At 44.2% G+C, this 57,671-nt stretch carries 48 protein-coding genes and 1 riboswitch (1 of these 49 running past the window's edge); of the genes, 25 read left to right on the top strand and 23 right to left on the bottom strand.

The annotated features are described in order from the left end of the window. A protein-coding gene (locus L3V36_RS17605) for a carboxypeptidase M32 (RefSeq protein WP_208775610.1) crosses the window boundary here: on the bottom strand, positions 1 to 189 show its start. It extends 1,284 nt beyond the left edge of the window; the window shows 189 of its 1,473 coding nt (coding positions 1-189); its start codon is at positions 187 to 189; its stop codon lies beyond the left edge, outside the window. A gap of 298 nt (positions 190 to 487) precedes the next feature. On the opposite strand from L3V36_RS17605, the gene L3V36_RS17600 reads away from it, so the two are divergent. Continuing rightward, positions 488 to 1,123, top strand: a complete 636-nt coding sequence (locus tag L3V36_RS17600) for a LysE family translocator (RefSeq protein ID WP_017077131.1) — start codon at positions 488 to 490, stop codon at positions 1,121 to 1,123. Positions 1,124 to 1,277: 154 nt separating this feature from the next. On the opposite strand, the gene L3V36_RS17595 is transcribed toward L3V36_RS17600, so the two are convergent. The 4 genes from L3V36_RS17595 to L3V36_RS17580 all read right to left on the bottom strand — a co-directional run bounded on the left by L3V36_RS17595 (position 1,278) and on the right by L3V36_RS17580 (position 6,357). Further along, positions 1,278 to 2,753 carry an aerolysin family beta-barrel pore-forming toxin gene (locus L3V36_RS17595; protein ID WP_102495783.1) on the bottom strand — a complete coding sequence of 492 codons (1,476 nt, stop codon included), beginning with the start codon at positions 2,751 to 2,753 and terminating at the stop codon, positions 1,278 to 1,280. A 556-nt stretch (positions 2,754 to 3,309) separates the two neighbouring features. After that, positions 3,310 to 3,771, bottom strand: coding sequence for a hypothetical protein (locus L3V36_RS17590; RefSeq protein ID WP_208775609.1), 462 nt, complete (start codon positions 3,769 to 3,771; stop codon positions 3,310 to 3,312). Next, positions 3,768 to 4,610: a winged helix-turn-helix domain-containing protein gene (locus tag L3V36_RS17585; protein ID WP_108190188.1), complete on the bottom strand. Its 843-nt coding sequence runs from the start codon at positions 4,608 to 4,610 to the stop codon at positions 3,768 to 3,770. Before L3V36_RS17585 ends, L3V36_RS17590 begins: the two co-directional genes overlap by 4 nt. A gap of 376 nt (positions 4,611 to 4,986) precedes the next feature. Then, the gene (locus L3V36_RS17580) at positions 4,987 to 6,357 is read right to left on the bottom strand and encodes a sodium:alanine symporter family protein (RefSeq protein ID WP_102456111.1); all 1,371 of its coding nucleotides are present in this window, start codon (positions 6,355 to 6,357) and stop codon (positions 4,987 to 4,989) included. 128 nt (positions 6,358 to 6,485) lie between these two features. Further along, positions 6,486 to 6,619, bottom strand: a riboswitch (glycine riboswitch). A 301-nt stretch (positions 6,620 to 6,920) separates the two neighbouring features. On the opposite strand from L3V36_RS17580, the gene L3V36_RS17575 reads away from it, so the two are divergent. The 3 genes from L3V36_RS17575 to L3V36_RS17565 all read left to right on the top strand — a co-directional run bounded on the left by L3V36_RS17575 (position 6,921) and on the right by L3V36_RS17565 (position 8,547). Beyond that, positions 6,921 to 7,079 carry a hypothetical protein gene (locus tag L3V36_RS17575; RefSeq protein WP_004733573.1) on the top strand — a complete coding sequence of 53 codons (159 nt, stop codon included), beginning with the start codon at positions 6,921 to 6,923 and terminating at the stop codon, positions 7,077 to 7,079. Between the two features lie 167 nt (positions 7,080 to 7,246). Further along, positions 7,247 to 7,981, top strand: coding sequence for a chromosome segregation ATPase (locus L3V36_RS17570; protein ID WP_004733574.1), 735 nt, complete (start codon positions 7,247 to 7,249; stop codon positions 7,979 to 7,981). Between the two features lie 323 nt (positions 7,982 to 8,304). Next, the gene (locus L3V36_RS17565) at positions 8,305 to 8,547 is read left to right on the top strand and encodes a hypothetical protein (protein ID WP_102488449.1); all 243 of its coding nucleotides are present in this window, start codon (positions 8,305 to 8,307) and stop codon (positions 8,545 to 8,547) included. 143 nt (positions 8,548 to 8,690) lie between these two features. Here the strand turns inward: L3V36_RS17565 and L3V36_RS17560 are convergent, their stop codons facing one another. From L3V36_RS17560 to L3V36_RS17535, 6 genes are all read right to left on the bottom strand, one after another. Continuing rightward, the gene (locus L3V36_RS17560) at positions 8,691 to 10,232 is read right to left on the bottom strand and encodes an alanine/glycine:cation symporter family protein (RefSeq protein WP_004733576.1); all 1,542 of its coding nucleotides are present in this window, start codon (positions 10,230 to 10,232) and stop codon (positions 8,691 to 8,693) included. 591 nt (positions 10,233 to 10,823) lie between these two features. Then, positions 10,824 to 11,978, bottom strand: coding sequence for an ABC transporter permease (locus L3V36_RS17555; RefSeq protein ID WP_208775608.1), 1,155 nt, complete (start codon positions 11,976 to 11,978; stop codon positions 10,824 to 10,826). After that, positions 11,975 to 13,360, bottom strand: a complete 1,386-nt coding sequence (locus tag L3V36_RS17550; protein WP_208775607.1) for an ABC transporter permease — start codon at positions 13,358 to 13,360, stop codon at positions 11,975 to 11,977. Before L3V36_RS17550 ends, L3V36_RS17555 begins: the two co-directional genes overlap by 4 nt. Positions 13,361 to 13,367: 7 nt before the next feature. Beyond that, positions 13,368 to 14,342, bottom strand: a complete 975-nt coding sequence (locus L3V36_RS17545) for an efflux RND transporter periplasmic adaptor subunit (protein ID WP_208775606.1) — start codon at positions 14,340 to 14,342, stop codon at positions 13,368 to 13,370. A 3-nt stretch (positions 14,343 to 14,345) separates the two neighbouring features. Further along, positions 14,346 to 15,782: a TolC family protein gene (locus tag L3V36_RS17540; protein WP_017087852.1), complete on the bottom strand. Its 1,437-nt coding sequence runs from the start codon at positions 15,780 to 15,782 to the stop codon at positions 14,346 to 14,348. A 215-nt stretch (positions 15,783 to 15,997) separates the two neighbouring features. After that, positions 15,998 to 16,225 (bottom strand): hypothetical protein, encoded by a 228-nt coding sequence (locus L3V36_RS17535; RefSeq protein WP_004733582.1) that lies wholly within the window; start codon positions 16,223 to 16,225, stop codon positions 15,998 to 16,000. 662 nt (positions 16,226 to 16,887) lie between these two features. On the opposite strand from L3V36_RS17535, the gene L3V36_RS17530 reads away from it, so the two are divergent. The 5 genes from L3V36_RS17530 to gnd all read left to right on the top strand — a co-directional run bounded on the left by L3V36_RS17530 (position 16,888) and on the right by gnd (position 23,408). Continuing rightward, positions 16,888 to 18,495 carry a sensor histidine kinase gene (locus L3V36_RS17530; protein ID WP_208775628.1) on the top strand — a complete coding sequence of 536 codons (1,608 nt, stop codon included), beginning with the start codon at positions 16,888 to 16,890 and terminating at the stop codon, positions 18,493 to 18,495. Between the two features lie 69 nt (positions 18,496 to 18,564). Beyond that, positions 18,565 to 19,260 carry a response regulator gene (locus L3V36_RS17525; RefSeq protein WP_004733584.1) on the top strand — a complete coding sequence of 232 codons (696 nt, stop codon included), beginning with the start codon at positions 18,565 to 18,567 and terminating at the stop codon, positions 19,258 to 19,260. Between the two features lie 437 nt (positions 19,261 to 19,697). Further along, entirely contained in the window at positions 19,698 to 21,200 is a 1,503-nt protein-coding gene (gene zwf / locus L3V36_RS17520) for a glucose-6-phosphate dehydrogenase (protein ID WP_004733585.1), read from the top strand. Next, positions 21,197 to 21,931 (top strand): 6-phosphogluconolactonase, encoded by a 735-nt coding sequence (gene pgl / locus L3V36_RS17515; RefSeq protein WP_099165509.1) that lies wholly within the window; start codon positions 21,197 to 21,199, stop codon positions 21,929 to 21,931. Before zwf ends, pgl begins: the two co-directional genes overlap by 4 nt. A 28-nt stretch (positions 21,932 to 21,959) precedes the next feature. Further along, complete coding sequence (gene gnd / locus L3V36_RS17510; protein WP_208775605.1) at positions 21,960 to 23,408, top strand: decarboxylating NADP(+)-dependent phosphogluconate dehydrogenase; 1,449 nt, start codon at positions 21,960 to 21,962, stop codon at positions 23,406 to 23,408. Positions 23,409 to 23,542: 134 nt separating this feature from the next. Here gnd and L3V36_RS17505 read toward each other — a convergent pair whose 3' ends face one another. Beyond that, complete coding sequence (locus L3V36_RS17505; RefSeq protein WP_102442481.1) at positions 23,543 to 24,703, bottom strand: HD domain-containing phosphohydrolase; 1,161 nt, start codon at positions 24,701 to 24,703, stop codon at positions 23,543 to 23,545. 425 nt (positions 24,704 to 25,128) lie between these two features. On the opposite strand from L3V36_RS17505, the gene L3V36_RS17500 reads away from it, so the two are divergent. Next, positions 25,129 to 25,542 (top strand): VF530 family DNA-binding protein, encoded by a 414-nt coding sequence (locus L3V36_RS17500; RefSeq protein WP_004733589.1) that lies wholly within the window; start codon positions 25,129 to 25,131, stop codon positions 25,540 to 25,542. A 168-nt stretch (positions 25,543 to 25,710) separates the two neighbouring features. Here L3V36_RS17500 and L3V36_RS17495 read toward each other — a convergent pair whose 3' ends face one another. The 5 genes from L3V36_RS17495 to L3V36_RS17475 form a co-directional block, all read right to left on the bottom strand. Beyond that, a complete protein-coding gene (locus L3V36_RS17495) occupies positions 25,711 to 25,902 on the bottom strand; it encodes a hypothetical protein (RefSeq protein ID WP_004733590.1) in 192 nt (63 codons plus the stop codon). Between the two features lie 294 nt (positions 25,903 to 26,196). Further along, positions 26,197 to 26,955, bottom strand: a complete 759-nt coding sequence (locus tag L3V36_RS17490; RefSeq protein ID WP_208775604.1) for a sulfite exporter TauE/SafE family protein — start codon at positions 26,953 to 26,955, stop codon at positions 26,197 to 26,199. Positions 26,956 to 27,146: 191 nt separating this feature from the next. After that, the gene (locus L3V36_RS17485) at positions 27,147 to 28,667 is read right to left on the bottom strand and encodes a tripartite tricarboxylate transporter permease (protein WP_208775603.1); all 1,521 of its coding nucleotides are present in this window, start codon (positions 28,665 to 28,667) and stop codon (positions 27,147 to 27,149) included. Positions 28,668 to 28,677: 10 nt separating this feature from the next. After that, a complete protein-coding gene (locus L3V36_RS17480) occupies positions 28,678 to 29,178 on the bottom strand; it encodes a tripartite tricarboxylate transporter TctB family protein (protein ID WP_208775602.1) in 501 nt (166 codons plus the stop codon). A gap of 245 nt (positions 29,179 to 29,423) precedes the next feature. After that, positions 29,424 to 30,395: a tripartite tricarboxylate transporter substrate binding protein gene (locus L3V36_RS17475; RefSeq protein WP_004733595.1), complete on the bottom strand. Its 972-nt coding sequence runs from the start codon at positions 30,393 to 30,395 to the stop codon at positions 29,424 to 29,426. 449 nt (positions 30,396 to 30,844) lie between these two features. On the opposite strand from L3V36_RS17475, the gene L3V36_RS17470 reads away from it, so the two are divergent. Beyond that, complete coding sequence (locus L3V36_RS17470; RefSeq protein ID WP_208775601.1) at positions 30,845 to 34,015, top strand: HD domain-containing phosphohydrolase; 3,171 nt, start codon at positions 30,845 to 30,847, stop codon at positions 34,013 to 34,015. Positions 34,016 to 34,046: 31 nt separating this feature from the next. Here L3V36_RS17470 and L3V36_RS17465 read toward each other — a convergent pair whose 3' ends face one another. Then, positions 34,047 to 34,811, bottom strand: coding sequence for a helix-turn-helix transcriptional regulator (locus L3V36_RS17465; protein ID WP_017080800.1), 765 nt, complete (start codon positions 34,809 to 34,811; stop codon positions 34,047 to 34,049). 98 nt (positions 34,812 to 34,909) lie between these two features. Here L3V36_RS17465 and L3V36_RS17460 point away from each other — a divergent pair, with 98 nt between their 5' ends. The 11 genes from L3V36_RS17460 to L3V36_RS17410 all read left to right on the top strand — a co-directional run bounded on the left by L3V36_RS17460 (position 34,910) and on the right by L3V36_RS17410 (position 48,837). Further along, positions 34,910 to 36,031 (top strand): multidrug effflux MFS transporter, encoded by a 1,122-nt coding sequence (locus L3V36_RS17460; protein WP_146163747.1) that lies wholly within the window; start codon positions 34,910 to 34,912, stop codon positions 36,029 to 36,031. Positions 36,032 to 36,410: 379 nt separating this feature from the next. Beyond that, complete coding sequence (locus tag L3V36_RS17455) at positions 36,411 to 37,130, top strand: GntR family transcriptional regulator (RefSeq protein WP_017071741.1); 720 nt, start codon at positions 36,411 to 36,413, stop codon at positions 37,128 to 37,130. A gap of 100 nt (positions 37,131 to 37,230) precedes the next feature. Further along, a complete protein-coding gene (gene prpB / locus L3V36_RS17450; protein ID WP_009846616.1) occupies positions 37,231 to 38,127 on the top strand; it encodes a methylisocitrate lyase in 897 nt (298 codons plus the stop codon). 146 nt (positions 38,128 to 38,273) lie between these two features. After that, positions 38,274 to 39,488, top strand: coding sequence for a 2-methylcitrate synthase (gene prpC / locus L3V36_RS17445; RefSeq protein ID WP_102575877.1), 1,215 nt, complete (start codon positions 38,274 to 38,276; stop codon positions 39,486 to 39,488). Between the two features lie 101 nt (positions 39,489 to 39,589). Then, positions 39,590 to 42,226 carry a Fe/S-dependent 2-methylisocitrate dehydratase AcnD gene (gene acnD / locus L3V36_RS17440; RefSeq protein ID WP_208775600.1) on the top strand — a complete coding sequence of 879 codons (2,637 nt, stop codon included), beginning with the start codon at positions 39,590 to 39,592 and terminating at the stop codon, positions 42,224 to 42,226. A 9-nt stretch (positions 42,227 to 42,235) separates the two neighbouring features. Then, on the top strand, positions 42,236 to 43,408 hold the full coding sequence (prpF, locus tag L3V36_RS17435) for a 2-methylaconitate cis-trans isomerase PrpF (RefSeq protein WP_065682183.1): 1,173 nt from the start codon (positions 42,236 to 42,238) through the stop codon (positions 43,406 to 43,408). Positions 43,409 to 43,526: 118 nt separating this feature from the next. After that, a complete protein-coding gene (locus tag L3V36_RS17430; protein WP_208775599.1) occupies positions 43,527 to 45,431 on the top strand; it encodes a propionyl-CoA synthetase in 1,905 nt (634 codons plus the stop codon). Positions 45,432 to 45,579: 148 nt separating this feature from the next. After that, positions 45,580 to 46,026, top strand: coding sequence for a hypothetical protein (locus L3V36_RS17425; RefSeq protein ID WP_017093209.1), 447 nt, complete (start codon positions 45,580 to 45,582; stop codon positions 46,024 to 46,026). Between the two features lie 204 nt (positions 46,027 to 46,230). Beyond that, the gene (locus tag L3V36_RS17420; protein ID WP_004733606.1) at positions 46,231 to 46,632 is read left to right on the top strand and encodes a glycine zipper domain-containing protein; all 402 of its coding nucleotides are present in this window, start codon (positions 46,231 to 46,233) and stop codon (positions 46,630 to 46,632) included. A 227-nt stretch (positions 46,633 to 46,859) separates the two neighbouring features. Next, positions 46,860 to 47,339, top strand: a complete 480-nt coding sequence (locus L3V36_RS17415) for a GNAT family N-acetyltransferase (protein ID WP_009846623.1) — start codon at positions 46,860 to 46,862, stop codon at positions 47,337 to 47,339. A gap of 85 nt (positions 47,340 to 47,424) precedes the next feature. Beyond that, positions 47,425 to 48,837: a phosphatase PAP2 family protein gene (locus tag L3V36_RS17410; protein WP_102557452.1), complete on the top strand. Its 1,413-nt coding sequence runs from the start codon at positions 47,425 to 47,427 to the stop codon at positions 48,835 to 48,837. Between the two features lie 100 nt (positions 48,838 to 48,937). On the opposite strand, the gene L3V36_RS17405 is transcribed toward L3V36_RS17410, so the two are convergent. Beyond that, positions 48,938 to 49,747, bottom strand: coding sequence for a Cof-type HAD-IIB family hydrolase (locus L3V36_RS17405; protein WP_017093206.1), 810 nt, complete (start codon positions 49,745 to 49,747; stop codon positions 48,938 to 48,940). Between the two features lie 185 nt (positions 49,748 to 49,932). Between L3V36_RS17405 and queE the strand changes: the two genes are divergently transcribed. Beyond that, positions 49,933 to 50,601, top strand: coding sequence for a 7-carboxy-7-deazaguanine synthase QueE (queE, locus tag L3V36_RS17400; protein ID WP_017077101.1), 669 nt, complete (start codon positions 49,933 to 49,935; stop codon positions 50,599 to 50,601). A 60-nt stretch (positions 50,602 to 50,661) separates the two neighbouring features. Continuing rightward, the gene (gene queC / locus L3V36_RS17395) at positions 50,662 to 51,357 is read left to right on the top strand and encodes a 7-cyano-7-deazaguanine synthase QueC (protein ID WP_017082670.1); all 696 of its coding nucleotides are present in this window, start codon (positions 50,662 to 50,664) and stop codon (positions 51,355 to 51,357) included. A gap of 7 nt (positions 51,358 to 51,364) precedes the next feature. Here queC and L3V36_RS17390 read toward each other — a convergent pair whose 3' ends face one another. From L3V36_RS17390 to L3V36_RS17375, 4 genes are all read right to left on the bottom strand, one after another. After that, positions 51,365 to 53,350: a GGDEF domain-containing protein gene (locus L3V36_RS17390; RefSeq protein WP_208775598.1), complete on the bottom strand. Its 1,986-nt coding sequence runs from the start codon at positions 53,348 to 53,350 to the stop codon at positions 51,365 to 51,367. 162 nt (positions 53,351 to 53,512) lie between these two features. Continuing rightward, entirely contained in the window at positions 53,513 to 53,863 is a 351-nt protein-coding gene (locus L3V36_RS17385; RefSeq protein ID WP_004733613.1) for a DUF2750 domain-containing protein, read from the bottom strand. A 136-nt stretch (positions 53,864 to 53,999) separates the two neighbouring features. After that, positions 54,000 to 54,617: an OmpA family protein gene (locus L3V36_RS17380; protein WP_102451598.1), complete on the bottom strand. Its 618-nt coding sequence runs from the start codon at positions 54,615 to 54,617 to the stop codon at positions 54,000 to 54,002. Beyond that, positions 54,617 to 55,924: a TolC family outer membrane protein gene (locus tag L3V36_RS17375; RefSeq protein ID WP_102567515.1), complete on the bottom strand. Its 1,308-nt coding sequence runs from the start codon at positions 55,922 to 55,924 to the stop codon at positions 54,617 to 54,619. Before L3V36_RS17375 ends, L3V36_RS17380 begins: the two co-directional genes overlap by 1 nt. A gap of 402 nt (positions 55,925 to 56,326) precedes the next feature. Here L3V36_RS17375 and L3V36_RS17370 point away from each other — a divergent pair. Continuing rightward, a partial coding sequence (locus L3V36_RS17370) for an Ig-like domain-containing protein (RefSeq protein ID WP_237296702.1) occupies positions 56,327 to 57,671 on the top strand: 1,345 nt, incomplete at its 3' end.

The raw sequence follows: 57,671 nt of genomic DNA, 5'->3' as shown, positions 1-57,671 counted from the left end.
CCAATCGCCAAGCTGTGGTTGTGTCATCAACCCGTGAATATGAACCGAAAGTTCGGCCATCGCTTCACTGCGAGCTTGGTTACCACCGGCAGGCATCATGGAAGCTTGGTCCCAACCACAAATAGAGGCGAGGTGTTGAAAGCGTGAACATTTTTGAGAGTGCTCGACTAGTTTTTTGAATTCGCTCATTTGACTACTCTTAATTTGGTTTCTTTAAATGATCCCTAGGACAGCGTCAGCTTTAAGGTTCATCTCTGGTGTACTTTGATTATGGCTCTGCTTTTTAATGACGCTGACCTTCGCAGTCGAAGATATAGCGATAAAAGCATGAGGCAGTACGATGCCTAGAATTTACTATTTCTTAACAAATCAAACTGTTCCATTGTGCACAAAATCAGTGACTTGTATAGCAGATGGCAATTGTTGCTTGCGAATTGTTCAGATAAGCGGTATTGATGATAGATCGCTGAACAACAATGACAATAATATGGATATTTTGAACTTTGAGGCATTTCTAATTGCCATCACTATTTTAACGCTAACGCCGGGCTTAGATACGGCTTTGGTGATTCGCAACACGAGCCGCTCGGGCTTATCTGACGGTGTAATGACCAGCTTTGGTATTTGTAGCGGCCTCTATGTACACGCCTTTTTCTCTGCTGTGGGTATTTCTGCAATTCTTGCCCAGTCTGCTGAACTCTTTCAAGCCGTTAAGATGGTAGGTGCAGTTTACCTCATCTGGCTTGGCTTAAGCAGTTTACGAGCGTTGATGAAAAACGGTGGTGGTTTGAAGGTCGGTGAACAAGCTCAGCAAGCATACAGTGCAAAGCGTTCTTTGCGTGAAGGCTTTCTGTCTAACGTTCTTAACCCAAAAACAGCAGTTTTCTATCTGGCCTTTTTACCTCAATTTGTAAACCCTGAAGGTTCGCCTTTATTGCAATCTATGTTGATGGCTTCGGTACACTTTATGATTGCGATGGTGTGGCAATGCGGCTTGGCTGGGGCACTTAACTCAGCTAAAAACTTGCTCAAGAACGCGAGTTTTATGAAGTGGATGGAAGGTGTGACGGGTATGGTGCTGGTGGGGCTGGGGGTTAAGCTTCTGATGGAAGAGCCAGTATAACCTGAACCGTTTTGGGTATAGGTTATTGGGAGTCGTCCTAAAGGCTCTACACAATTGAATTAAAAAGAAGAAAGCCCACGTTAGGTTTGTATATAAACACTGCCGTGGGCTTTTTTGTTACTGGTAAATCGAGTGTTAGATGTGAGCCACTGCGTTATTCAACAACGCTAATGTTCATCTCAGCGCCTTCGAAACCTAAGTCACTCAACTCATCTGCATTGAAGTTGGTGGTAACTTCGATATCGCCAATGCGCTCAGTGGTTTCGTTGACTGAATCAACACTTCTTTTGCTGCGTAAACTGTTAGTAATTGGTGTCGCTTGGCCAATCTCAATGGTGCCTGCAAATTGAGATTCAGCGTTGAAATCACCGGATACGTAGGAGTGGAATGGGCGTAAGCTTCCTCCAGTCGCGTACTGCATGCTTGATAAACCGGCTTCTTTGATAGCCCAGCCCCAGTCCCACCATTTCGTTTCTCCTGGAATGTATCTGTGATCCCATTGGTAGCGAATATCGGCTGATTCATTGCTGCTGCGGCCCATAGTGAAGGTGTGAGCTTTGTACGGGCGGTTGTCTGGATGGCTGTGCCATGCGTTACCACCCCAACGTAGGAAGCCGTTAAATTCAACATCGTAACTGATGTCGGCGTTGAATCGGTACGGATAAGAAATGGTTGAACGATATAGCTCAACTCGAATCGGCAGCTCTGAATTCGCTGGAACCATAGGACGAGCTTGAAGTGTGACTTGCTCGCTCGTGGAGTTACCATTGGTTTCAGCGAAGCTCTGATTCGCTTCTAATTTAATCGTTAGCTTAGTCTCGCCAACCAAAGGCCATTTAAATGTATTCTCTGTTTGAACACTTTCGGAGAACCCATAGCTATTCGTTTTCGACCAATTTGTAGACTCATCGACTTTTAGGTCGACAACGACTTGCTGCGCGATGTCGCTTCTGTTTCTCGCGGTTGCGTAAACCGTTTTAACCAGTTCACGATCGGACTCGACGACATCGCCGTGCCAAAAGTTATTGTCGTTAACGGTGTAGGTGAAGTTGTCGACGGTGATCTTAGTTTTTTCGTTACAGCGATAACCATCACAAGAGCCACTGTTGTTGCCTTGTATTACCCAAGAGTCACCTGAGCGTTTAATCGTCATGTCTTCGCCAACATACTGACTGTTGTTACCGCCAACCCATGCATAACCTAGGTTGTGAGCTAGATAGCTAAGAGGGCGTACAAAATCATTGCGGTTGTTCACTAAGTCATATTCAACGTCTATCTCGCTGCCTTCTGTGACGGCTTTAGCCGAGTAATTTGGTATTTCAGATTGGTCATTGTTCGGATAACAGAACGTAGACCCGCTGTTTGATTGTTTAATTTCGCCATGATAACCAGGCCCCATGATTACCCAGTTTCCTTTTAACCCGGTAATCTGCCAAGTGCCCATACGAGCGACCAAAGCACTCTTCTGCTCTTCAGCTTCATAACGGTCTAAAGGACGATAACCAGAGCGACATACATCTTCACCAAGTTGGTCAAACACTATTTGGTCCGGGTACACCTTTGCGTTTACACCGGTTGATAGAACAGACAACACTGCGGTTGCTAAGAGACTTCTGTTTATACTAATCATTAACAATTCCCTCGTTTGTAATTTTTCTATTTTGATAATGTTTTGTGTGCCGTGTAGTTAACAAGACAAGTTCACTTTTTCATGTTGATAAATAGATAGATACTGAAAAGGCTTGAATTAATTTACCCTTTGAATTCATCGGGTTGTATTGTTGAATGTGTTTGTATGGTGAAAGTGTGTGCAACTTAAAGGAAATTATTTGATGGGGCTCAAACCATTTTTAGAAAAATAGAGTGTTATTATTTTGGCTTAAACGTCAAAACGCTTTGATGTTATTTCGTTACGCTTGATGTGAATGGTTAAGTAGAAAGATAGATATAACCATTCACAATGTTCGTAACTTTAAGGCGGTTATTTAACCATAAGGAGTCTAAATCTAGATTGGATATCTTGATGTGCGACCTTTTTAACATTGAAACACTTTAAGTCAGGATCAAGTCGTCATTGTATTACTGATAGATGAATAAAAATAACCATCCGTTTTCTATGTGTAATATCGACAAGGATCGTCATTTGATAATAAAGTAGCGGTTGCTGGTGGCCAAACTGTTCCTAATTATCGCTTAGCCAGAAGTTGTGTTCGGCCTGTATTACACGTTTTTATTATGGCAAATAAATCATTTGAACTTAAGATATCAATCTTTACCGTTAATGGGTCATTGTTGATTAAAAGATAAGGCGACAATAGGCTGTCATTCATTGTTTTATTTATTTTCTGTACAGAGACTAAGTCGATGGTGCCAGATATAGAAAAGAAAAATGATTGAGAAGGGTTAGTTTTTCCTTTGAATCTCAGGACAATCGGGTTGGGCATGTTGTCGTCCTGGACTGACATAAGATGCAGGACTTCGTTGTTACTTATTTTTGTTAATCCATCGGTACGTAATACATTGTCATCCACTATGAAGTCCACCACGCTATGTTGATAGCGATGCTCTTCTTTTGGTTGGGGCGAAGGGATATTCCATATACCAACTAATAAAGCGAATGCGGAAATGAGTGCAACGAATGGCATCATAGTTGGCCTCTCTCTAAGAATAGCGCCAGCTCGGTGCTGGCTTGATCCAATTGTGTTGACGTGTAAAAGATATTGACAGACTGGCGTGTTGCTTTGTTGAGTACGGAGAGTTCTGAATAGCCGGGCTCTTCGCTAACGTACGCCACACAATCACATTGATACTGATAGAGGATGCTTTCTAGCTCAGGAGTCATCGCCATTTCAGGATCTTGGAAAACTTGTACTTGACCAATCCACTGCTCGTTGAGTCGATTAACAGGGTTGATATCACTGAGGTTTCTCTCATTAACTTTAGCAAAAGCCAATAACGCGGATGCCAGTAGCAAACATCCAGTAGTGAAGTAACACAGTCTATTTCGGTATGAGCCGACTTGATGATAAACAGGTGTTGTCTGTTTAGATTTAGATTCATGGCTACTTGCAAGAGAGAGCGCAATACTGCTTTGACCTTGTGAACAGCGATTACCTAGTGTACTGGTATGACTTAGTGATATGTGGTCGCTCACTGGAGTAAGAGGTGTAGTGGCTCCAATTTGTGGTTGAGATTCGATCAAGACACAACCATCGATAAGGCGGTAACCAACCTTTGGCACAGTCACGATTGGCGTCTCTTTGATACCGAGCTTAACGAATCCTTGGCGAAGCAAGCTGATACATTTCGCTAGTGACGTCTCACCAATGAATTCGCTTCCCCATGCGAAACTAATAATATCTTGTTTGCGCACAATTTCGGGAGATTTTTTAAGTAATAACTCTAAAACGCGAGTCTCACGATATCCTATTTTAATAGAACGTTCGTCGTTATAAATACGGTTTTTAATTGGGTCAAATCTGATCATATAGCCAACATTTTATTTTTATTATAATTCTCTCAAGAGTGTAGATGACTATAAACTGACTCATATGTGAATTAAAGTCACATATTTTATTATGGTGTCTTTTTGTGTGGTTGGAACAAAATGTTTCTTATTCGTTTATGATAAAAATGACGCTATTTAGACACAACCTGTTAAATATAAGTAACATCTAATTAAGCGTTGGTTTTATTAGTGGCCTTTTTATTAGCCTTTGCATTATTTTAATTAGAACAGTCACCGAATAAATATCTTATTATATTTGTGGGTATATAGGACAAGTAATAATGTAGTCACTTTAAGTGTTGAATCAATAAAAAAGCCCGCATTTATTGCGGGCTTTGTATTCAATCAATTCAAGTTATGCTTTAACGGCTTCACAATCATTTGAAGAGGTTAAAGGTTTGAAGAATAGCTTTGTTTCTTCGATGACAACGTGGCGTAACAAGATAAGACCGATCAGGTTAGGAATAGCCATTAGGCCGTTCACGATATCCGCCATCAGCCAGATCATGTCGAGCTTTAGGAATGCACCAGAGGCAACCAACGCAATGAAGATGATTTTGTAAGGCAGTACGGCTTTGGTACCTAGTAAGAAAACAACACAGCGCTCACCATAGTAGTTCCAGCCTAAAATCGTTGTAAACGCAAAGAAGATTAAGCCAATCGAAACTAACATTGGACCTAAAGTATCGGCGTTTAAACCCACAGCGAATGCATGAGTGGTCATCGCTGCACCAGAGAGGTCGGTTTGCCAAGCACCCGTTAAGATAAGCGCCAAGCCTGTCATCGTACAGATGATGATGGTGTCAAAGAAGGTACCTGTCATCGAGATAAGGCCTTGCTTCACGCACGAGTCCGTTTTAGCCGCTGCTGCTGCCATAGGCGCACTACCTAGGCCTGATTCGTTCGAGAATACACCACGAGCTATACCTGATTGGATAGCAAGCATGATGCTTGCACCAAAGAAACCACCGGTTGCAGCGGTGTTGGTAAACGCAGAGGTAACCACAAGGGTAATGGCATTCAGTAGTTGGTCTGCATTTGAAACCAACACGCTCAAACACGCGACGATGTACATAATTGCCATGGTTGGAACCACTTTTCCTGCCACCTTCGCGATAGATTGAATACCACCAAGGGTTACAACTGCCACCAATATCGTAAGAACGACAGCAGACATCTCACGAGAAGCGCCAAATGAAATTTGAGTTGCGTCTAAGATAGCGTTAACTTGTGGGAACGTACCAATACCGAAGCAGGCAACCCCCAAAGCGAAGATAGCGAACATTACCGCTAAGATTCGTGAGCCGACACCGTATTGCAGGTAGTACATTGGGCCGCCAACCATTTCGCCATTGCTATCGGTTCTACGGTATTTAACGGCAAGTAGACATTCTGCGTATTTGGTCGCCATACCAAATACAGCGGCAAGCCACATCCAGAATAGGGCACCAGGGCCACCAATCTTGATTGCGGTCGCTACACCTACGATATTACCTGTACCAATAGTTGCGGAAAGTGCAGTACACAAAGCGGCGAAACTCGATACGTCACCCGTACCGGATTTGTCTTTGGTGAACACCATTTTTAGCGCGGTTGGGAGGTGTCTAAACTGGAGTAAGCCTAAGCGAAAAGTAAAGTAGATCCCCGTTCCCACTAGCAGAATAAGCAGCGGTGGTCCCCAAACGAATTGGTTGATGGTTTGAAGTGTAGCTTGTAGATGGTTCATAGTTTCCCCTTAATAAATTAAAAATTTAAGGAGAAGAGGGAAGGCAGTGCAGATCACAGGGATCGATAGCACTACTTAATACATACGGATTTCTAGATAGAATTCTTTTGTTAATTAAGGCTGTTGCTTTCCACTCCTCTGTCCTTTTGCCTGAGAGTTTCACTTAGCGAATCACTTATAGATAAGTAACGGGCACTAAGCTTGCTCCTTCGGCGACCGCTTGCTACAAAAAAGTAGTACGGTTCTCTCCAGAGGTTCCTCCAACGACAGTCCTCACTTTTCTGGATTTCTCCAGCACAAAGCGCCTGAAAGATTTACTTCTTCGGCGGGTTTATCTAACTAAATGTTAATATTTAGTTAAAAACCACTCTCCTGCAGTCTTCATCGGAACAATTACCTAAATAATTAGGTAATCTGTAGGCGTATCCTAGATCATATAAAATGTGATGTCAGCTACAAAATATCTGTTTGCTCAAATGTTGTTCAACTAAATGATCAAACAACGAGTCTCTGACGTAACTTGCTTATTTAAATGGTATAAAATAGATAAACAAGGAGGAGTTATGACTCGATTAATAGCGATTGTTTTTTTATTGGCTTTGGCATTTGTGCTGTTTCGTTACCGGACAAACGAAAAACTGCAAAAATGGGTAGTGATTGTTATCGTTAGCAGCTTCCTTTTGTATACTGCCAGCCTGATGATTTCGGAGTTAACTCGTTAAATCTGTCTGTGAGCAGATAGGATAAACGTGTTAGCAAAGCTCAAGTGCTTCTGGCTTGGGCAATAGGTTTAACTGAGCTTAAAGTATCAGTATCAGTATCAGTATCAGTATCAGTATCAGTATCAGTGACCGTGTAACGTTAAACAAATTTTTGGGAGTACCCGCTAGTGAACCAGCAATCTGGACAAAGCGAACAAGATGAAGTGGTTGTTATTGAAGAACGCGATAAGCGCAGTCAGCTTTATATCGGCATTGCTGCGGTTATAGGTTTGGCGTTAGGTGGCTTGATCGGTTCTACAATCACGGCTTCGAAGTGGGAGTCCACTTATCAGGTACTCGAAACTCGTTATCAAGAACTGCATGACAGCAAAACACAGTTGATGACATCCGTTGAAACTAAAGTGGCAAAAGTCGATACCGAAATCGATGCAAAAGTAGAAGCCGCTCTAGTAAAACAAACAGAAGAACATCAAAAAGAGCTCCAAGACCTAGCGAAGCAGTCTTCGGTTTTAGAGAAAGCGAACTACTCGTTAGAGCAGCAGCTAAACGAACAGAAGCAAACGTTAGAGCAAACTCAGCAAGACAACCAGAAACTTAATCGTCAGGCTGACATGCAATCGACCTTGTTTGAGCGTTCGCGTGAAGTTTTCCGAAAAGAATTACAGATCTCTCAAGAACTTGAAAAGCTTGAGAAAGAAAAAAATGAACTTGAACAGAACCTTGGTTCTCTAAAGAAAGCGTGCGACGTTTTCTTAGATGGCACATCATGGGATGCTAAATCTGACGCGTGTGAGAAGCAGGATAACGCCAACTCTCGCCTGAGTGATATCAGACAAATGATTGAAGTCCACACCATGGATCTTAAGCAGATCAAAACGCTCACTGAAGAGATGGGTCTATAAGCCACAGGCTTTAATCAACCCAAAGATAGTTTGCAGTAAATATTGAAACGCCCACATCACACACGTGATGTGGGCGTTTTGCGTTTTCTCGGGAGCATAGATCCGGTGCTTTCTCATTATTGATTATTTGAGTGTTTTCATTGTTTGCTTAGATATTTGTGACTAGTTACGTATATCCATAATGATATGTTACTTGTTGTCTATTAAATGACTTTGCATACATATTTTCAGATCAGAGTCGCTGCATAATAGTGTTGTTCAGGATGAACACGCAGTCGAATGCTAGCTCGCATTTGGCTGCTTTGACGACAAGGGATGAAGTGATGCCAGAGTATCTTTGTGAGAACTGCACCATAGCTTATTGTTTCGATGATTGTTGTTCGCCATTAGCGCAAAAAGATATGATCGAAGTAGAAGAATTAGTTCGTCGTTTCGACGTTGAACATGATGATGAAAAGAGTGAAAAGAGTGAAAAGAGTGAAAAGAGTGAAAAGAGTGAGCAGGGCATTGAGGATAGCAACTCGCCTAATCATTCAGGCATAAAAAATCCCCACAAGCAAAGCTAGTAGGGATTTGGATAAGTTGCAGTCCTGTTCTCGCTTTCTCAAGCAAAGGGTCTTACAAAAATTTTTAGAACAGTCTCGTTTATTAGAACTGTATCGTTATGAGACCTAAATTAGTTATTAGCTCAACATCATTCCACTAAACGTTATTTATCGTAAGTTTTGATTTCACCTGATTTCACACGAGCAACAAATGATTGCAGTTCTTTCTTCACAACAGGCATTAGGAAGTACAGACCAAGAATGTTGAAGATAGACATCGCAAAGATAGCCGCATCAGAGAAGTCGATTACCGCGCCAAACTGAATCGTCGCACCAATAACAACAAACACACAGAACATCACTTTAAAAATCAGTTCCGTTGTTTTGCCTTCACCAAATAGGTAAGTCCAAGCCTTAAGACCGTAGTACGACCAAGAAATCATCGTAGAGAACGCAAACATGATTACCGCGAGAGCAAGTGTGTATTTAAATACTTCTGCCGTTTCAGTAAACGATGCAGCAGTAAGCGTTACACCCGTTAAACCTGTTCCATCATATGGACCTACGTTTAAGCCAGCGATAGTGATGACCAATGCCGTCATTGTACAAATGATTACCGTATCAACGAATGGTTCTAGTAGTGATACAAGACCTTCAGTGATTGGTTCTTTTGTTTTTACTGCTGAGTGAGCAATTGCTGCTGAACCTACACCTGCTTCGTTTGAGAATGTTGCACGTTTTAGACCTTGAATTAGGGCACCAATAAATCCACCAACCACACCTTCACCGGTAAATGCACCTGTAAAGATTGCGCTGAACGCAGGGCCAACTTGGTCAAGATTAGAACCGATAACAATCAGAGCCATACCGATGTACAGAGCAGCCATCCAAGGAACAACTTTTTCTGTTACGGATGCAATAGAAGGCATACCGCCAACGATAACGGAAAACACTAAGGTAGCGAGTACAAGCCCTGTGATGACACCGTATTCACTTGGTACATCGAATGCATAAGTTAACATGGCATGTGCTTGGTTAGCTTGGAACATGTTACCGCCGCCCAACGCACCCAAAATACACATTAACGCAAAACCAATTGCAAGGGCTTTACCTAGTCCACCGAGTCCTCTTTCGCTCAGACCTTGGCTTAGGTAGTACATTGGACCACCCGAAACGACACCTGAAGGTAAGATAGTTCGGTATTTTACACCTAAAGTACACTCACAAAATTTAGACGCCATACCCAGAAGACCACACAAGATCATCCAGAATGTCGCACCAGGGCCACCAATCGCAAGTGCAGCACCAACCCCGGCAATATTACCAAGTCCGACAGTTCCAGAAAGCGCGGTTGTTAACGCTTGAAAGTGAGAAACCTCGCCATCCTCTTTGGAGTTAGGGTCGGTATACTTTCCTTTGATAATGTCTATGGCCATGCCAACACGTTTAAATTGAACAAAGCCAAAATAAACAGTAAAGATAATCGCGGCGAGCAATAGCCAGCCAACAATGATTGGGAAGTTTGCTTCACCAAGTGGGACACTTTTAAATATTAATCCAACGAACCAACCTGTGTAGTCATTGAAAAAACCATCAACACTTTGGCTCAAGTTACTGATACTTTGACTAAATGATCCTTCTTCTGCAAATGCACTGGAACTAAACAATAATATAAACCCAAAAAATAATTCACGTAAGTTTTTCATGGTTTTCCCTGTCTTTTTATTAAATTATGTTTGCTGCTGTTGTGTTTGTTTTTTATTTGATTTTTTACATTTCAGTGATTTATCTACTTCATTCGACGGCAACATAAACGGCTGTAGCTAGGTCGAAAAACGAAATAAATATAAGTACTGATCTTGCTTTGTATGGATATCCTTTTGGTATGTGAACCAATAAGACTATGGTATTCGGCCTACCAAGTCCTACTGATAATCCTATACATAAAAATAATACCCTCAAAGAAATTTTTACAATAAATTTACAATTGTTCGGGTTTTGTCATTGTTTTGGAATAAGTCGATGCTTTTTAGGTTGCAAAAGGCATATGCAGTAGCGGTTATAGCGACGGGCTAAGGTGAAGTATAGTGCGGGATCACAGGGAAGTCGGCGAGTTTGAATATTCGATATGTGCTTGTGAAGTGTTTAAACAATCGATGGCTGAAGATAGAATCAGGCCAGAGGGCATTAAAAAGGCCCTTTATCAGAGCCATTTTTAATGATTTACGATGAACATGAACATGAACATGAACATGAACATGAACATGAACATGAGGTTTAGCGTTTAGAGACTAGAGTTAAACCGAGCCAGTGATACGTTTACTCGACTTGTGGTAAAGCTTAAGTGCTAATAACGAACCCCATAAAGCGACTTGGCCCCATAGCAATGTCCATTGAGACGCTACTTCTTGCCAAGATGCACCCATCTGATTAAGCGCTAAGAAACCTTGGATAGCTGATGTGCTTGGGAATAACTGTGACAGCAGTACTAACCATTCAGGCATCATTTCAACAGGCCAGATAAAACCTGAAGAGAAGATCAGCGGCATTGAACTGATTAACACCACAACCGTGACTAACTCTCTTCTTGGCACTAGCTCACCAATAAAAATCCCGATCAAACAACTGGCCAATAAGAAGGGCAGCAGTAAGGTCAAAATTTGTGTCGTTGAGGCGAGCAAATTTATTCCATACATCGAAAAGCTCGCGCCGAAGTAGTACATCGACAACAAGTAATAAATGCCGACCAAGGTACAACAGCGAGCAAGCATCAGTTTTGCTGGAGAGGTCTTACTCCAATAGCCAAACGTAGATTGAGCGTTTTGGGTTGCCCCAACTAAACCAGAAGCCATGGCTAAGGTTTGTTGCAGGATCAACACAAAGACGGCTGGAACTACGTAATCGATGTATCCCATGCGGCTATTGAACGTTGGTTTTAGGTTCAAGCTAAACGCGCTGTAGCCTTTGGCTGCGGACTCTAAAGGCACTCCTTCGACTAACAAGTGACTGACCTTAACTTGCGCAGCTAACGTGCCACCTGCCTTGGCAAGCCCTTCAACTATGGTTCCGTACACTAAGAAGTAAGAAGCATCGCCAGCGTAAGAAAGCGTCGGGCTCTTACCAAGCAGCAAGTCTTTATAAAAGTCTTCTGGAATGACGAGGAACCCACCGATCTCTTGGTTAAGTACGGCTTGCTTTGCATCAGCGATGCTGGAGTCTCGACGTACCAACTCGATTTGGGAGGTGGCATCCACCATTCGTTCTAATTGGTAGCTGCTTTGACTCTTGTCCAAGTTTACTACCGAAGCTTTAAGCTGTTGAGGAACTTGGTGCGCGTAAGGCAATGGATACAAGAATGAATAGAAGACCACACCACCAAATACCGTAAGAAGTACAACAGGGTTACGCAATACCGCTAAGAGTTCTTGCTTGAGCAGTTGAGTAAAGCTCATCGTTTTACTCCTTGTGGTGCTGATTGTTCAGATTTCTCTTGCTGTGTTGAAGGTGTTGAAGGTGTTGAAGGTGTTGAAGGTGTTGAAGGTGTTGAAGGCGTTGCTTTTGCAGATAGAGCTGCTTGGGCTGTTAGATCCGTTTGTGCAGACAGAGCCGATTGCGCCAAGTGTTTCTTAATCAACAACATCACCACGAAAGCAGGAATCGCATACCACAACATCGAGGAGAGGCTGATAAGCGACTGTGCCGCGCTCGCGCCATAACTTGATTGTGCTGTTTGTACTTCGATGTAGTGACTCACGGGCAACAAGCTTCTCCAGATTTGCGCTGCAGTGTTCATGTCGGTTACTGGAAAGGTAATGCCCATGAACGCAAAGCTTGGTGCTGTAAAGGCGCCAGCGAAACTCATCGCCCTTGCTGGATCAAGCGTTAAGAAGAAAAACAAACACCCCATGATGATACAACTGATGACGGTAAGCAGTTGGGCGACGGTCAGTGCCACAAAACTGCCGTTAAACGGCCAGTCTAAGAGGACATAGAACCAAAAGCTAAACGCGATACCAAACATCAAGAACAAGACAAGGTAGGGCGTTAATGTTGATGTTAGTGACTTCATAGGGGCGTTGGATAACCAAGCATGAAGACCACGTGCTCTAACGTTCGCCGTTAAAACCAATATCGTGCCCACCACAATCATGATCTGCCATAGTGCAGGGATAACCGCAGACACCAAGAACTGAGCATAACTGGTGTTCTTGTTGAACAGCGGCGTGATCTGGCTTTGCACTGTTACTGCTTGGCCTAATGCTGATTGCACCGTGGTATCACCGTGTGATAACTGCTTAACGACCTCAAGTTGCGCGTTAAAAGTCCCCTGAGCCTGCAACAACGCGGAATTCACTAGCTTACCTATCAAGATAAATTGGCTGTTGTAGAACACAGACACTTGCGGATTCAATCCGAGCAGAAGGTCTCGGTCAAAATGCCTTGGTATCACAACATAACCGTAGATATCGCGTTCAATCATCGCTTTCGCCGCTTCACTCGCCGAGCTGTATTTCTGAGTGACTTGCAGCGTTGGTGATGCATCAACAAGACGTGTGAACTGCTGCGAAATTTGGCTGTGTTCCAAGTCAACAACCGCAACCGGTAAGTCACGAGCGATCCCTTGCGAAAAAATCAGCCAAATACTGGCAGCAAGAAGCAAAGGTATCCAAGTTAGGCAAGACAACAACCATTTGTCTTTGCGAACAATCGCCCACTGCCTAAGCAAGGTATTCTTCGCTCTATGATGCTCAATTGATTGCGAGCCTCTAGATTGTGAGCCTGTAGATTGCGAGGCTGTAGATCGCGAGCCTATCGATCGAAAGTTAGCAGACATACGTCACCTAAAGCTCAACCACAAGGCTCATGCCCATACGCAGTGTTTCGCTAGTATTAACAGGGTGCGCTTCTACTTCAAAAGTACGTAAGTCGAAGCCTTGTGCTGCGTCTGTTGAACGCCAAGTCGCGAAATCACCCATTACGGCAATGTGAGTTACTTGGAAAGTTAATGATTTATCCAGAGCCGGTAGATACGCCTCAAACTGGCTGCCTTTCTCGAAATGCTTAAGCATATCTTCACGCACATTAAGTATTGCCCATGCATCCTTGGTGTCGATAACAGTCACAACAGGGAAACCTTGTGGTGCGAGCTCACCGCTGCTCAATAGAACCTGAGAGACTTCGCCATTAAACCAGCTGTGGATCTGTGTGTCTTTTGCGTAAGCTTCAACTTCCGCCACCGCGCCTGCCGCCATTAACGCTTTTTGAGCGGCTGCCACTTTGGTTTCGTCACGAGCGCCTTCTCGTGCTAATTGATACATTTGGAACGCAGCGCTTTCGGTGTACTTCGCTGCTTGCCACTGTGTTTTGGCTTCATCGCGTTTTTGCTCGGCAACCACACCATCGTTGTAAAGGTTATTGACACGTTGATAAGTTTTGTCCATGAGGTCGGCTGCTGCTTTTGCCTTCAACCACTGGTCTTTAGCAGCTTGGATCTGTTGAGTACGCGCACCATTCTCTGCTTGTTTTGCTAATGCGCCAGCAGCTTTTTGACCTGCTTTTGCTTGTTCTAGCTTCGCGTCAATCTCAGGGCTAAGAAGAGAAAAGATCAATTCGCCTTTTTCAACTGAATCGCCTTTACGCACGAATATTTCATCAATTCTGCCAGGTACTTTCGATGAGATGCTGTATTGCTGCGCATCGATTTGACCTTGAAGCTTAACCGGCTGAGGTTGGTAAGCTTGGTAGAAACTGTATCCGACCCAGCCAATAACGCCGATACCAACTAAAGATAGAAGAAGGGGCTTAATAGGTTTCATGAATTATCCTTTTGACTGGCTATCGGTGTCTGTTTTTGAGTCGAAGTCAGACGGAACAGAAGAGGTTAAGTAACTCGAGTAAGCATTCATTTCGCTGGTTAGCGCTAATAGCTTGTTCAGAGAGATTAGGTATTTGAATCGCGCAGCAGATTGCTGGGTTTTGATGCTCGCAAGGTAGAGCTCTGCATCAACCACTTCTAGCGAGTTCGAAAGTCCTTGAGTGAAGGCTTTTTTACGGAGTAATAGGTTTTCTTGAGCCAAAGCCAAGCTTGAGTTGAGGCCTTGAACCTCTTCAATTGCTTGATTTGCTTCAAGGTAAGTCTTCTGTACCAACACGGTTAAGTCTTGCTTAGCTTGCGACTTCAGGAATTGAACCTGTGATACCGCGCTGTGAGCGGCGGCTACTTTGTCTGAACGGCCAGAAGTATCAAGCAGCGGCACATTCACACCAATGCCAACTAACCAATCGGGTTTCATTTCGCTGGCGAGAGAGTCATCTTCATACAGGCTGTAATCACCGTAAAGGTACACTTCTGGATAGTATTTACCTTTCTCAGCTTTAATTAAGCTGCTTGCTTGTTTCTCTTTTGCATCAAGAATCTTAAGACCGGGATAGGTCATGAGTGTTTGGTCAATGAACACATCCATATGAGGCAGGTTCTTATTGATAAACAGTTGCTCTGAAGGTTCTACACTTTGGCTCTGGCCAAGGATTTGAGTCAGCGCTAATTGAGCAATCTTAAGATCGTTTTGAGCTTTAGTTCGCTCGACAACTGCTTTGTCTAGTGAAGCATCCGCTTGCAAGCGTTCTACTCGTGCGATTTGCCCTTGTTGTTCAAGCTTGATGGCGAAATCACGATGCTGAGTTAAGCCAGCTTCAACGGCTTGACGCGTTTTCACGACGTCTTCCGCTAAGATCACCGAGAAGTAATATTTACTTAAGTCTTCGTAGCGAGCTTGTCTTTCCATCAACAGCTGGCTTTGCGCTTCTTCGCTTTTACCTTCAGCTGCATTTTGCGCAGCGGTAATTCGACCACCAGTGAAGATAGGCCAAACCGCGCGAATAGAAGAGCTAAAGATGTCTTGTTCTGTAATCGTTGAGGTGATTCCACCTAGTTGGCCTAATAAGGGAGCAAATGCTGGGTTTACACCACTTAAGCTGTCGCCAAATTGTTTGCCATTAATGGTCACGTCACTATCAAGGTGCGTGTAGTTAGCCCCTAAGGTGATAGAAGGCAAGTTGAGGCTACTCGTTGAGTTCTGAAGGTGTTGATAACGTTCAACGTTGGCTTGTTGAGCCGCAAGTGAGTTGTTGTTTTCTTGTAATATTTGCCACGCTTCAGAAAAAGTGAGCGGAGCTGCATAGCCTGGCGAAGCCATAGTGCCGAGAAGCATGCTGGCGATCGCAAGGTATCGAAATTTTGGTTTGGTCATCTGCATTAAATACCAATTAGAGTATTAACTCTAATGTTAACAGGGCAATAGTCATTTGTCTTGATTAGATTCTCTCACACTTAGAGAAAGTCTCATAACTCGTTAACCAAGTGTAAATAGGATTGAGTGATGAAGATATCAGAGATAAATGAAACTTAAAAAGCACGCATAAGCGTGCTTTTTAAGTTCAGTATAGAAGCGTTTTTACAAAATGAAGCGGCTTATTTAAAGCCAGGACAATGGTGATCGGCGCGCCACACCAATTGTCTTGAACCTTGCATTGTTTGTAATAAATCTCTGCCCGACATTTGCGGGAACGCTAACAATACCTTGAGATCGAGAGGGGAGGTACCGTCTTTCTCATAGGCTCTTACGTGAGTAAAAGTCGATTGCAAGTGTTTGAACAGCATGGTCTTAGTAAGACAAATTCCAAAATTATCGCGTTTCATTGCCTGGTTTCCTTTTCAACAATGTTTATACGTTATGTTTTTAATCCTATTTCTATTGGACGTTGCCACTGATCGATACTTCCTGCTCATCAATGTTTTATTATTGGGCGCTGCTTTATCAGGCACCTCTGAGTTGTCATGCTGGCCTATAGTGTAAATAGAGACATATGAATGAGGTTAGGTTGATAACCTGTTTGTTCAACAATCCTAGCAGCGAGCGTGCAACGTTTCGTGATAGATACGTCCAGTGAGCGAAGAGTTGTTGTCTTTTTGTTAACCGAAATTTCGATTTAAAGCAGAGTCTGAAAATCATGACTTATGGCTTGGCAACAATAAACTTCTTCATATGCAACTATTATAATTGTATTTATTTTAAACAACCTAAAAAACACCTAAAAGCTTAGTGATCTAGCTCAATGTTTATTCGTTTATTTTGATTTTTAAGCTAATCCGTTCTAAAAGCGAACGATTAATCGAGGTGAACAACGTAAAGGATTATCAATTAATAATCTGCTCAATTATTTAGTTGAGTAACAGTCACAAATTCGCGTACGTAGAAAGGTCATCTAATTAACTTAGTGTTAACATTGCTCGTCTAACACTAGGGACGGTGGAATATGAAATGGAGTAGTATCAGCTTCCGTAAAAGGCTGCTGATTATCATGACGGTCACTGGTCTTGTTGAACTTTTGATACTTTCAGCGGCTGGGTTTTATTATATCAAACAATCTCAAGAACAAGAGATGGGTTTGAAAGCGTTAGGTGTTGCTGAATTTCTGTCTGAATCGCCACTTGTCACCAGCATTATTCAAGAAAATGAAACGATGGGCCCTAATGGCGCTCCCCACGTTCTATCTGAAGAAACTCAAGTTAAATTTCGAAACCTTACCCAGCTCATTGGCGCGGCGTTTATCGTTGTGGGAGATGATAAAGGTATCCGGCTGATTCACCCTTATGATGACCGGCTTGGTAAACCCATGCGCGGTGGTGATAACCAAAAAGCATTGGTGTTGGGTGAATCTTATGTGTCGACGGCCAAAGGATCTCTTGGTTTTTCTGTCCGTGGTAAATCCGCGGTTAAAGACCCACAAGGCACTGTCATTGGCGTGGTGTCGGTTGGCTACTTGTTGGACTCGTTACAAGACCGAATCGAACCTTATTTAGCCTTTTTGATTGTGATGGCGTTGCTGGTGGTTGCGGTCAACGCTTTGATTTCAAGCTATGTGTCTCGTCGCTTTCAACGCGCTATTTTAGGCTTTGAACCCGAAGAGATCGGCCGACTGTATGTCGAGTTAGATGTGACTATGAGTACCGTGAAAGAAGGTATTCTGAGTATCGATAAGCACGGAATTTTACGTTCTATTAATAAGAGTGCCTGCGATATTTTGTCTATCGATAGAGAGTCTGCACTAAACCAACAGCGCCTTTCAGATGTATTGGCCGGCAGTGATTTAGAGCAACTGTTATCCACTGGTGAAACCGACCACGACGTCGAGCTGTACCTGAACAATAAGCGAATCGTTGCCAACCGCAGCCCAATTATCGTGGCGGGTGAAGTCGTTGGGGCGGTATCCAGTTTCCGATTACGAGATGAAATCAACGATTTAACAGACCAACTCTCACAAACCAAAGAGTATGCAGATCTACTCCGTTCACAAACCCATGAGCATCAAAACAAGCTCAACACTATTAGTGGCTTGATCCAGATGGGCGAGTTGGATTCAGTACAACAGCTGATTGGCCAAGAAACAGCGCACTATCAAAGCTTGATCGAGTTCTTGCGTGAAACCGTTAAAGACCCGCTCATCGCAGGCATGCTCTTGGGGAAAACGGAGCGTGCGAGAGAAATAGGTTTAGAGCTCAAAGTCGAAGAAGGCTCAAGGCTTGAAGCATTGCCTAGCTGGCTGAACGCGGATGACGTTGTCACAATTCTTGGCAACCTGATAGATAACGCCTTTGACGCCACCATGACGGCTATCAAACAAGAGGGGCAAATTACTCCAGCGCGTCGAGTTATTGAAGTTTCAATCAGTGATTTTGGTAATGAAATTATCGTAGAAGTAGAAGACAAAGGGTGTGGTTTGCCGAAAGACTTGGCGACGAAAGCGCTCACCGAAAAAGGCGTATCGAGCAAAGCGAAACAGAATCGCGGCGTCGGTTTGTATTTAATAAAGCAACTGGCAGACCGATATCAAGGACAGCTTGAAATGGTCGACAACCACGATTTTGGTACGCGAATGACGGTTTATCTGCCAAAAGAAGCACAATAATAATTAAGCGCGAAGTGATCGAGTGAAGATCATCGTGACGGAAAAAGCATGGTTAAAGGAAGAACATAAATGAGCGCAATCACGAGAGTCATGGTCATTGAAGATGATATTGCGATTGCAGAGCTACACCATCGTTATTTAGAACAGATGGGTGGCTTTGATGTGGTGGGGATTGCGACCACGCAGTCTGAAGCGTTAATGCAATTAGACATATTAAAGCCTGACTTGGTTTTATTGGATGTGTATCTGCCGGATGGATGCGGGCTTGATATTTTGAACCACGTTCGTGGTAGTAATCAAGGTTGTGATGTGATTTTGATTACTGCTGCACGAGACGTCGATACCTTGCAACAGGCAATGCGCGGTGGAGTCGTGGACTATCTGCTGAAACCTGTGATGTTTCCTCGCTTAGAAGCGGCGCTGAAAAAATATCAATCGCAGCTGCAAGAGTTTGAAAGTGTGTCTGATTTGAACCAAGGTTTGGTCGATAAGATGCTGCAAGCCAATGCTAAGGCTGACTCAGGAAAAGTGTCAACCTTACCCAAAGGGATTGATGGCGTAACGCTTGATAAAATTAGAGCCATTTTTCAACAAGCCGACATTGCTGATATTACAGCAGATGAAGCAGGTGAACGTATTGGAGCAAGCCGAACCACCGCTCGACGCTATTTGGAATTTCTAATCACGACTGGTGAGTTAGTGGCCGACTTAAATTACGGGTCAGTAGGCCGCCCAGAACGCTGCTACAACAAAGCTAGAAGATAGATTTAGCGACAACAAGTCACAAAGACAAACGCGATGCTGTCAAATAAATATAAAGCCAGTTGAATAGGCTGGTTTTGCCTTTCTCTCCATTTCCTATTATTCACTCCACCGACCAGATACCGTTCTTTCTTGACTACAATGTTTGAGAATACCGATTTGCTTCACTCTCGGGCTCGGCGAACTGAGCTATCGATTAGAATTTGTTCGAAATGAGTCAATATTTAATCGATTGCTTTCACAGTGGTTGATGTAAATCAAATACTCATAGACAATACTGTCCCGAATAGAGGTGATAGCTTTCACCCTCGTTTACCAAACGCATTCTCAAGTGTAATAGGCACTCGCTATTGATGTAATAGCCAAGACCTATTATCTATTTTCGTATGTCGCTGATACCTTTGGCGAATACTAAAAACCTTGTTTTTATAGGAAAGATGATGGTAATACCTGAAAACAGCAGCATCGTTATTTTTGGTGCATCGGGAGATCTAACTTACCGCAAGTTAATTCCTGCTTTGTACCACCTGTATGCTAGCAATCAACTACCAAAATCCTTTGCGATTCTTGGAGTGAGCCGTACTGAGTACAGCGATGAGTCTTACCGTGAGAAGCTGAAGAAGTCTCTTCAGGAAATGGAAAAAACTGAGCCAGAGACGCTGAATGCATTTATTGAACATCTGCATTACCAAGCGATCAACACTTCAGATGTAGACGACTACGCTCGTTTAGCACAACGTCTAGACAAGCTTGAGCAAGACTACCAATTCGAAAACCATAACACATTATTCTACTTGGCAACCCCGCCAAGCCTATACGGTGTGATCCCAGCAAACCTTGCTGCGCATGGCCTGAACGATGAAAAGAACGGCTGGCGTCGTCTGATCATCGAGAAACCATTTGGTTACGACTTAGCATCAGCTCAAGCGTTAGATGAAGAGATCCATCATCACTTCCAAGAACACCAGATCTACCGTATCGACCATTACCTTGGTAAAGAGACGGTACAAAACCTTCTAGTGCTTCGCTTCTCAAATGCGATGTTTGAACCACTGTGGAACCGTAACTTTATTGAATACGTTGAAATCACAGGTGCTGAGTTCCTTGGCGTTGAAGAGCGTGGCGGATACTACGACGGTTCTGGCGCAGTTCGTGACATGTTCCAAAACCACTTGCTACAAGTATTAGCAATGGTTGGTATGGAGCCACCAGCTCAAATCAATGCGGATTCAATTCGTGACGAAGTGGTTAAAGTACTTCAGTGTCTGAAACCACTGGAAGAAGACGACCTGCGTAAAGATTTAGTATTAGGTCAATACACAGCATCAGACGTTCGTGGTCAGCACTTGCCTGGTTACCGCGAAGAGCATGGTGTCGCAGACGACTCTCGTACTGAAACGTACATTGGTCTTAAAGCACACATCAACAACTGGCGTTGGAATGGTGTTCCTTTCTACGTACGTACGGGTAAACGCTTACCAACACGTGTGACTGAAATCGTGATTCACTTTAAGAACACGCCACACCCAGTATTTGGTCAAGATGCACCAGAGAACAAGCTGATTATCCGTATCCAACCGGATGAAGGTATTCAGATGAGCTTTGGTTTGAAAGAGCCGGGTGCAGGCTTCAAAGCAAAAGAAGTGAAAATGAACTTCTCTTACTCTGACTTGCCTGAAACTCAAATGCTGACGGCTTATGAGCGTCTTCTTCTTGATGCGCTGAACGGTGATGCGACTCTATTTGCACGTACCGATGCAGTAGAAGCATGTTGGAAGTACGTTCAACCGATCTTAGATCTCAAACAAGACCCTCAAGCACTGTTTGGCTATGCTTGTGGTACTTGGGGCCCGCAAGAAGCCGATGAGCTTCTGCAGCGTGATGGCCGCGCATGGCGTTTCCCATGCAAAAACTTAACAGACACGGATTACTGCGAACTATGATCAATCACAAGATCTTTGCAACGCCTGAACTGGTCGTTGAAAACCTAGCAAATGAAATGAAAACATACAGCGAGCAGGGCAAACCTGTTCACATTTCATTGTCGGGTGGCAGCACGCCAAAAATGCTTTTCAAGCTTTTAGCTCAAGCGCCATACGCAGAAGGCATTCAATGGAATAACCTTCATTTCTGGTGGGGCGACGAACGTTGCGTGGCACCAGACGACGCTGAAAGCAACTTCGGTGAAGCGAATACACTCTTATTTTCGAAACTAAAAGAGTTTACAAACGTAAACCTTCCTGCAGAGAACATCCACCGCATCCGTGGTGAAGATGAGCCTAAAGCAGAAGCAGAACGTTTCGCGAAAGAAATGGCAGACGTGATTCCAACTGAAAACGGCACGCCTGTATTCGATTGGATCCTGCTAGGTGTTGGCGCAGACGGCCACACAGCTTCACTATTCCCGGGTGCAACTGACTACCAAGATGAGAACCTATCTGTATTAGCTTCTCACCCAGAGTCGGGCCAGATCCGTGTTTCTAAAACAGCGAGAGTTTTAGAAGCAGCAAAACGAATCAGCTACCTAGTACTGGGTGCAGGTAAAGTTGAGATCGTTAAAGAAATTCATACAACTCCTGCTTCAGAACTGCCTTACCCGGCAGCGAAAATCCAGTCTAAAACTGGCGAAACAGAGTGGTTCCTAGATTCAAATGCAGCAAGTGCTATCGCATAAGTGCGAATAGCCGCAAGGAGATAAAATAATGAAAGGTGATATCGGTGTAATTGGCCTAGCAGTAATGGGTCAGAACCTTATCCTAAACATGAACGACCACGGCTTCAAAGTTGTGGCTCACAACCGTACTGCTGCTAAGGTAGACGAGTTCCTAGAAGGCCCAGCTAAGGGTACTAACATTGTTGGTGCTTACTCTCTAGAAGAGCTAGTTGAGAAACTAGAAGCGCCACGTAAAGTGATGCTTATGGTTCGTGCTGGTGATGTTGTAGATACGTTCATCGACAAGCTTGTACCACTTCTAGACAAAGGCGACATCATCATTGATGGTGGTAACACTAACTTCCCAGACACTAACCGTCGTGTTGCTGCTCTTCGTGAGAAAGGTATTCACTTCATCGGTACTGGTGTTTCTGGTGGTGAAGAAGGCGCTCGTTTCGGTCCTTCTATCATGCCAGGCGGTTCTCCTGAAGCTTGGGAAGCGGTTAAGCCTATCTTCCAAGGTATCTCTGCGAAAACTGACGCAGGTGAGCCTTGTTGTGATTGGGTTGGTAACGATGGTGCTGGTCACTTCGTTAAGATGGTTCACAATGGCATCGAATACGGTGACATGCAGCTTATCACTGAAGCATACCAGTTCATGAAAGATGGCCTAGGTATGAACCACGACGAAATGCAGGCTGTATTTGCTGACTGGAACAAAACTGAGCTAGACAGCTACCTAGTAGAAATCACTGCTGACATCCTTGGCTACAAAGATGAAGACGGTGAAGCGCTTGTTGAGAAGATCCTAGACACTGCTGGCCAAAAAGGTACGGGCAAATGGACAGGTATCAACGCACTAGACATGGGTATCCCACTGACTCTAATCACTGAGTCTGTATTCTCTCGTTGCCTGTCTGCACTTAAAGATCAACGTGTTGAAGCTGAGAAACTGTTCGGCAAGACTGTTGCTCCAGTTGAAGGCGACGAGCAAGAGTGGGTTGATGCAATTCGTCAGGCTCTACTTGCTTCTAAGATCATCTCTTACGCTCAAGGTTTCATGCTAATGCGTGAAGCGTCGAACGAAAACGGCTGGGATCTAAACTACGGTAACGTTGCACTTATGTGGCGTGGCGGTTGTATCATCCGTTCTGCATTCCTAGGCAACATTCGTGATGCTTACGAAGCGAACCCAGAAATCGCATTCCTAGGTTCAGATGCATACTTCAAAGGCATCCTAGACAACTGCATGGGCGCTTGGCGTAAAGTTGCAGCTAAGTCTATGGAATCTGGTATCCCAATGCCATGTATGACTTCTGCACTAACGTTCCTAGACGGCTACACTACAGCTCGTCTTCCAGCGAACCTTCTACAAGCTCAACGTGACTACTTCGGTGCTCACACTTACGAGCGTACTGACCGTCCACGTGGTGAATTCTTCCACACAAACTGGACTGGTACAGGCGGCGACACTGCTTCTACAACTTACGACGTATAATCGTTAGTTAGAATCAGTAAAGAACACGTTCGTTCTTTCAGCTGAAAACTAGAAAACAAAAGGATGCCAATTGGCATCCTTTTTTGTTGGTTCGCGTTCTCTTACTTAGGCCTGAATAACAAAGGTGCCATAGTTTAAGCTGTCATTAAATGCGGCTGAGCATCGTCATTGTATTGCTCCCGAATTGCCATAAAGCCGTCTAGGTTCTGTTTAAGAGCCACGACACACTCTGGGTCGAACATTGAACCGTTCTGCGCTTCTATGTATTCCATCACTTCATCGAGTGACCACGCGTGCTTATAAGCTCTTTTGCTCATCAGCGCATCGAATACATCGGCTAATGTCACTATTCGAGCCTCTAGTGGTATCGTTGTGTTACTCAAAGCATCAGGCAATCCAGAGCCGTCAAACCGTTCATGATGGTGGCGCACAATATTCTTTATGAATTGAATCTCTTCGCTGCACATCGAGCTGTGGTGGGAAAGGGCAACCACGTCATCAATCATCTCTTCGCCATACAAGGTGTGATTGTTCATGATGTTTCTTTCTTCTTCATTGAAACGCGCGCTACTGAATAGCACCTTATCTGGAATTCGATACTTTCCGATGTCGTGAAAGGGCGCATATAACCGGATTCGATGAATGAATTGATGGGTAATTTCTCTTTTGGTGTGCGACAGAGTTCGAGCAATTTGTTCACTGTATTTACCCATGCGAATTAGGTGTTCTTTGGTTTCTGGATCTCGAGCATGACCCATATTTAAAGCGATCGCTAAAGAAGATTGAAAGTGACGCTGGCGCTCAAACCACTGAACGAAAAGGCTAGAGATGACTTGAGTGAGATAGGCGATATCACACTGAATAGTTTGGTTAGCAAAAAATCCTGTCGATGAAGCATTGATAAACACAAACCCAAGATTACTTTCTTGATGATGAATCGGTGTTGTATAACTGCTTTGATGACCGAGATCGAGTAGGTGAGATATTTGTTTGGTTGAGCTAATGGTGGTGAGGTCGTTGATGATCCGGGTATCTAAAGACTCAGCCATGCGCGACAAAGCCGATTCTGGCGTAAGTTCTTGCTCGACATGGCGATGTTCGGCTTCTTGGCACAGAGTGTCCGAAACAAAGTAATTCGACGCTCTATTTTCGTTGCATAGCACAACCGAGAGCCTAGACAGAATGGGGTAATGTTCGCGAGCTAGCCGAAAGAGATCATCAACGATGGCGATAATGTCTTTATCTTGGGCGGCTACTCTACTGATTTGGGAGTAGTCAAACATGGTCAAAGCCAACCTTTATTTATAATTATATCATTGTTTAGTATCGTTATTTGTAGGTTTCTATACCACTTCTAACATAGCATCGAGCTGTTAATTAGCAACACTGCGTTCTAATAAATTTATAATTCATTACTTAAATTAGGGATATTTCATGCTTCTATCATGGTTTTTGTTAACTTGAACGAATTTGGTTGAAATCTAAGAGAAGTACTCGTCGGGAGTGCATGGCGGTATTGCACGCAACATTAGGATGATAAGTGACCATTTTAAAATTAAATTGAAAGATAAATAGGATAACGAGCATGCTTTATGCCATCATAAAGGCATAGATAAGGGCAATGGATGTAATGCCCAAATGATTGAGCTAGATATGGTCAGTGATGACGGTGTTCTAGAGTATATTCAAGGCCTTTAGTTGCCTTGAAAAAGGTAAAGATATGACTGAAGAAGAAAGAATCGAACTGCAACAAAACAACCCACTGCACGGCTTAAAGCTAGATACTATGATCACTGAATTAGTGGATCATTACGGTTGGGAAATTTTGGATGCAGCAATGCGCATGAACTGCTTTAACACTAAGCCGACAGTAGCAAGTGCTGTTAAATATCTGAAGAAGACTGAATGGGCTCGTGAGAAGGTTGAAAACTTCTATCTTTACCGTTTCAAGCGTATGCCTAAAGCATCTGATATTGAATACCAAATGCCTCCGCGTTCACGTACGTTCCGCCATGGGTTAGAACCTCGTGAGCCAATGGAATTGACGGTTGAATCGATTCTAGCATCACAAGCTAAAGCTGCGTCTGCATTTAAAGAGCGTCGCGGCGGTAACGGTCGTAACTTTCGTCGTTAATAGGGCGTCGTTAATAGAAAGGCGTCGCTAGTAAAAGGGCGTCGTTAGTTTTAACGTCTTTATGTAAAGGCGTAAGTTGAGCATCGTAAGATAGCCAAAGCCTTGACTGCAAAATACAAAAGGAGCCTAAGCGCTCCTTTTTTAATGCGTGTCGCTTAGCCGCTCGTCTTAAGCTTCGCGGTTCTTTCTTTGATTCTTCCAAAGGTCAACGACATAAACAATGGCGCTGATCAGCAAGAATAGCGCTGACACAGAAAACAGAGCGGGCATTTTTAAGATCCACGCGAATGTGGCAGCAAGAAAAGCGACAAAGCAAATGAGTCGACTTGATGACATGACATGACCGAGTTTAATGTTCATAACGCCTCCTAATGAAGTCTCACTTTCGACAGGAGAATTATCCCACCTTTGGCAAAATAAAGGCTAAAAAACAGTCTAAATTGTTATCAAATTTGCTAATTGAAGGACTCGTCTCACACATTTTGGCTTGGTTATTTTATAGTTCATAAAATAACCAACGCGGTGTGTGAGGTTTCTTTGGCACTTCTTCAATGTTTAACGATTTACGTTGTGTTTTGCTAACGGGAACCGCGATTACTGCTCGAAGTAGTTCGAATACAAGCTAGTTGGTATAGAAGCTGGTTAGCATAAAACCTAGTTGGTATAAAAAAAGTAAGCGGTGATCAAAAAGCTCGCGATGATCACTGTGGTACGAACATATTGTTGTGGGATACGGCGAGAAACTTTTGCTGAATAGTAACCACCAACCAATGTCCCAAACAAAACGGCCATGCCTGACGGCCAATCAATCGAACCATTCACAACAAAGAACACGATTGCCGCGAGTGATGCACTCGCAGACACGAGCAGTTTAATGCCATTCATTACATTAATGTTGGTGTAACCAGCCAGAGCTAAGTAACTCAACGTTACTATCCCCAAACCTGCGTTAAAGTAACCACCATAGATACACACGACCAAAAGCAATAAAGCGGAAAAGAACGCGCCTGCGCTGGTGGCGTGCTTATGTTTTGCTGTTGCTTGCTTAAGCCATTTATTGAGTGTGCCACCAAAGGTGAAAAGCAAAGCGGCAAATAGCAGTAACCAAGGTACGGATTGAGTGAATAGGGCTTCTGGTGTGTGCAGCAGTAAAAATGCACCAATGCCGCCGCCAATTACACACAAACCAATGGTCAGTTTTAGCTGCTTAGTACCAGATTGAATTTCGTGGCGTAGGGCGTAGGCTCCGCTCATGTAGCCAGCGCATGAAGCAAAGGTATTGGTCGCGTTGGCTGCAATTGGTGGAACTCCAGCGAACAAAAGTGCAGGGAAGGTGATGAAGCTACCGCCACCCGCAATTGAGTTGAGCACACCGCCAATCACTCCCGATAAGAATAGAATCAACCAATCCATAGTTTTGAATCCAATGCGTTAAATGATCGTTTACCTTACTTGATTTCGTTACTAATATCAGTGTCACGTGTGTTGTAAAGGTAGGTTTGTGAGTTTGCTACCATCTTTAACTGTTGGTTCGAATTTACTAGATAAATGAAAAAAGGAGCCAATGGCTCCTTTCGTTGAGGTTTCGTTGAATTGGTAGAGTTTTACACTTCTACTGGCTTCGATTTAAAGCTTCTAAATAGTTTTACTAAGATTGGGCTAGATAGTACCAGCACAGCCAGAATAGTGAACGTCATCGTGATTGGTCGTTCCCATAGGAAGCTCAGCTCGCCATCGCTGATCATCAATGCACGTCGTAGATTCTCTTCCATTAATCCACCAAGGATAAAACCTAGGAGTAATGGGGCAAGTGGGAAGTTAGCTAACCTCAGCGCAATCGCAACCATCGCAACAATGAGCATTACAAAAACATCCATCGTGTTGAAAGACACCAAGTACACGCCTGTGATTGAGAAGAAGATAATCATTGGCAGTAGTACCGTTCTTGGTACCGCGAGCAGTTTAGAGATGTAAGGGATTAAAGGCAGATTCAAGATAACCAGTACGATGTTACCAAAGTACATCGAGATAATTACTGACCAAAATACATCTGGGTGTTCAACAAACAAGCGAGGGCCCGGCTGAATACCGTATGCGATTAGGGCGCCAAGCATGATTGCGGTAGTACCAGAGCCGGGAATCCCAAGCGTCAGTAGCGGAACGAATGAACCACTCGAAGCTGCGTTGTTTGCAGATTCAGGAGCAACAAGACCACGAATACTGCCTTTACCAAACTCTTTCTGTTTGTCTTTTGGCGCAAGGCTACGTTCCATACCGTAACTTAAGAACGCTGCGATAGTCGCACCAGCACCGGGTAAAACACCCGTAAAGAAGCCGAGAATTGAAGAACGAATCGAAACTGGCGCCACTTCTTTGAACTCTTCTTTGGTAATTTTCATGCTACCAATATCAGCCATCGTTTGGCTTTCTTCACCGCTAGTATCTTTCTCTGGTTTCAAAATACCCATTAAAGTCTCACCTAAAGCGAAGGTTGCCATTGCAAGAAGTAGGAAACTAAAGCCATCCATCAGGTCTGTTAGACCAAACGTGAAACGCTCAACACCAACGCCTTTGTCGATACCAACAGTAGATAGCATCAAACCAAGAATAGTCATCATCCATGCCTTGATTACCTGACCTGGACCCGCAAACGCTGCTACTGCCGATAAACCTAAGAGCATCAATGCGAAGTAGTCTGAAGACTGGAAGCTCAATGACACGCTGGCTAAAGCCGGAGCTGCAATCAAAAGCATGATTGCCGAAAGCGTGCCGCCAGTGAAAGAAGAGTAAGCTGCGAGTGCAAGTGCTTTACCAGCTTGGCCTTTTTGTGCCATCGGGTAGCCATCGAATGCGGTTACTACTGTTGAAGAACAACCCGGAGCGTTGATTAATATTGATGACGTCGAGCCACCAAATACAGCGCCGTAGTACACACCAGCCATCAAGATTAGGCCAGAAGAAGGGTCTAGGCCGTATGTAATCGGGATCATCAACGCGATTGCTGAAATTGGACCGAGTCCCGGTAGCATTCCAATAAAGGTACCAACAAAACAGCCAACAATTACCATCATGATGTTCATTGGCATCACGGCGGTCGAAAGTCCTTGTAAAATTCCGTCTAACATAATGTTATCCCTACCAAAGAGTGAAGATTAAACCAGGCTCTAGGTAGATATCTAAGCCTTGAGTTAATAAAAGAAAGAACGCGATTACGAAAGGAAGCGACGCGCCAAATAAGACAGCTTTGCGGCGCTCACCCAGTAGGTAAAAGCCTGCAAGTAAGAAGAAGCTGGTTGCTAAAACAAAGCCAAGATAAGTCAGCCCAACACCGTACAGAGCCATTAACACCAAGAAGCCAATAAGCAGTTTCCAGTTCAGCGGCGTAGTGTCGCATGTGACTTTTTTATCCGGTTGTCCGGTTATAAGCAGGATCAACGAAAGGCCAATGCCGATAAACGTTAGCAGGATAGGTAAGGTTCTTGCTGTGAAGGGTTCGTACTCGTCACCGGGGAACAAAGGAATCAGCGTGGTTTGGTAGCCATAGCATAAACACGCAAGCATAAAGAGCATGGCTCCGATGCGATCCTTCGAAAGCAAAGATTCCTTACTCAGAAATTTGGTTGGTAAGTCCGACATATCCAACTCCATTTGGGGTGGTATAAAAAGTAAAAAAGCCGTACATGAGCGAGTCAATGAAATGTCTGGGATCACTAACCAAAGGTAAGCGAATTACAGTACTGGTTTATCAGCCACTTGCGTTTACAACGAATCGGCAAGCGTTAGTAATACGTCTACGAATAAACAAAGGAGTTTGAAGTTAACTCATGCACGGCGAAACAAGGAAAGAGTAAGAGGGCACATAAGCCCTCTATGGTTGTTGGTTATTTCAAGAAACCAAGCTCTCGCATTAGGTCGCCCATCTGTTTTTCTTGATCTTCTAGGAAGGCGTAAAAATCTTTGTCAGCTTTGTAGTTGTCGATCCAACCGTTACGGTCACGAACCACTTGCCACTCATCGGTTTTGTACATTTTGCCAAGCGCTACATTCCACTCGTCGATCTTCGCTTGGCTTGTGCCAGGTGCCGCAAAGAAACCACGCCAGTTAGCGAATACGGTTTCGTTGCCGTACTCAGTCAGTGTTGGGATGTTAGGTGCAGCATCAAGACGCTTTGGCGCCGTCACAGCAAGCACTTTTACTTGGCCAGATTTAGACATCTCTAGCACTTCACCAAGGCCAGTAGAAAGCAGCTGTGTTTCGCCAGAAAGCAGTGCCGCCATCGCTTTACCGCCAGCATCGTAGGCAATGTAACGTACTTTTTTAGCATCAAAACCTTCGCCTTTGAACGCTGCCGCAACCACAAGGTGGTCCATGCTGCCACGAGCTGAGCCACCAGCAATTTTCACTTTACGTGGGTTGGTTTCGAATTCTTTAACGACGTCTTCCCAAGTGTTGTACTTAGAATCTGCAGACGCGACAATTGCACCGTAATCGGCAATGGTTGCTGCTACAGGAGTTAGGTCACGGAAAGATTGTGGGAAGATCCCCGTTAGTGAACGAACAACGATAGGCGTTGAGTTCACCATTAGCGTGTCTTCTTGGCGTTGAGCCGTTTCGATTAGGTGAGCAATCGCTTTACCGCCACCGCCACCAGATAGGTTTTGGAAAGAGACATTTTCTACGATGTCTGATTTCACCAATACATCACCCGTACCACGAGCTGTCATATCCCAACCGCCACCAGCGCCGCCAGGGATTAGGAAGTGGATTTTTTCTACGTCAGCAGCAAAAGTGTTGAAAGAAAAGGTTGCTGCGATTATAGAAGCCGCAAGAGTAGGTTTCAGTGCCTTGAACATGGTTCACGTTCCTTATGTAGGGGATCTCTTCAATGGAGAGAAACTTATGTTTTATATCCAGCTACTAAATACACGAATAGGGTATTGCTTAGTAGATGACGTTAAAGTTAACGGTGTGTTAACGAAATGTCTGTAATGCGGCGATATTGAGAATAAAGAACATTGGATTAATATTGTTCATAAAGTTCACGGGGAGGTGGCTGTAGGATTCCTCTAGCAATAATAACTAGGTTTTTCTTGAGTTTATGTGAACAATTTTTTGACTGTTGGTCGCTTTATACTGCTGTGTATCATTAAAGAGGGTGCTTATTGCGACACAAAGAGTGATATGGAGAGGCGCTCTTTAATATATAGAATAATATGTTGCTAGGTGTGCAGTGCTACTGTAATAATATGATTATAGCTGGCACGTTACATTTCTGAGCTAGTGGTTATTCAAGGATCGAATAATGACAGACAAAAAAATTTCGTTACGATTTACTGTTGGAGGAATGTTTTTAATCGCGACATTTCTTACCGCTGTTGTTGCGGTTTCACTGCAATATTACTTCAGTAAAAAAATGGCGACTGAGAATACCCTATCAAAGTTGACGATGGTGTCCCAAGAGCTGAGTAACTATATCGGCGCGGTTGATTCTGACGCAGCCAATACCGCGCGTTTACTTTCTTCAGTGAAACGTTCTATAAGTAACAAAATATCGAAAGAAGAGTCGCGTAGTATTCTTTCAGAAGCAATTAAAGATAACCCTCTCTTTTATAGTATTTACATTGGCTCATCTAATGAAAACTTTTTCCAAATTATTAATCTAGAATCTGCCCCTGTCGTTAGAGAAAAAATCGGTGCACAACAAACGGACCGTTGGGTTGTGGTTGAGATTCATAATATAGGGGAGGAGCGCGTCCGTACGACGAAATATTTTGACCAAGAGTTTACTCTAAGAAACTCAACTACGGAGCAGAGCAACTACCTTCCAACAACGAGGCCTTGGTATGTTTCTGCCAATATTCAGTCGGTCGAAAAAACTCAGCCATATCTTTTCCAGCATTTACAAATTACCGGGCAAACTTATTCTTTAGCGTTTGATTCGAAAATCGAATCAGAAGTTCAACATGTGATTGGTATTGATATTGTGTTGTCTTCTTTGGCTAGCAAACTATCAGGTACGGCGCTTGGCTTAGCAGAAGACAGTAAGGTTGAGTCTTTTTTATATTCGAAATCGGGTAATATTATTGCGTCTAACCTCAAGGTTAACAATCAGGAATCGGAGTTTGATGTATCAACATTGATGCTATCGTCTGATCAGCAAGCCTTGGTTAACGATACCCCTCCGCTGTTAGTGTCTAATCAAAATGATTGGGGGCCGATGGACTTTTCAGTGGCGGGAAAACCAAACGGCTATGCGATAGACCTTCTTAAAATGATTGGTGAGATGACAGGGATCAGGTTTGAATTTGTTAATGGTTTCTCTTGGGGCGAGCTTGTCAGTAAGTTTCAAGAAGGAAGTATTGATGGCCTGCAATCGGTTCAACATTATAAAAATAATGGCATAGATGGCCTATACACGACTCCAATTTATGAATTGCCATTTTCTATCGTGACAAGGGTCGGCGCGAAGGTTGTCACTAATTATGCCGAGCTTGAGGGTAAAAAAGTTGCCATTTTATCTGGGTGGTCAATTATTCCTAAGTTGAGAGAGGATTTTCCGAACATTGATTTAGTTGAATTTGAAAACCTAGAGTCTGCATTTAATTCAATTGAAAGCGAAGAGAACTTTGCTTTCTTAGAAGCAGAACCCGTACTCTCGTTTGCATTAGATAGGTTTTTCCAGCCAGGCCTTGTTGTCAATGGGACTCTAGAAGATCTAAAACAGAACTACTCAAACCAATTCCATTTGGTGCTGCAGAGCAAGCATAAACAATTGCTCCCAATCATTGATCAAGCTATCAGTAAGTTAAGTGGTGAACAACTTGATGCCTTAGCGAAAAAGTGGCTGCATGATACCGGCTTTAATACGAATACGACGGTTCCTTATACTGAACTTTATGATTTGACTAAGGAAGCAACGGTTGAAGGCAGTATGGTAAGGGTAGAGTTGAATGGCGAGATCAAGCATCTCTATTTAAAGAAAATAGACACGGGCGAACACTACTCTGAGTATTTTGCGGTATTGATTCCCGAATCTGAAGTCTTCAGTACAGTCAATAAACGTCTAGCAACCTCTGTTGGTGTAACGGTGTTACTGATGAGTTTGACGTTGCCTATTGCTTGGGTTTTTGGTGCGCCGATAGTGCATCCAATTCGCCAATTAGAGGAAGAGACTCATAAGGTTAAGCTGCGTGATTATGACAACGTGACAATTCTTGATACTCGAATCAAAGAAGTGTGGGAATTATCTGTTGCTGTAAAAGATATGGCTATGGAGATTAAACGACATGAACAGATGCAAGAGGCGTTTGTTGAGTCGTTTATCAAGCTCATCGCTCAAGCGATCGATGATAAGTCCGCTTATACGGCAGGGCATTGTAATCGTGTACCAGAACTCGGCTTGATGCTGGCTGACGCGGCGGAACAATCGCAGTCTGAGCACTTCAAAGACTTTGAGTTTAAAAATGATGACGAACGCCGTGAGTTTAGAATTGCGGCTTGGCTTCATGATTGTGGCAAGATCACGACACCGGAACACATCGTCGATAAAGGTACGAAGTTAGAAGCGAACTACAACCGAATCCACGAGGTGAGAACTCGATTTGAAGTACTTTGGCGTGATGCGGAAATCACCGCTTTGAGAAAACAACTTGATGGTACGCTATCAACGCAACTGATAGCCGATGAACTTACGGCAACGAAGCAGCAGCTACAAGATGACTTTGCCTTTATCGCTACGTCGAACGTTGGTGGTGAGTTCATGAGTGACGACAAAGTTGCTCGTATTCGTTCGATAGCTGAGACGACTTGGATGCGTAATTTTGATGACCAACTTGGTCTATCACCGATAGAAGCCTTGAATCGAGAATCGAGTTCAAGCTTGCCAGCGACAGAGCTGCTGTTAAGTGATAAGCCTGAACATATAGTGAAAAGAGATAGGCCGTTAGAGTTCGACCCGAAATATCAAATCAAAATGGATGTGCCGGAGCACCTATACAACTTAGGCGAAGTCTACAATCTGAGCATTGCACGTGGCACGTTAACTGCTGAAGACCGATTCAAGATAAATGAGCATATGCTTGGCACGATTAAGATGCTTGAGAACCTGCCATTCCCGAAAGAACTAAGCCGTGTTCCTCGCTATGCTTCGACGCACCATGAAACACTCAAAGGCACTGGATATCCAAGGAGGTTGACTGGCGACGATCTTTCAATTCCAGAACGTATTCTCGTGATATCGGATATTTTTGAGGCGCTAACTGCTGCGGATAGGCCGTACAAGAAAGCGAAGCCGATTAGTGTTGCTGTCGATATCATGTACAAAATGGCGTTGGACGAGCATCTCGATATAGAACTGTTTAGGTTGTTTCTAACTAGCGGGACACATATCCGTTATGCCGAAACGTATTTAAAACCGGAACAGATCGATCATGTAGACCTATCAAAATATGTAGTTGAAGGCGTCGCTGCTTAACTTTGCCAGAAAGCATGAATGGCTGTTGACCTCACTTCATGTAGTGAGTTGGGGTTTCTCCGGTGTGTTGCTTAAAGAAATGAATAAACGCACTGTCACTGGAGAACTCTAACTCGTGGGCAACCACAGAGACACTCTTTTTTTCTGACAATTGCTCAATGGCACTTAACAGCCTCCATTGTTGACGCCAAGCTTGGTAAGGCATCCCCGTTTCTTTGATGAATAATCGGCTAACGGTCTTGCTGCTTGCTCCAATATGCTTGGCCATTTCATTGAGTGGTTGAGGTAACTGTGTTCCTAGTTTTACTTTTTCTAACCACAACGCTAATCGTTTATCTTTGGGTAAAGGTAGCGTTAGCTCGTTCCTTTCTGCGTAAGAAAGTTCCTCGCAACACAACGCCAATGTGTTTTGTTGCTCTTCACTAGGTTTATCCCAATCCCAAAAAGCCATTCGTTCGATCAACTCCTTTAGTAGTGGTGTGACGTTAAGAATACTTAACTCTTCAGGCAAGTTTTTAATGCGAAGAGGATCAAAATAAAGCGAACGATAGGCCACGACATTGGTCATGGTTGCACAATGCTCAATTCCCGCGGGTATCCAGGCAACTTTGGTGGGCGGCAACACACAATGCATTCCGTCGAGGGTAATACTGATGCAACCGTGTGGTGCAAATAACAATTGTGCACGGTTGTGTGTATGCATACCAGAATCGTGCCTGCCGACTTGGGCGGCAATGCCGACAAAGGGATAGGGCATTCCATCAACATAAAAAGGTGTGTTGTCATCGATCAACATGATTTGTCCTTATTTTGATGTTTGCTGTTCTACTGTTGATATTTGAACACAAATGAAATCCATATACTTCTCTTATTCCAGTTTTAGAAGAGAATAATATGAATAAAAAACCCCATATGGGACTGATCATCATTCTGCTGATGTTCCCCCAAATTGTTGAAACTATCTACAGCCCAGTATTGCCGCACTTAGTTGATTATTTTGGTGTATCAATGGCAAGTGCAAGTCAAACCTTGTCGATTTACTTTATTGCTTTTGCTGTGGGTGTTGTTTTTTGGGGACGAATTTCTGATCTTATTGGCCGCAGAAAAGCGATGTTGTGTGGTTTGTTTACTTATGGCGTTGGTTGCCTGTTAGCCATCACGGCAACTCAGTTTGATATGGTCATGATTGCGCGGGTTGTTTCAGCTTTTGGGGCGGCGGTAGGCTCAGTTATTGGTCAAACAATATTGCGAGATAGCTATGAAGGAAAAGAGCTAGGGAAAGTGTTTTCGCTAGCAATTGTTGCAGTATCAATCAGCCCTGTTGTTGGTTTAATGTCAGGAGGATTGATTGCTGAATATTTTGGACACTTAGTGGTGTTCAGTTTACTGCTTGTCATGGCTTTTATATTGCTGATCGTATCGGCCTTTTCTTTACCCGAAACGAAACCTGCTGATACTAAAACAGTCAGCTTTATTGGTATTTTCACGGTAATGCTAAAAGATAGGGATATTTGGAAAAGTGCGATTCTTGTGGCTTGCTTTAATGTCATGATGTTTAGCTATTATTCTTTAGCACCATTTATGTTCAGCCAATTTGGCTTAAGTTCCATAGAATTTGGTTACAGTGGCGTGATCTTGGCGGCTGCCTCCGTTTTAGGAAGCTCGATGAATAAACGATTGCTAGTAAAAGAATGGGGTTCCCAACGACTCATTCAGATCGCGGTGTTAATCAGCTTTGTTGGGGCTGTTCAGGTGTACTTTTACCAAGACAGCCTTTGGTTTCTACTAGGAATGGCTGCTGTGGTTGTAGGGTTTGGTATGGCAAGTCCTAATATATTCAGTACGGCGTTGGTCAATTATAAACAGCAAGCAGGCACGGCAGGGGCGGTTCTAGGATTGTTTTATTACTGTTTAATTGGTGGGGGACTAGGGCTTGCTGGTGAGATTGGTAACTTAGGGGTAGTGCTAATAGGAATGTCGTTATTGGCAAGTACCATGTTGATGTCTCGTGATTAACCTATTTTGAGAGTGTTAACCTTGTGAATAATAAAGAGAGGCGATCATTGCTTCTCTTTTTTTTGGTCTAAATCGCTGATGAGTAGAAATGAATACTATATCTAAAAGGTGGATGGCAAGTTGTCGACACATCGATTTCTAATAATTGTAGGGTAAGTAAGGGTTTGTTGAGCCTCTCCTAGGTTAATTCATTTATTAACAGTTGGTTAAGTCATTATTTTCGTGTTTTCTAACAAACTTTATCGTCTATAAAAAATACTACCTTAGTCTAAATTGTCGACAATCTACTTGATTGTCGACAATTCGATCGTGTATTTTATGTTCATGTTATGAAATTGTTGACAGTTAGGGTCGACAATCAGAAGTGAGCAGCGTGAATATGAATACTGCGATAAAAGATCTCACCTTAAGTGCAAACACGAAAACACGTGTGAGCGACAAAGAAAACACCAAGTCGGAAAATCTGACTGAGTACCTCGTTGAGGCGATTGTTAACGGTGAATTAGCACCGGGCAGTAAGATCTCGGAGCCTGAACTGGCTAAACGCTTCGAGGTAAGTCGAGGTCCATTACGTGAAGCGATAATGCGTGTTGAAGGACTTGGCCTGATCGAACGTATTCCACATGTCGGCGCTCGAGTTATTACTTTTTCGGCAGACAAACTGCTAGAGCTTTACGCGGTGCGAGAGGCATTGGAAGGCATGGCGGCTCGCTTAGCAGCGCGGCACATCACACAAGAAGAGCTTATCGGGCTTGAAGGATTATTGTCGACACACTCAAAGCACATCGATGAAGTCGAAGGTTCTTCTTACTTTCATCAACATGGAGATTTTGATTTCCATTACCGAATTATCAAAGCGAGTCGTAACAGCAAACTCATTTCGTTGTTGTGTGACGAGCTTTATCACCTATTACGCATGTATCGCTATCAATCGCCTAGGGCTCAGTCTCGACCAAAAGAAGCGCTCGATGAACACAAATACATCCTACAAGCGATTCGTAATCGCGATGAAGAGCTAGCAGAAATGCTAATGCGACGACACATCTCGGGTAGTCGATTGCTTATAGAACAACAAATTCAATCCAAAGATCTTGATTAAGCGACCATTGGAACCTGTCAGCAGATCAGTGCTGGCGATAACCAAAAGCCGTAAGTCTTAAAGATTAGCTAGAAATAAACAATTAACAGGGAGCGTCATTATGAAGTTATCAGCAGGAGCAAAGTTTCGACAAGCTGTGCAAGACAACGACCCATTGCAGATCGTGGGTACGGTGAATCCGTATTGCGCGATGATGGCAAAGAACTTGGGGCATCAGGCGATCTATTTGTCGGGTGGAGGCATCGCCAATGCGTCTTATGGTTTGCCTGATTTAGGTATAACGACATTGAACGATGTGTTGGTCGATGTTGAACGTATTACCAACGCGTGTGATCTGCCATTGCTGGTGGATATCGATACGGGATTTGGTGGCGCATTCAATATTGCACGTACCATTCGAGCGATGGAGAAGGCAGGCGCAGCCGCGATTCACATGGAAGATCAAGTGGCCCAGAAACGCTGTGGTCATCGACCAAATAAAGCGATTGTAAGTCAGCAAGAGATGGTCGATAGAGTTAAGGCTGCAACTGATGCTAGAACCGACGAAAGCTTTGTGATTATGGCTCGTACGGATGCATTGGCGGTTGAAGGCATTGATAGTGCGATTGAGCGAGCGATAGCTTGTGTTGAAGCGGGCGCAGACATGATCTTCCCTGAGGCGATGAATCAACTCGATCAATACGTGAAGTTCTCGGCAGCGCTGAAATCTGCAACGGGTAAGCACGTGCCTATTCTCGCGAACATCACTGAGTTCGGCCAAACACCACTCTACAACTGTAACGAGTTAGCCCAATCAAGTGTCGACATGGTGCTTTACCCATTGAGTGCGTTCCGTGCGATGAACAAAGCGGCGGAGAATGTTTACAAGCACTTGTTAGTTGAAGGCAATCAAGAAGCTCTGTTGGATTCAATGCAAACCCGAAAAGAGCTTTACGAACACCTGAATTACCACGACTACGAGAATAAGCTTGATCAGTTGTTTTCAAGCGAAGGGTAAACCAGTTTCAATTAATCAAAAATCAACTTAATCCAATAACGTGAAATGGTTAGTCGCCATATCCAGTACCGATGATAAAGATCATCGGACACATAAACAGGCAGCACCAAAGAGTGCAGGCGGCTAACACAGAAAAGGAGTTCACCATGTCTGTATCTTTGAGTGATAAAGCAGCTGTCGATAAGGCTTCAACAGAAAACCAACAACAAAGCGCAAAAACAGCAAGTGCACCAGCAAGCGCACCTGCAATCGGTGGTGCTGGTCTACGTGGCCAAAGTGCGGGAACTACGGCGCTATGTACGGTAGGAAAATCAGGAACCGGCTTAACCTACCGTGGTTATGATATTACCGACCTTGCTAATCATGCTCAGTTCGAAGAAGTGGTGCATCTGCTACTAAGAGGCCACTTACCCACTGAAAAAGAGCTCGATGACTACAAAGCCTTGTTAGTTGGTCTGCGCGGCTTGCCTCAACCTTTGAAAGCGGCCTTAGAACTGATCCCTGCAGACGCTCATCCAATGGATGTGATGAGAACGGGTTGTTCAATGTTGGGTAACTTAGAGCAAGAATCTGACTTCTCCGAGCAACTGCCTGCGACTGAACGAATGCTCGCGCTTTTCCCTGCCATTATTTGTTATTGGTACCGCTTTAGCCATGATGGCGTGCGAATTGATACTGAAGATCAAAGTGAAGCCTGTCTAGGTGGCTACTTCTTGAAAATGCTAACGGATAAAACACCTAGTGAACTTCATAAGAAGGTGATGCACTGCTCGCTAACTCTTTACGCGGAACATGAGTTTAATGCTTCAACCTTTGCGGCTCGTGTGTGTGCATCCACACTGTCAGATATCCACTCTTGTGTCACCGCAGCGATTGGTACGTTGAGAGGTCCTTTACATGGCGGTGCGAATGAAGCGGCGATGGAAATGATCCAAGATTGGCAAACCGCTGATGAAGCAGAAACTAACATCATGCAGATGCTTGCTAACAAAGACAAAATCATGGGCTTCGGTCATGCCATTTATCGTGAGAGCGATCCACGAAATGCTCTAATCAAGTGTTGGTCAAAAGAGCTAGCTCAAGAGGTGGGTGATAAACAGCTTTACGCCGTTTCAGAACGTGTTGAAGCGGTAATGAAGCGCGAGAAGGGACTGTTTTGTAATGCGGACTTTTTCCACGCATCGGCCTACCACTTCATGGATATTCCAACCAAATTATTTACTCCGATCTTCGTGATGAGCCGCCTTACGGGTTGGACGGCGCACGTGTTCGAACAGAGAGAAAATAATCGCATCATTCGTCCAAGTGCAGACTATACCGGCCCAGAGCATCAAGACTGGCTGCCTATTCATCTACGTTAGTCCTCTATATCGAGCCGACTTATATCTCGAGGTGACTTTTCTCTTCATGTGATAAGGCCTCGAGAACCAACGAATAGAATTTAACAGATAATGGTGGATGTATGTCTGATGTAAAACTTGAAAGAAACCAAGATCTTGATGAAAACAAGTATCGAAAGGTTCTACCGGGAACGGGCTTAGAATATTTCGACGCTTGCGAAGCGGTAGAAGCAATATCCCCGGGCGCTTATAAAACCTTGCCTTATACGTCGCGAGTGTTGGCGGAACAATTGGTAAGACGCTGTGATTCTGAAACGCTTGAAGACAGCTTAAAACAGATCATTGAACGCAAGAGCGACTTAGATTTTCCTTGGTATCCTGCGCGCGTTGTATGTCATGACATTCTTGGTCAAACAGCCCTAGTAGATTTGGCTGGTTTACGCGATGCAATTGCCGACCAAGGCGGAGACCCTGCCAAGGTAAACCCAGTGGTCGAAACCCAACTGATTGTTGATCACTCTCTGGCAGTGGAACACGCAGGCTTTGATAGCGAAGCCTTTGATAAAAACCGCGCGATTGAAGAGCGGAGAAACGAAGACCGTTTTCATTTTATTGAATGGTGTAAAACCGCGTTTAAAAACGTGAGTGTGATCCCTGCTGGTAACGGGATCATGCACCAGATTAACTTGGAGAAAATGTCTCCAGTTATTCAATCTAAAGAAGGCATCGCGTTTCCTGATACCTGTGTTGGTACCGATAGCCATACACCGCACGTTGATGCTCTGGGCGTTATTGCGATTGGTGTGGGCGGCTTGGAAGCTGAGACAGTGATGCTCGGTCGTCCGTCGATGATGCGATTGCCTGATATTGTCGGCGTTAAACTGACGGGTCAACGACAAGAAGGGATAACTGCAACGGATATTGTGCTTGCGATTACTGAGTTCCTTCGCAATGAGAGAGTGGTCTCAAGCTATTTGGAATTCTTCGGTGAAGGGGCTCGTGCTCTGACCATTGGTGACCGCGCAACCATCTCCAACATGACGCCAGAGTACGGTGCGACAGCGGGTATGTTCTATATCGATGAGCAGACTATTCAATACCTGAAGCTCACCGGTCGAGAGCCTGAGCAGGTTGAATTAGTTGAACGCTACGCCAAGCAAACCGGGTTATGGGCTGACGATCTCGATTCTGCTCAATATGAGCGTGTATTAGAGTTTGATTTATCGAAGGTTGAGCGCAATCTTGCAGGGCCATCCAATCCCCATCGTCGTTTGCCAACCAGAGAGCTGGCTGAACAAGGCATCAGTCAAGCATCTTGGAAAGAGCAGCATGCTAAGGAGTACAGCGATGATCAGATGCCCGATGGTGCCGTAATCATTGCGGCAATTACTTCTTGTACCAACACCAGCAACCCAAGAAACGTGGTCGCCGCAGCATTAGTGGCTAAGAAAGCCAATCAGCTTGGATTAGTTCGTAAGCCGTGGGTGAAAACGTCATTTGCTCCAGGTTCTAAAGTTGCCAAGCTCTATCTCGAGTCGGCAGGTTTGCTTCCCGAACTTGAACAATTAGGCTTCGGTATCGTGGGTTATGCGTGTACTACCTGTAATGGTATGAGCGGAGCCCTAGATCCTGCTATCCAACAAGAGATCATCGACCGCGACCTGTATTCAACCGCTGTGTTGTCAGGGAATCGCAACTTCGATGGTCGAATCCATCCCTATGCCAAACAAGCGTTTTTAGCATCACCGCCATTGGTGGTTGCTTATGCCTTGGCTGGCACGATTCGCTTTGATATCGAGAAAGACAGCTTAGGCACTGACAGCAACGGCAAGCCAATCTACTTAAGTGATTTATGGCCGAGTGATGCGGAGATCGATGCTGTTGTCGGTGAACATGTTAAGCCTCAGCAATTCCAACAAATCTACGTGAAAATGTTCCAGCCAGACGAGGAACAGGTGACGACTGAACCGCTTTATGACTGGCGACCTCAAAGTACCTATATTCGCAGACCACCTTATTGGGAAGGGGCTCTTGCGGGAGAACAAAGCCTTTCTGGTATGAGACCGTTAGCTATTCTTGGCGACAACATCACCACCGATCATCTATCGCCTTCAAACGCGATTCTCGCTTCGAGTGCGGCAGGTGAGTACTTGGCGAAAATGGAAGTGCCAGAAGAAGACTTTAACTCTTATGCGACTCATCGAGGTGATCACTTAACCGCGCAACGAGCGACGTTCGCTAACCCGAAGCTGTTTAATGAAATGGTGAAAGACGCTGGAGAAGTCGTGCAAGGTTCATTAGCAAGAGTTGAACCCGAAGGCCAAGTTACGCGAATGTGGGAAGCGATAGAAACCTACATGAACCGTAAACAGCCTTTGATTGTCGTGGCGGGTGCCGATTATGGCCAAGGTTCATCACGTGATTGGGCTGCCAAAGGTGTGCGCTTAGCGGGTGTTGAAGTGATTGTTGCTGAAGGGTTTGAACGAATTCACAGAACCAACTTGGTTGGCATGGGCGTGCTGCCTCTGCAATTCAAAGCGGGGAACAATCGCAACACCTTAGAACTGGACGGCACCGAGCTTTACGACGTGTACGGTGACATTGAAGCCTGTTCTGATTTGGCTCTAGTTATCACTCGTAAAAACGGTGAAAAGCTTGATGTTCCTGTGACCTGCCGACTAGACACCGCAGACGAAGTGAATGTGTACAGCGCTGGTGGCGTATTGCAACGTTTCGCTAAAGACTTTCTCGCACAGTAGGAGCTAGTTATGAACATCAAACAGATAAAAGTACCTGCTACCTACATGCGGGGCGGAACAAGTAAAGGCGTTTTCTTCAACTTAAGTGACTTACCTGAAGCTGCGCAAGTTGCCGGAGAAGCTCGAGACGCATTACTTCTGCGCGTGATTGGTAGTCCAGATCCTTATGGCAAACAAACCGACGGCATGGGTGGTGCAACATCCAGTACCAGTAAAACCGTTATTGTTTCGAAAAGCAGTAAAGCCGATCACGATGTTGATTACTTATTCGGCCAAGTAGCAATAGACAAGCCGTTTGTCGATTGGAGCGGTAACTGCGGCAATCTGTCTGCTGCAGTGGGCCCATTTGCAATTCATAGTTGCTTAGTCGATTCGAATCGTATTCCAGAAAACGGTGTGGTCGAAGTGCGAGTATGGCAAGTGAACATAGAGAAAACCATTATTGTTCATGTACCTATCACCAATGGGAAAGTCCAAGAGTTAGGTGACTTTGAGCTCGATGGTGTCACTTTCCCCGCCGCTGAGATCCAAGTCGATTTCCTAGATCCAGCCGATGCGAGTGGCTCTATGTTCCCAACAGGGAATGTTGTCGATTTTTTAGATGTTCCAGATCTGGGGTGTATTAAAGCGACATACATCAATGCCGGAATACCCACCATTTTTGTCGATGCTGAATCGGTTGGTTACCAAGGCACAGAGCTTCAATCCGATATCAATAGCGATGCCAAAGCCTTGGCTCTGTTTGAGTCCATCCGAGCACATGGTGCAGTAGCTATGGGTCTTATTGATTCTTTAGAACAAGCTGAATCACGCCAACACACACCTAAAGTCGCGTTTGTTGCTAAGCCTCAAGCGTACCAAGCCTCCAGTGGTAAATCGGTTGCTGCCGAAGATACTGACCTTCTGGTGCGTGCTTTGTCTATGGGACAACTGCATCACGCCATGATGGGGACAGCTGCGGTCGCCATTGCTTCAGCGGCGAGTGTGCCAGGTACGTTAGTGAACTTGGCAGCCGGTGAGGGTTCCCGAGATTTTGTGACCTTTGGTCATCCATCAGGAACCTTAAAAGTGGGTGCTAAAGCTATTCAGACGGAAAGCGGTTGGAAAATAGAACGGGCGATTATGAGTCGCAGTGCCCGAGTGATCATGGAAGGTGCCATTCGTGTGCCTTTTCCCAAGTAAAGCGACTGTCGTGAACGGTTAAATGTTCACGAACACAACGCTGAGAAAAGAGTGCAATCAAGTGCTACTGCCAAAAGCTAGGCGCTTGGAATAATGGATAAATCATGGAGGAGGCACTATGTCTGCTACGAATCGAATGAACAGAAAAACAGATTACATCACCGAGTATCAATGGGCTAGGGAAGACCCCAATTCGTTCTGGGAAACGCAAGCACAAGCGATAGATTGGTTTGAACCACCAAAAACGATATTACAAACTGACGATAACGGTATTGAACGTTGGTTTCCTGATGGGGTGATGAACACCTGCTGGTTGGCGCTTGATTACCATTGTGAAAATGGCCGTGGTGGCAATACCGCGCTGATTTACGATTCTCCAGTTACAGGAAATCAATCCTCATACACTTACAATCAATTGCGTGACCAAGTGGCAAAAGTCGCAGGTATGTTAGCCACGCAAGGCGTTACCAAAGGCGATCGTGTGGTGATCTACATGCCAATGATTCCTGAAGCGGCAATGGCAATGCTGGCTTGTGCTCGACTAGGCGCGGTGCATTCGGTGGTGTTTGGTGGTTTTGCTCCTCATGAGCTTGCCGTTCGTATCGAAGATGCTGAACCGAAGGTCTTGATTACTGCCTCCTGTGGTGTCGAGATAAACAAAGTCTTGCCATATAAACCGATGGTTGATCGAGCGATCATGGACAGTCGTTGGAAGCCCGAAAAAGTGGTGGTATTCCAAAGAGAGCTGTCTCTAGCCGAATTGAACAATGAACGCGATGTACTTTGGCAACAAGCGGTTAGCGATGCATTGCCTCATGTGTGTGTGCCTGTTCTAGCAACTGACCCACTATATATCTTGTATACATCAGGGACGACGGGTAAGCCAAAAGGCGTGGTTCGTGACAATGGTGGTCACGCGGTCGCCATGAAATACTCTATGAGCACTATCTACGATATGCCGCAAGATGGCGTATTTTGGGCGGCTTCTGATGTCGGCTGGGTAGTGGGGCATTCCTACATTGTTTATGCACCATTGATTCATGGTTGTACGACCATTTTGTTTGAAGGTAAGCCAGTAAGAACGCCAGATCCCGGCGCATTCTGGCGTGTGTGTGAAGAGTACAACGTCGATGTATTGTTTTCTGCGCCAACAGCGTTTAGAGCAATCAAGAAAGAAGATCCTGAAGGCGAGTTGCTCACCAAGTATGACTTATCATCGCTCAAGTCGATTTTCATGGCTGGCGAGCGCTTAGACCCGCCAACATTGGATTGGGTTGAATCTCATACCAATAAACCGGTTATCGACCACTGGTGGCAAACCGAAACGGGTTGGGCTATTTCTGCCAATCCAACAGGGCTTGAATCTTTGCCTGTAAAAGCGGGTTCTTCAACCAAGCCAGTACCCGGTTACCAAGTGGAGATCCTCAATGAATTGGGTGAAATCGCACAAACGAATCAACAAGGGTTTGTGGCACTTAAACGACCATTGCCGCCTGGTTGTTTACCCACGGTATGGCGCAATCATGACCGGTTTGAATCCGGCTATTTGAGTCAGTTCCCGGGCTATTATGTTTCTGGGGACGGTGGCTATCTTGATGAAGATGGGTATCTATTTATCATGGGCCGTATCGACGATGTGATAAACGTAGCGGGACACCGTCTGTCGACGGGAGAAATGGAAGAAATCGTGGGTGGTCACCCAGCCATTGCAGAATGCGCGGTAGTCGGTATTCACGATGGCTTAAAAGGGCAGCTACCTCTTGGTTTAGTTGTGCTGAAAGATGGCGTGAAAGTCGATGGCATTGAACTGCAAGCTGAGTTAGTGGGTAAGGTTCGTAACGAGATTGGTGCGGTTGCATGCTTTAAGCAAGCCTTGGTGGTTGAGAGACTGCCTAAGACGCGCTCGGGTAAGATTTTACGCAGAACCATCCGACAAATCGCAGAAGGCGAGCAATATGTGGTGCCTTCGACGATTGACGACCCTACCAGCTTAACTGAAATAGCTGAAAAGCTCGGCAAATAGACGTCGCAGTTTAGGTAATCTCACCTTCGGCTTGTTTATTAATGTATAACCCAGCGTGATGGTTTACCTAAACTCTACTTTATTCATCCGCTTATCCATTGCGTTTACTATGACCTCATTATGAACCCCACATATTGAGGTCTTTTTTATGCGCGCTTACTTTTGGTTGATTGCTTTACTGGTCAGTGGTGCTGCTAGTGCCAGTATTTCAAAGGATGAAGCGAGTAGGGCGTTGTTAGAGCCATTGAGTCATCCCAAGATATTTAAATGTGTGTCCAAGACTGGCGTCGATCTCTATCAAGCGGTTTTTGATATGGGCGTGGGGTATGAAGCCGACCCGATTAACTCGAAGATGATCGTTAATTCAAGGAAAGGCCGCTACGAATATCAAATCTTAGGCGCGGTAAGGTCTGAAAGAGCCGGTGAAATTGTTGTGTTAACTCGTCATGTGGGAGACGGTGTTAAAGTTGCCGCAATGATTGATGACGAAAATGGCAAGATACTGGGGATCGGCGATAAAAATCATTATCGAGATTGCGGTGTTAGGCCACCACCTAGTGCAGAAAATATGCAAAACTTTTGGTCCAAAGGCTAAGAGCGATTGAGGCGACCTAATTGGTCGCCTTTTTTGTTTGTCAGGCTAAGGCGAGCTCAAAGATATATATCAATAAGCACTTATGCGATGGTTGAATGATACATAACTGAACATGATGTATCGTCTAAACGTAGCTTTATTTATCTCATTAACGGTTCTGCTTAAGATGGCTCTACTCCAAACGAAGAACTAAGCGAGACTCCTATGAAATTCACTAAACCTTTTCTTTTAGCGACACTGATTGTGACTCTTTCTGGTTGCGCATCTCCAGCAATGGATAACGAAAATGAGAATGCTGCACGTAATCGTGGTGCTGTGGGTGGTGCTTTATTAGGAGCGACAGCAGGCGCTCTAACTGGAGATGCGAGCTTAGCCGCGAAGGGTGCTGCATTGGGTGGTGTGACCGGTGGTGTTGCTGGTTCAATGAAAGATACGGATGATGCAAGAAACGCACAACGAACCCAAGTCACTGCCGATGGTCTAGCGCAAGACAATCGCACCGATGCAGAAAAGCGAGTTGCTGAAGTAGAGGCTGAAATTAAGCTTATTGAACTAGAACAACAGCTTGCTGATCTCAAAGAAGAGAAAGAGGACAACGGTGCATAAAGCTACAACTAAAGCTAAAGCTAAAGCTAAAGCTAAAGCTAAAGCTAAAGCCTCGACATTCGTTTAATTGAAAATCATTCAAACAGAATGGCCACGTAATGTGGCCGTTTTTGTATCTAAAATACACACTTCAAACAATGAATTAATTCAATAACTTGTATAGATACTCACGGCAAGTAAACTAGACTCAGTTTAGATATTAATTTGGTTTGAGAAGCGCAATAGTCATGAATGTCACCTTAAGGGCCGCAAAGCACGCGGATTTGGAACAACTTAACGAGTTAATGTTCGATCTCCACCATCACCATCACCTTGCAAGTCCAGAGCATTTTAAAACGGCAGAAGAGATTGAGCAGGAAAAAAGCATTGCACGATACTTGGATGATCCTGAATGCTTGGTTTATGTGGCATTAAAAGGTGAGCTCATTGTTGGTTTTATCTCTGGGCATTTTTGTGAGCTTATCTCAACGGTGAGTAAACCAGTGCCGATGGGAAGTGTCGATGAACTGTTTGTCTTGCCTGATTATCGAAAAGAATCCATTGCTGAAAAGTTGTTTAACAAAGTTGAAAGTACTTTTGATGATTATGGGGTTGAACAAGTCTTTGTAGAAGTTTGGGACTTTAACTCACCTGCCAAGGACTTCTATCAAAAAATGGGGTTCACACCTCACATTCAATGGATGAGGAAGGCTTTGCACAAAACGTAGACAGCGATTTTGTGCGGCTTTGATTACAATAGTTCAACTGCAACAGCAGTCTTAAATTTCTTCTATTATTTTTTAGGTAAACTCGTTGGTTATTCGATATCTATTAGTTTTCATACTGTCTCTTTTGAGTACTACTTCCGCTTGGGCAAACAACACTTTGCCAGATCATATTGCGGGCGCCTTGTGTGTAGTACGTGCTGATAACCAAATCGTGTTGGTTGATGAGTTGATTACAGGTCAATTGTCTCTACCGGGAGGCACTGTGGTTTCTGGTGAACCGCCATCGGTCGCGGCGCAACGAGAAACTTGGGAAGAGGCGGGTTTGTCGGTAACGGTCGGTGATGTACTGGGTTATACCGATAGTGCCGTTGTGTATGATTGTGTCTCTGACTCTGAAGTGATCAGTTACAAAGCTCGAAATGAGTTAGGTGGCTTTGAGCTACCAATCTGGTTTGCTCCTCATTACGGTGTGGAAGTCAGTCGCGCGATGTTATTGCCACCTACGGAGTTGCAAGCCAACCAATACCGTTACCCTGAGCAATGGTCTGAGATTAACGAATTCTTTTTATCCGCGACAGATCAACCTGTGACGTATGTGACTGAGCTGGTGGGCGCGGCACCGAAAGTCCATCAAGTTGAATTAAATTGGATTGTGTCGCTTCAAAACGCGTTCGATAATATGCCAAGCGTGTTTGCGAATACTGTGCTTTTAACTGACTCGTTAGCGAAGCCATGGATTTTCATCGTGATATTGCCGCTAATTGCTTGGCATTTTGGCCGTAACTTCGCGTTGAAGTTTGGCTTCACTTTGATCTCGGTGACATTGCTCACTTTAATCGCCCACCAAGGGTTTGGTTTTCCACGTCCGCATGCTTACTTGCCAACATTGAAGCTAGTGATGAGCAGTGGCTATAGCTTTCCAAGTTTATTGGCTGGCTTGTGGGTGAGTTTAACCTTGTTAGTCTTTTGGAAACTAAAGCGCCTCTTGGAGCAAAAATCGATTTTGATAGTGCTCGCGGGCCTACTGTGGATTATGCTATTTACGTCTTATTCAGGCAGTGCGTTCTTTAGTGATGTCTTAATGGGAGGCGTATTGGGCGCGTTAACGACTTGGCACATCGTGAGATTAGATGCGAAACCTGATGTTGATATTAGTGCCTTATTAAGCTCTAAAGGTGTCTGGTGGGCATTGTGCTTACTGTCGATTGTTCTCACGGTGATATGGCCACTGCCAACATTCTCTTTCTGGGTAGCAATTTTGATGACGATTGCATGCTTAGTAACGTTAACGGATTCGAAGCCTTTGGTCGGCCAGTTCTCATTCAAGATTGTATTTGGAGTGATGGCGATGTTGTTAGCGGGGAATCTGCTGATTAGCTGGGCAGGAAGTTTCGTCTCATTCAGTGGCATCGCTTCATTTATCGTTGAGACCTTACGTTTCCCAATCTTGATTCTATTTGGTGTAGTGGCGTTTCGTCTGCCATGGAAAAGAGAGTAGGCGAACCGACTAATATAAAATCAAAAAAGGCTGTGCAGTGCACAGCCTTTGTCATTTGTGCAACAAGCAAAAAGTAATTCTCACTATAGCTGCTGAGCGTTTATGAGTTGAAGATAAACTTCTCAATCGCGACCGCTACACCATGGTCGTCGTTGCTCGCTGTGATGTGATCCGCCAGTTTCTTGGTTTCTTCCATTGCGTTTTCCATTGCAATGCCAAGGCCAGCGTATTCAAGCATATGATGATCGTTTTCAGCGTCACCCATGCAGATTACTTCTTCTGCTGTAATACCCAAGTGCTTAGCTATCGCCTCAATACCGACACCCTTGTTTGAATTTGGGTTTAGGAACTCTAAGAAGAATGGTGCACTTTGCACGATAGTAAATTGAGTCTTAAGCTCTTGTGGCAACTTGCCGATGATTTCAGTCAGCTTGCTTGGTTCTGCGACAATCATAGTTTTGATGATTTCGTGGTCATCTTCTAGTTGAGAAAAGTCGAACTCGGTAATCTCTAAGCCATTAATACGCGCTTCAATAGCTGTGTACTCATTGTTTTCAGGCGTGATTAAGCCATGAATCTTGCTGAATGCATGAACATAACCACCAAGCTGTACAGCGAGGGCTGCGATCTCTTTCGCGGCTTTACCATTGCTGATCTCACTATGAATGAGTTCTTTTGTAGAGACGTTTTGAACCATAGAGCCGTTGTAGAAGAGCACAAAGTCATCTTCGCCGTTGATTGAAAGCTCGTCTAACTTACTCTGCATGCCTTCTAAAGGACGACCAGAAGCCAGAACCACTTTCACACCTGCAGCGCGTGCTTTGGCAATCGCGTCTTTGTTCTCTTGAGAAATTACTTTATCACTGTTGAGCAGTGTGCCATCCATATCAAGAGCAATCAGTTTGTACATGTTGTTCCTTACTAAAAAATTAAAAGCTAACGAAATCTAATGGGCGAAAGGATAAGGGAACTTGAAAGTTCAGGCTAGGGCTTTGATCAACTCATTTATCAGTACTCATTTGTTTGACCAAAAGGGGCAAGTGCTTTAAGGTCTGCGGTTGATTAATTTCATCAAATGATTGAGCTGAGGGTAAGTTGTACAAGATTAATGAAATGTTTGAAACCATCCAGGGCGAGGGCGTATTTACCGGCGTTCCTGCTGTTTTTGTTCGACTGCAAATTTGCCCTGTAGGCTGTTCTTGGTGTGATACCAAACAGACTTGGGAAGCGTTGCCAGAAGATGAAACGAGCCTTGGTGATATTATGGTTAAGACAGAGGATTCACCGACTTGGTCTGCAATTGATGCGCAAGGAATCGTGAATGAATACATCAAGCAAGGTTACACCGCTAAGCACATTGTGATTACCGGTGGTGAGCCGTGCATCTATGATCTTGTCCCTCTTACTGAAGCATTTGAGCAGCACGGTTGTCGCTGTCAGATTGAGACCAGCGGAACATCGGAAGTAAAAGCCACACTGGGTACTTGGGTTACGGTGTCACCAAAGGTCGCAATGAAAGCCAAATTGGATATCCTTGATAGCGCACTCGTTCGTGCGAATGAAATCAAGCACCCTGTTGGTACAGGTAAAGATATCGAGCAACTAGATGCTCTTATTGCTAGAGCCGATGTTCCTGAAAATACAGTCATTGCACTTCAACCTATTAGCCAAAAAGAACGTGCAACGCAACTGTGTATTGATACCTGTATTGAACGTAACTGGCGTTTATCTATTCAAACTCACAAATATTTGAGCATCGCATAGGTTGCATTTGTTTACTGGTCTAGATAAGTCGCTAGTAGAAGATTCTCGTAAGGATTTAAGATGAAAAAAGCAGTCGTAGTATTCAGTGGTGGTCAAGACTCAACAACGTGTCTTGTTCAAGCTTTAAAAGAGTATGATGAAGTTCATGCGATTACGTTTGACTATGGTCAGCGCCATAGACTCGAGATTGAAGTTGCGGAGTCGTTGTCGAAAGAGCTTGGTGTGAAAGCGCACAAAGTGATGGATGTGACTCTGTTGAATGAACTGGCTATCAGCTCTCTGACTCGTGACGATATTCCTGTGTCTCATGAGCTACAAGAGAATGGACTACCAAACTCTTTTGTTCCTGGTCGTAATATTCTGTTCTTAACTTTGGCGGGTATTTACGCTTACCAAATCGGTGCAAATACCGTAATCACGGGCGTGTGTGAAACTGATTTCTCAGGCTACCCTGATTGTCGTAATGACTTTGTGAAAGCGATGAACTCTGCGCTTGTACAAGGTATGGACAAGCCGCTTGATATTAAAACACCGTTAATGTGGCTCAACAAAGCTGAAACATGGGCGTTGGCCGACCAGTACTCAGCACTTGAGCTTGTTCGCAATAAAACACTGACTTGTTACAATGGCATCATCGGTGATGGTTGTGGCGATTGCCCAGCGTGTGAACTGCGTAAAGTTGGCCTTAACGATTACCTAGGTGATCGTGAAGGTATTATGGCTGAGTTGGTTCGCAAACAGACTGAGAATAAATAACCTCAGGTCAATCAATTGGTTCGTTGTAAGCATCAATGATGCAGTTTCGGCCGTTGCTCTTTGCTTGATACAGTGCTTGGTCAAGCACAGAGTACAAGTCATCAAAGTCACTTAATGCGTTTGAGGTTGCTAGATAAGCAAAACTCGCGGTTACATTAAGTGGCTTTTTGCTTTCTGATAAGAAGACAGTGCTTGATATTGCGTAGTGCAATTCTTCAACACGCTCTCGTACTTCAGAAGGTTTAGTGTCGGTCAGCATGATAAGAAACTCTTCACCGCCTAAGCGGCCAAACAATTCATCACTCATTAAGTGCTTTCTTATTTGTTGACTAATATGGACGAGTGCTCTATCACCGGTAGGGTGTCCATGTTCATCATTGATCGTCTTGAATTTATCCAGATCAAGCAGAACGAGGACATGTTGCTTTTCCGTTCCTTTACAGCGTCTGACTCTTTTGATTCTTCGTATGATCTCGGTCCGGCCATACGCTTTTGTCATAGCATCGATGGAAGCTTTTGCGCGAATCGTTTTGTTTGCTAATACCGTAAAGCTTGCAGCACAAAGCAACAGAATAACAACGATGTTGTACATCCATCTTTGATGTTCCATTTTTTCAATTTGAACGCGGTCGAGCTTCGCCTGATGTGTCAGGAAAGAGCTCTCAAGTTCCTGCTCATATTTGGCGTGCGTTAAGCCGAGGGCTTCGAGTGCGAGTCGATTGTCGATGTCTCTAGCTTCCATTTGTATTGACGAGTATCGCTGGTAGAAATAGAAAGCTTGTTGGTAATCGCCGAGTGATTGATGAATATCAGAAAGCTGCAGGAGTGACTGAGCGATGTACTTGTGTCTTGTGACTTGCTCGGATACTTCTAGAGCTTGCTGAGCATAATTGAGCGCCTCGGTTGTCAACTTTTGCTCTTCGAACATATCGCTTATCGCCAAGTAAGCGTTAATACGAATGACGTCGTTACTTAATTCATTCGAAGCTGACAGAGAGTTGACTAAGTAACCTCTTGCCAAATCATAGTCTCTAATTTGAGTGTAAGCTTTTCCTAAGCCAAGACTTGTTAGTGCGATACCGTAGCTATGCGACGATGAGCTCAGCAGTGTTCTTGCTGTTTGAAAGTGGTTAATTGCTAAGTCACTTTGCTCTTGGTTAAGGTAGAGATCTGCAAGACTATGATGCACTTGTGCTTTCATCAAATCAGAAGCACTTTCTCTTAATGTGAGTGCTTCTTTGAGGTACTCTGCCGATTTTTCATATTGCTTTAATTCTTTAAGCAAGTTACCCACATCATTATAGATCCCCGAAATGTCATGTCCTTGTGGGAACACGTTTATCAGTGATAGGTAGGTATCTAGCGCGGCTTGATAGTCACTGCGGAAATGGTGATTGTTAGCGATGACTCGATAAGTACCAAACTTTGGTAACACAGGGTCAGCGATGTTATGTAAATCTGATTGAAGCGCAGAACAGTAATAGTTCGCTTGATGATATTTAGCTTGTTCGTTAAGCGATCGGCATAGCTGGTATTTTAGCAGGGCTCTTCCAGTCAAATCACTACGTGATTGCATCTTCGCCAATAGTGTCAGAAAGCTTTGTTGCGCTTCCTCATATTGGCCTTGGCCATCTTTCATTAAAGCAGAAATAAACGTTTGTTCAATCGCTTGGTACTCACTGTCGTTTGAAGCGATTCCATAGAACGGTTGATCTCGGTGGCTCATGTATTGGTATAACAAAGATGAAAGGTAAAGCTTATCTCCATAGACGGTTGAGCCAGTGTAACGGGTTTGCAGCATGTTTAACGCACGCGATGGGGAGTGAGTTAGAGTCGAGAGATAGAGTGTATTCCAATCAGCATTTGGAGTCGTGTTTGAATCCAAATTAGATGAGTTGAAAGGAGAGTCCTGGTAACGATCTTGCGTTGATACTTGGCCATGAGAATAAAAGCTAATGAACAGTAGAAGGGCAATAAAAACAGAGTGAGTCACAAGAAACGATCTATCAGATAAAGAACGATATTCTATTATTAGTTTGATGTTGCTTCAATTTTTGAATGGAATGGGTAGGAGGTTATGCGAGGTAAGTCTCTAATTTGTTGATATTTATCAGAGGTGTATCGGTCGTACTGTTCGCACGACCGATATCGGAAATTAGATGTATAATTTCGCTAGGTCAGAAGGCTCAAGTTCTTTGCCTTCTAATGTTGCATTCCAGTTAATACCAACAAGAACGCCGTCTTCAGCTAGAGTCAATAACCAATCTTCTACAAAGATATCTAGTGGAATTTCTAATACTTCGAAGTCAGCCCACTCTTCAACGTTGTGAGTCTGAGCATCTTCTTTTGAAGACCAAAAAGGCATCACTTCGCTGCTTTCGAATTCACTTGAGTCACATGCTAGCCAACCTTCTTCATTGCGAAGGCCCCATACCAGTTTAGTTTCTTGTGTTTCAGAAACGAAAAGTTCTAGATTTGCTTGAGTATCAGCTGTTAGTTTGCTCATGGATTAATTCTCTATGTTGATAACGATGCAAGATTAACATTATAGACGGCTTAGGTACATGCTATTCAAGGAATTATCACCATACTGAAACGTAAACTTGAGATCACGTTTCAGTATGGTAAACGCAGGATAGAGCCTACTTTTTTATTTTGGTGAAGATGTGCCACTCTTCTTTGATATTACCTTTAAACCCAGCAACAGAAGCGACAACTTTTCTGTTCAGTGCGTGATTAATTTGGCTGTTGTCACTGCTGAATTCAGAATCGCCATGACCCACGATGTTGACTCGAGATGGTTGAATACCATTACTGATAAGGGCACGCCTTACGTTGGATGCTCGTTCTTTTGACAGTTCTAAATTGTGTTTGGCATTGCCCACTTTGCTGGCATAACCTTGTAACTCAATCGATGTACCCTCGTAACGCTTCAAAAACGCAGCCATCTGGCGTATCTGCCCTAGGAAAACAGGGTTAATTTCCGTAGAGTTATTAGCAAAGAGTATGTGGAGTTCTTTCTTTTCTGACAATTCAAAATATGAACCACAACCGTCGTTATCGATCTCAGCGCCAATTTGCGTATCGGGACATAAATCTCGCGCGTTAATTACGCCGTCATTATCATCATCTTCGAGATCATAAATTTGCGTGATGTCTGGAAGAGCTCGATATTCAAATTCTTCATTGCTTGTTTCAGCTAAAACGTTGGCAGAGACAAGCATGAGACAAAGCGGAAATACAGTCTTTATCAGCTTCATTAGTATTCTACCTTTTCATTCCATTCTTGAGGGGTTTCGACGCGTAACCCAGTTAACAGGTTTCCTGTTGCATTCATTACTCGGTACTTCGCGTATTGTTCGTCGTACTTGGCATCCAGATAGCCCTTACGGGCTTCGAATAGTTCGTTCTCGGTGTTAAGCAAATCGAGAAGGGTACGTTTACCGATACGGTATTGTTTCTCATAAGAGATAACGGTGTCTGATGCCGAGTCTACGTGATCTGACAAGAACTCTTTTTGTTGAACGGTTAAATCAAGGGCACTCCATGAAAGGCGTAAACTTTCTTCTACGTTTCGGAACGTACTTTCACGAAGGTCTTTCGCTTTGTTTAGTTGATAAGCGGCACTTTCTGCACGGTCTTGGTCTGAACCGCCGTTGTAAAGGTTGTATCTTAAACGAACCATCGCAGAAAACTCGTCACTGCTGCCTGGAGTGCCACCGGCATCATCGCGCCAGGTTTGAGCGGCTTCAAAAGAAACCGTTGGGTAGTTGGTGCTCTTAGATTGCTTGTATTGAAATTTCGCTGAGTCTACATCGGCTTGTGCAATCTTAATTACTGGGTGCTGATTAAACGCTTTTGCTAATGCACCATCAACCGTGTAAGGGATAGCGCCTGCATCTGCGCGAGGGAAGGTTAACCCTAGCGGAGATTGACCCACAAGCCTTTTGAATTGTGTATGAGTGTCAAAAAGGTTGTTTTGCGCCGCAAGTAAATTACCGTGCGCTTTAGCAATACGTGCTTCTACCTGCGACATATCTGCCGTTGAGCCAATACCTGACTCAACACGCTTGCGAATATCGCTGTATATTTTTTTGTGTGTTGCGAGGTTGTTTTCAGAGAGTGAAAGCACTTCATAGGCTTTTACCGCATCGAGATAAACTTTGGTCACTTCTAATGCGATATCTTGAGCATTAGATATCAATTGATAACGCACTGATTCCGCATCAGCCGCAGTACGGTCAATATCATTCGATGTATTAGCCCCATCCCAAATAAGCTGGGTTAGCGTAATTGTCGCTTCTTTCCGAGTCAGATCGGTCGTGCTTGAGTTAGTTGCTAGATCGGTATGCTCGTAACCAATACCTCCATCCAAATCTATACTTGGACGATAAGCACCACCAGAAGCATCATTAAGATATCGCTTACTGACATATTCATTATAAGCACTTTTGATTTCAGGATTGCTTTCTAAAGTGAACGCAACGGCTTGCTCTAGGGTTTGTGCTGTCGTCGGTAAGCTCATACTTATAGCTAACCCTAATGTTGTCATTTGAAGCCTATTCAATGTGCATCTCCCTAAAGTTAGCTCGCATCCAAGTCTTGAATTCGTGCTGTTATATACGAAATTTAGATGAACCGCCAAAAAAATTACGATCGCTAAGTTGGCGATCGCAAATGGTTGTCAAAATGTTAACCGATCAGTGTGCGTTTATGGTGTTTTTATACACGTCAATCTTACGTTTTTAAATCTACTATTTTCCGCAAACACAATAACTTATATTACTGGTGTGAGCACTAAGATTGTTATGCGATGTGATCACCGTCATCAGCTTGTCACTCAAGTTGTTAAATACTAGATTCATAACTAGGAATTATATGACTTTAAGTGTTATATTTTAACTAATATTATAAATATAATGTCACTATTTTGACGTTAATGACAAGAAATGCTTTTTTAGGGGTTTATATGGACATGACAACATTGAATTTGGGTGGTGCATTAGCACTTGGCCAGCGCATTGTTATCTCGGTAGATGGTACGATTAAAGTCTTAGAAGAAGGCCAACCACTACAAGCAGGGGATGTCGTTCTTGAATCTCAGAACGGGTCCAATGAACCTCAGGTATCGGCAAAACGCTTCTCATTAGAAGAAGGCGAAATTGAGATCGACCAAGATATTGCGAATATCTTTGCCGCATTAGAAGAAGGTCAAGACCCGACCGAGCTAGGTGAAGAGTTCGCAACGGCAGCTGGTCAAAACGGTTCAAGTTTGGCTTCTAGCGGAACTATTGAACGTGATGGTGAAGAAACTATTCCTGGTACAGAGTTCGTTACTACGGGTTTCGAATCATTGGGCTTATCTCGCACTCAAAGCTTAAGCCTACTTGACGCTTATCGTTCATTGACTGAAGCAGCAACGCCTTTAAACAGCAACCCATCTTTTGTTGACTCAAACAATGCTGAAGCTAGTGACGTCGTCACCTTTACGACAGATGAAGATACACCTGTTAGTGGCACTTTGTCGGCTTCAGACGAAGATGGTGATGATCTGTCATTCAGTAAAGCAACAGAACCATCAAACGGTACTGTCGTTGTCGATGAAAATGGTGATTGGACTTATACCCCCAACGAAAACTACAACGGTAACGATAGCTTTACAGTTGTTGTATCAGACGGCCAAGGCGGTACCGATACTTTGACAGTGAATGTGGGTGTGAATCCAGTCAACGATGCACCAACGCTGGTTGATGGCAATGGCGATCCACTTGGCGACAGCGTGGCGGTAACCACCGATGAAGACACGCCAGTGAGCGGCTCACTGCCCGCATCAGACGACGATAACGACTCATTAAGCTTCTCTAAAGGCAGTGATCCATCTAATGGTTCGGTGACAGTTGATGAAAACGGCAACTGGACCTACACACCAAACGAAGACTACAACGGCAGCGACAGCTTCACGGTCATTGTCTCTGACGGCCAGGGCGGGACTGATACGCTGACAGTGAATGTGGGTGTGAATCCAGTCAACGATGCACCAATCCTGGTTGATGGTAATGGCGACCCACTCGGTGACAGTGTTGCAGTCACGACTGACGAAGATACGCCAGTTAGCGGTTCTCTTTCTGCATCAGATGGTGACAATGACTCACTAAGCTTCTCAAAAGGCAGCGATCCATCTAATGGGTCAGTGACAGTTGATGAAAACGGCAACTGGACCTACACACCAAACGAAGACTACAACGGCAGCGACAGCTTCACGGTTATCGTCTCTGACGGTCAAGGTGGTACGGATACGCTGATAGTGAATGTGG

Origin of the sequence: Vibrio sp. G-C-1 (genome assembly GCF_021728015.1) — a bacterium.
Lineage (GTDB): Bacteria > Pseudomonadota > Gammaproteobacteria > Enterobacterales > Vibrionaceae > Vibrio > Vibrio splendidus.
Note: the sequence above shows the minus strand (reverse complement) of the source record. Positions and strands in the feature narration are given on the sequence as shown.

Bases quoted from the DNA above. Each gene is read 5' to 3' on its own strand.
- L3V36_RS17600 (WP_017077131.1), top strand. From the start codon at position 488: ATGGATATTTTGAACTTTGAGGCATTTCTAATTGCCATCACTATTTTA.
- L3V36_RS17595 (WP_102495783.1), bottom strand. From the start codon at position 2,753: ATGATTAGTATAAACAGAAGTCTCTTAGCAACCGCAGTGTTGTCTGTT.
- L3V36_RS17590 (WP_208775609.1), bottom strand. From the start codon at position 3,771: ATGATGCCATTCGTTGCACTCATTTCCGCATTCGCTTTATTAGTTGGT.
- L3V36_RS17585 (WP_108190188.1), bottom strand. From the start codon at position 4,610: ATGATCAGATTTGACCCAATTAAAAACCGTATTTATAACGACGAACGT.
- L3V36_RS17580 (WP_102456111.1), bottom strand. From the start codon at position 6,357: ATGAACCATCTACAAGCTACACTTCAAACCATCAACCAATTCGTTTGG.
- L3V36_RS17575 (WP_004733573.1), top strand. From the start codon at position 6,921: ATGACTCGATTAATAGCGATTGTTTTTTTATTGGCTTTGGCATTTGTG.
- L3V36_RS17565 (WP_102488449.1), top strand. From the start codon at position 8,305: ATGCCAGAGTATCTTTGTGAGAACTGCACCATAGCTTATTGTTTCGAT.
- L3V36_RS17560 (WP_004733576.1), bottom strand. From the start codon at position 10,232: ATGAAAAACTTACGTGAATTATTTTTTGGGTTTATATTATTGTTTAGT.
- L3V36_RS17555 (WP_208775608.1), bottom strand. From the start codon at position 11,978: ATGAGCTTTACTCAACTGCTCAAGCAAGAACTCTTAGCGGTATTGCGT.
- L3V36_RS17550 (WP_208775607.1), bottom strand. From the start codon at position 13,360: ATGTCTGCTAACTTTCGATCGATAGGCTCGCGATCTACAGCCTCGCAA.
- L3V36_RS17545 (WP_208775606.1), bottom strand. From the start codon at position 14,342: ATGAAACCTATTAAGCCCCTTCTTCTATCTTTAGTTGGTATCGGCGTT.
- L3V36_RS17540 (WP_017087852.1), bottom strand. From the start codon at position 15,782: ATGCAGATGACCAAACCAAAATTTCGATACCTTGCGATCGCCAGCATG.
- L3V36_RS17535 (WP_004733582.1), bottom strand. From the start codon at position 16,225: ATGAAACGCGATAATTTTGGAATTTGTCTTACTAAGACCATGCTGTTC.
- L3V36_RS17530 (WP_208775628.1), top strand. From the start codon at position 16,888: ATGACGGTCACTGGTCTTGTTGAACTTTTGATACTTTCAGCGGCTGGG.
- L3V36_RS17525 (WP_004733584.1), top strand. From the start codon at position 18,565: ATGAGCGCAATCACGAGAGTCATGGTCATTGAAGATGATATTGCGATT.
- zwf (WP_004733585.1), top strand. From the start codon at position 19,698: ATGGTAATACCTGAAAACAGCAGCATCGTTATTTTTGGTGCATCGGGA.
- pgl (WP_099165509.1), top strand. From the start codon at position 21,197: ATGATCAATCACAAGATCTTTGCAACGCCTGAACTGGTCGTTGAAAAC.
- gnd (WP_208775605.1), top strand. From the start codon at position 21,960: ATGAAAGGTGATATCGGTGTAATTGGCCTAGCAGTAATGGGTCAGAAC.
- L3V36_RS17500 (WP_004733589.1), top strand. From the start codon at position 25,129: ATGACTGAAGAAGAAAGAATCGAACTGCAACAAAACAACCCACTGCAC.
- L3V36_RS17495 (WP_004733590.1), bottom strand. From the start codon at position 25,902: ATGAACATTAAACTCGGTCATGTCATGTCATCAAGTCGACTCATTTGC.
- L3V36_RS17490 (WP_208775604.1), bottom strand. From the start codon at position 26,955: ATGGATTGGTTGATTCTATTCTTATCGGGAGTGATTGGCGGTGTGCTC.
- L3V36_RS17485 (WP_208775603.1), bottom strand. From the start codon at position 28,667: ATGTTAGACGGAATTTTACAAGGACTTTCGACCGCCGTGATGCCAATG.
- L3V36_RS17480 (WP_208775602.1), bottom strand. From the start codon at position 29,178: ATGTCGGACTTACCAACCAAATTTCTGAGTAAGGAATCTTTGCTTTCG.
- L3V36_RS17475 (WP_004733595.1), bottom strand. From the start codon at position 30,395: ATGTTCAAGGCACTGAAACCTACTCTTGCGGCTTCTATAATCGCAGCA.
- L3V36_RS17470 (WP_208775601.1), top strand. From the start codon at position 30,845: ATGACAGACAAAAAAATTTCGTTACGATTTACTGTTGGAGGAATGTTT.
- L3V36_RS17465 (WP_017080800.1), bottom strand. From the start codon at position 34,811: ATGTTGATCGATGACAACACACCTTTTTATGTTGATGGAATGCCCTAT.
- L3V36_RS17460 (WP_146163747.1), top strand. From the start codon at position 34,910: ATGAATAAAAAACCCCATATGGGACTGATCATCATTCTGCTGATGTTC.
- L3V36_RS17455 (WP_017071741.1), top strand. From the start codon at position 36,411: ATGAATACTGCGATAAAAGATCTCACCTTAAGTGCAAACACGAAAACA.
- prpB (WP_009846616.1), top strand. From the start codon at position 37,231: ATGAAGTTATCAGCAGGAGCAAAGTTTCGACAAGCTGTGCAAGACAAC.
- prpC (WP_102575877.1), top strand. From the start codon at position 38,274: ATGTCTGTATCTTTGAGTGATAAAGCAGCTGTCGATAAGGCTTCAACA.
- acnD (WP_208775600.1), top strand. From the start codon at position 39,590: ATGTCTGATGTAAAACTTGAAAGAAACCAAGATCTTGATGAAAACAAG.
- prpF (WP_065682183.1), top strand. From the start codon at position 42,236: ATGAACATCAAACAGATAAAAGTACCTGCTACCTACATGCGGGGCGGA.
- L3V36_RS17430 (WP_208775599.1), top strand. From the start codon at position 43,527: ATGTCTGCTACGAATCGAATGAACAGAAAAACAGATTACATCACCGAG.
- L3V36_RS17425 (WP_017093209.1), top strand. From the start codon at position 45,580: ATGCGCGCTTACTTTTGGTTGATTGCTTTACTGGTCAGTGGTGCTGCT.
- L3V36_RS17420 (WP_004733606.1), top strand. From the start codon at position 46,231: ATGAAATTCACTAAACCTTTTCTTTTAGCGACACTGATTGTGACTCTT.
- L3V36_RS17415 (WP_009846623.1), top strand. From the start codon at position 46,860: ATGAATGTCACCTTAAGGGCCGCAAAGCACGCGGATTTGGAACAACTT.
- L3V36_RS17405 (WP_017093206.1), bottom strand. From the start codon at position 49,747: ATGTACAAACTGATTGCTCTTGATATGGATGGCACACTGCTCAACAGT.
- queC (WP_017082670.1), top strand. From the start codon at position 50,662: ATGAAAAAAGCAGTCGTAGTATTCAGTGGTGGTCAAGACTCAACAACG.
- L3V36_RS17385 (WP_004733613.1), bottom strand. From the start codon at position 53,863: ATGAGCAAACTAACAGCTGATACTCAAGCAAATCTAGAACTTTTCGTT.
- L3V36_RS17380 (WP_102451598.1), bottom strand. From the start codon at position 54,617: ATGAAGCTGATAAAGACTGTATTTCCGCTTTGTCTCATGCTTGTCTCT.